The following is a 57,671-nucleotide window of genomic DNA, read 5'->3' on the forward strand; positions in this document are numbered from 1 at the left end:
ATTGGCCCTGAGCGGAAACGGTAATCTGCACCTTCCCAACGTTGGCTTCCGGCGTAACCGTCAGATCAAATTCCAAAAACTCCTTGTCCGCCGGCACCTCCAACTTGGCCGGCGCAGTCACGCCCTTAGGTAAATTATTAAGCGTCAGCGTAATGGGTTTTCGATCAGGCTGTTGTCCCAATGGCTCCGCCGCGCGGCGCGCGTTCACCCGCACCTTAACCTTCCCTCCGCGAGGCAGACGCACGTTGTTCATCTCCAAACTCACTGGCTCGACAATTACCAACGGAATCGTCTGGAGAATTGGTAAGAACATCATGTGCCCCCACTCATTTCGAAAAGCTTCGGCAAACTGGACCGACTCCACGTGGATATCGTTTGCCCGGCCGACGAGTTTAAGGTGATGTAATTCGCCAGAGCGCGCCGTGGGCGGGATGGATAGTTTCAGCACATGTTCCTTGGCCTTCGCCGGCACGGAAGCGCCAATCAACGGCCAGCCGATGGCGGTTTGGATTTCTACGGCACCCTCGTATTGGTGGCGTTCCAGTTGCAGGGTCAAGGCCAGCTCCTGACCGGGAATAGCCCAGAGTCGGTCGGGGAGTGGCAGCGGCTTTTTCTTGGCGTCCTGCCCGGGCTTCAGCTTAAGCACGACCCCGCCTTGGCCGACAAATGTATCAATCCGATACCGGTGGCGCGGGCCGCCATGGCGGATGTATTCCTCCACTTGCAGCGTGTAGGCGCCGTCTCCCGGAAGCTTGTGGCGCAGGATCACGGGCTTGGTGATATCTGCTCCACCGGTTTGAATGGTTTTGCCGGCGGCATCCTGCAGTTTAAGGACGATGTAGGCCGGCGATCCCTGTCGTCGGGTGTGGGCACGAAACTGCACCCATTGATCCTTGGTGCCGGCAAACCGGTAATGATCCCGTGCGCCGGCTTTTTCAATGTGACCAAACAAGGTCTGCCCCAGTTTGAAAGCCGTAGCCTGAGCAGCCTGATCGTTGGGTTCCTTTTCGGTCACTGTGTTGGGCGGCAGAAGCCAATCCGGCCACAGCTCGAAACGGCCGACCCGCATGCGGTAAGGCTGGCCGCCGCGATATTGCACATCGCGCAACTCCAGCAAATAAGTTCCAGTGTGCCGCGCCTCGTGCATGAGCGCCGCATCGCCGCCGCGCACATCATCGTCATCCGCGTAATCCACCTCACGCCCGTTGGGATCAAACAACCGGACCATCGGATCGCCTGTGGCCGCCAGACGCTCGGAATACACCTCGACGGTGAACCGTTCCCCCGCCTTGGCGTCCAGTGTGAACCAGTGCGACGCCTGCCCCGGCAAGGCGCCGTCCACCGCCACCGGCCAGGCCAGTGCCTGAGGTTTGGCGCGATCGGTACTGGACGGAGCTACATCCTCCAGCGGATCCACCAGCACCAGCCGGGGGACGCTAATGCCCTCGGCATTGTGCACGCGCATCATGCCCACATGAACCGGCGTGTTTGCCGGTACGGTCACACGAAACACCGCCTGTTTGCCCTCGGCCTTGATCAGTTCGGATTGCGCCGGAAAACTCGTCCAGAGTTTCAGGTCCCCCGTCAATCGATCGCCGTTCACACGGATTTCCACCGGCTTCCCGGGCGCCCAAGCAGAGGGCTGCACGGTGTTCAAGGACGGCAAGGCCATTGCGCCCATGACGCTCAAAAAGGAAAATAACAAAATCCAACCACGCATGCGGAAAGTTTTCCGCGAATCACGGATGGGGTCAACGGCAAGGGATCGATTCATGAAGACTCCACGCAGTTACTTCAGCCCGGGAATGGCGATAAAGGTGTTGAGTTCTTTGCCGTCTTCCAGATTCCAGATGCGGACCTGGCCGTTGAAGCCGCCGGCGGCGAGGTGTTTGCCGTCGGGCGAGATGGCCACACTGACAGCCCAGTCCTCGAGCGCAAAATCGCCGAGGGGGTTCAGGTTGTTGGCCTGATATCGGCGCACGCGGTTGTCGGCTGCGGGGACAACGAGCACTTTGTCATGGCGCACGAGCTTGAAGAGTTCGGCGCTGAAGCCGATGTCCCGCACGCGTTTGCCGTCGGAGATGCGCCACAGCTGCACCTTCTTGTCCATACCGCTGGAGTACAGTTCCCGACCGCCGGGATGAAATGCAATGCCACGGACGTTCTTGCCGTGGCCGGCAAAGGTCACCAGCGATTTATTGGCGGCCAAGTCAAACACCTTGGCGGTGTGATCGCGACTGGCGGTAGCGAAGCGTGAACCGTTGTCGTCCCAGGTCACCGCATTCACCCAGTCGGAATGCAGGCCAAGGGTGTGGGTGACCTTGCGGGAGGCCAGATCGATCACGAGCACCTGCCCATCAGCACCGCCGGCGACTAGGCGTTGACCAGCCGGATCGAAGGCCACATCGAGCATCACGTCGGGAGCGGTGGCCAGCACGCGATCCAACTTGCCGGTGGACGCCTCAAAGAGGCGCACCTCGCCGAGTCGGCCGGGCTGACCGCTGGCGGTCGCGAGCCATTTACCGTCCGGACTGGCGGACAGGCCGTAGGTCCGCTCGCCTTCGCGAGCAATGCGCCGCTGTAGTTTGCCGTCGCCCGCACCCCACACGGAGACTTCGTGGTAGCCGGAGACAAACACGGACTGGCCATCGGCACTAAAGGTTAACGCCGTAATCGGCACGGCGCGCGGGTATTTGGCCGGCGGATCAGGATGCCGCGGGGCCGGCAGGATGGTGGACAGCAGCGCCTTGGGATCGCCGCCATCATACTTCGCACCGGCTTCAATCCATTGCCTGAATTTCGCCACCACTTCCGGCGGAAGCGGATCGTCATCCTGCGGCATGCGTTCATCCGCGTCGTCTGTGCTGAGCCGGTAAAACAGCTCGCTCATGTCCGGCTTCCCCGCGGTGACCATCGGCTCGTCCGTGTCGCCCGGCATCAGAACCTTGGCAAAGGTATCCACGCGGTAACTGCCTTTGGCCTTCTTCGGCCCGTGACAAGCCAAACATTTCTGAACAAGCACCGGGGCTAGATCACGGCGAAAGCTAATGTCCGCCGCGTCCATCCACGGCACCATCACGAAAAGAATAAGGAGACTAATCTGGCGCATCATCAGTGCTGAAAGAGAAACTCCGTCTTATTCAGAATCGCCCACGCAATGTCTTCCATGGCGGCGTTGCGATCCGGAACGCCAGCGAGATGCGCGAGGGCAAGCTGCAGTTCCTTGGCCGAAGGCGGACGACTCAGCGCGGCAAGGTAAAATTCGACCAGCACTTCCTCATCCTTCTTACCCTCGGCCATGGCCCGGCGAAATCGGTTGCCGCCGTTGCGCAGCCGGTCGTTAAGCAGCTTGCCGTTGTAGAGCTGCAGTGCACTCTCGAGGCTGGTGTCGTCCGTCCGTTCGCATTCGCAGGCCGATTGCCGTTCGGGCTGGCCGAATACCTTGAGAAAATCAATCTTCGCCAATTCCGGCGCGGGCAGTTGCGTGCATTTCATGTCCGCCGGCAGCCCTCCAATGCGCTCAGGCAGCCCCGTCACCTGCCCGATGGCATCGAGCAATTGCTCGGCGGACATCATGCGCGGCTGGTAATGCGAAAAGTATTTGCGGTCCTCTTTGTTAAACGCATTGCGCGTGGAATCGGCTTGATAGGTACGGCTATTTAAAATCGTGTGCAAGATCTTCTTCCGATCAAACCCGCTGCGCACAAAATCCTCGGCCAAGGCGTCCAACAGCGGCGCGTTGGCGGGCGGGTTGGTGTCCCGAAAATCATCGAAGGGTTCCACGATGCCGCGCCCCATCACATGTGACCAGAGACGATTGACCTCAACGCGGGCAAAGAAGGGATTGCTTGGCCCTGTGAGCCAGTTGGCAAAAGCGGCCCGACGATCAGCGGCATCGGACACCGGCAAGTCTCCAGCGGCGGGCGCCCACGGTTTCATCACCTTGCCATTGAGCGGATGCGTGACTTCTCCGGCGCCTTTGGAAAACACCAGCGTTTCATCGCCCTTCCCCGTGCGCTTGCGTTCCACGCGATTGAAGAAGGACGCCATGCCGTAATAATTATCCTGCGTCCAACGTTCAAAGGGATGGTTGTGACACTTGGCGCATTGAATGCGGGTGCCGAGGAAAATTTGCGCGGAGGTCTCCACCGCATCATCGCGGTTGGCGGAGGTGCGGTAAAAATTGGCGGCCGGATTGATCATGGTGCTGCCGCTGGCGGTAAGCAGTGAGGTGGCAAACTGATCGTACGGCATGTTGCGGCCAAGGGCGCCCTCGATCCAGCGATGATATTTGTGTACGCTGGGCGCGCCGATTTGCTTCACCGAAAGCCGCAACAGGTCACCCCATTTCAACGCCCAAAACTGAGCGTGCTCCGGCCGATTGAGCAGCGTGTCGACCAACTGCGCGCGTTTATCCGGACGTTTATCCTGCAGAAACGCCTCGACTTCCTTGATCGTGGGCAGGATGCCGATCACGTCGAGGTACACACGCCGCACAAAGGTGGCATCGTCGCACAAGGGCGCGGGCGCAAACTGCAACTGGCGCAGCTTATCATCAATGTGGCGATCCACGTAGTTACGTTGCGGTAGGTTCGGCCACTGGAAGCCCTCCACATCGCGCGTGAAAGTTAGCAGCGTGCTTTCGATGTGATGCAGATAACGCACGAGCACTGCCGCTTCGCCTCGCCGGAACCCAGTGACCAGCCCGGAGGCGCTGATGTCCGCCACTTCGTTGTCCGAACTCTCGAACACAGCCAGATGCGTCACATCGAGTTGCGTGCCGTCCGAGTAATGCGCCATCACGCTGAGTTGCTGTTTCCAGGCCGGATACTTAAGCACGCGGCCGGATGCCGGAGTCACTGTCACCTTCACGCAACTGGGCTGGCCTTCCTCCACGCGGCAGCCTTCGGCAATCCAATCGCGCAACAGATTGTAGCTGCGGTCGCCCTGACGAAAACGCCGTCCTCCTTCGTGGGCCACCTCCATGAGCGGCTTGGCCAGCAGCAGACTGGCGGCGGGATTCAACGGGTTGGTGCGCCGGCCCAGTTCCTCACGCGTGAGGGTAAAGGTATCGAGCACCGGATCGAACGCGCGCAGAGACAGACGAAACCCGCCCTTGCCGTGCGGCGAGCCGTGGCAGGAACCACTGCTACAGCCCAGCTTGGACAACACGGGCAGCGCATCAAAATAAAACGAAACCGACCGGGTCGCATGCGCCGTTTGCACGGGCACGGCAGCGGTTTGGTCGGCGAATTGAACGGTCACTTGCGTGTTGCCGGCGCTCATCGAATGCACGAGGGCCTTCTCCACTTTGGCCACATTGGCGTGCTGCACGGTGTACTGCGCACGGTGGGTCACATCCTCCACGCGGCCATCGGCTAAATGCGCGGTGACGACCAACTGCCGCGTGTCGCGGTCCGAGGCGAGCTCCACCTGCGCAGGGGTCACGGTGATCCGTTTCACCTGCGCGGTCAGTGCCGGCGGTAGCAGCAGAGCCAGCAATAGAATGAACGCGCCGCTTCTCATTTGCTTTGGGTCGGCACGTCCATCAGGTAGAGGTCAAAGCGGCCCTCGCGTTCGCCGACATAGATGATGCGCTGACCGTCCGGATGCCAACTGGCGTAATCGTCGCGTTCCTCGTGGAAGGTCAGTCGCCGCTGGTTTTGGCCGTTCACATCCATCACGTACAACTCGCGGTTGCCGTCGCGCATGCTGGTGAACACAATCCGTTTACCATCGGGCGAAATCTCCGGACGAATATCCATCGCCTCATTGTCGGTGAGCTGCTTCACGTTTTTGCCGTCGGCATCGCTTGAGTAAATTTCGTAGGTGTTCGTGCGGCTGCTACCGTACACCAGCGTTTTGCCGTCCGGCGAAAAGCTCGGCCAATTATTGATACCGGTACCTTCGGTGATCTGCTTCTTCTCCTTGCCGTCCAGCGTCACGCGCCAGATATGCTGCGGGCCGGTCTCAGCGAAACAGTACAACACGTGTTTACTGTCGCGCGTAAACACCGGACTGCGATAGCCGCCGCGGCCGCCGTGTTTCACAAACGAATCCTTGCGATCATCGCGCCGGCGAATGACGAAGTGGGCCGTAAGATTCCCGGTGCATTCGTTAAAGGCAATGTGCTTACCGTCAGGCGACATGGCGGCGTTGAGCTGATGTTTATTGGCGTCGTTAAACATCGGCTCGGGCTTCAGCTCCTCGGCATCCATCACCATAAGCCGCAGCAACGCACGCGTTTCATCAAACGAATACATGATCTTGCGGCCGCCCTCGAAGTAGCGCGGATCGCGTTTATTGGTGCCGTCGTGCGTGAGCCGAATGGTCTCGGCAGTGAGCGACAGCCCGAGGCTGCTCAGGATAAGAAAGGCCAGGACGCGCATGTTAAACAAGCTCCCGAATCAAGCGACCGCCGTCGAGTACCTTCATTTCCGCGCGCGCCTGCGCGTCCACGCCGGCCAGCTCGCAAATGGTCGTGCCGGCCATCAACGGCGTAATCGGCGTGGTGACGGGGTAATTGCCCACCTTATCGCTCTCGCCAATGCAACGCCCCGGCTGAACACCGCCGCCGGCCCATACGGAGAAATAACAGTGCTGCCAGTGCTCGCGCGCGGCGCGGTTGCTAATCTTGGGGGTGCGTCCAAACTCGCCCATCGCCACCACCAACGTGTCCTTCAAAAGACCGCGCTCGTTAAGGTCATCCAACAGTGCCGAGTAGGCGCGGTCAAAGATCGGGCAGTGACGGTCCTGTAATAGCTCGAAGTTAAAGATGTGCGTATCCCATCCCCAATCGCCCTTGGGGGTGAAGGTTTCCACATACTCGCTCCAGTTCACCTGCACATAGGGCACGCCGGTCTCCACAAGACGCCGAGCCATCAGGCAGCTTTGGCCAAAGGTCGTCTGGCCATACGTATCACGCGTCTTACGTTTCTCCTGTGTCAGGTCAAACGCCGCGCGCGCCTTGGGATCGGCCAACAGGCCGTAGGCACTTTGGTGCGTGCGTTTCCAGTCATCGATCCCGGCATTCTCCAGCTGCCGTTCGGCGGCGTCCAGTTGGCCGAGCAGTTTTTTGCGATCCTCAATGCGGTTGGGGGTGAGGCCTTCGAGCAGTTTCAGCGTGGGAATATTCGCCTCCCCTTTCTCGCTGCATTGCACGAGAAACGGATCATGCGCCTTGCCCAACGTGCCGCCGCCGTAGCCGGCTATGCGCCGCGGCAAATCACGAGGGATACCGTGCCCAAGATAAAAGAACGGCGGCAACGCATCCGCGTGCCCGCGATGCTTGGCGACAATGGAACCGAAATTCGGATGAACCGTGGGCCGTTCCTCAAAACCCGTGAGCCCCACGGTACCAGCACCGGGATGTCCGCCGTTGCTGGATTGCATGGAACGCACCACGCTAAACATGTTCGAGCGTTTGGCCGTCTTGGGCAGCAGCTCGCTGAAGTGCATGCCCGGGGTGCGCGTGGGGATCGTGCCGAACGGCCCGCGATAATCGCTGGGCGCTTCCGGTTTAGGATCAAACATGTCGATATGGCTCGGGCCACCCCACAGCCACAGCACGATCACGGACTTGGCCTTGGGCGCCTTGCCAGCAGCCCACGCTTCGTGTCCAGCGCCCATCGCCATCGGCAGCGCGGCGGCAGTTTGCAAAAACGAACGGCGCGTCTGGCCGCCACAGGAGTTCGCCTTAAAATCTCCGATTCCGAGCATAATACTGTCTTCCGACCCCGAAAGATTCGCCTGAATTCACTGTGTCATCAAGAAAATTGCCCCGCAATTTGTTCCCTGCCAGACCGCGAGCCAAGGCGAAACTTGCCCCGCCACCGCGAACATCTACAATGGCGGCATGACCGCATTTCGAATTCTGCTGCTGATCCTGATCTCCGCCCTTCCCGCTCAGGCGAAATTGAAAGTGTTCGTCCTCGCCGGCCAATCGAATATGGAAGGCGCCGGGCAAATCAACATCAACCCGCGCGCCCAAAACAAAGGCGCCGGCACGCTGGAGTTTATGGTGAAACACGCGCCAAAAAAATACGGGCCTTTACAGACCAAAGCCGGCGAATGGACCGTGCGCACCGATGTGTTTGTGAAATATGGCGAACGCGCCGGGGGTCTGAAGCCGGGCTTTGGCGCGCGCAGCAGTGCCATCGGGCCGGAGCTGGGCTTCGGCACAGTGGTGGGTGATGCGCTCAAGGAACCGGTGCTCATTATTAAAACCTGCTGGGGTGGTAAAACGTTGATGGTGGATTTCCGCCCGCCTTGCGCCGGTCCATTGCCCAAGACAATGGCGGACAAAATGCTCGCGGGCATTCAACGCCGCGAACCGGATGCCACCATGAAAGCCGTCGAGGAACGCACGGGCGCATTTTACCGGCTGATGATGGATGAGGTCGCCAACACGCTGGACAATCTCAAGGAAATTTACCCGGCCTATGACGGCAAAGGTTATGAGATCGCCGGCTTCGGTTGGCACCAAGGCTGGAACGACGGGCTCACGCACGACATGGTAGCCGCCTACGAGGAGAACCTCGTGCGCCTGATCAACGATGTGCGCCGCGCATGGAAGACCCCCGACCTGCCGGTGGTCATCGCCGTGAGCGGCTTTGGCGGACGCAACCAAAAGATCGACCGCCGCCTCGGCATCATCGCCGCCCAACACGGTGCCGCCGCCCGCAAGGAATTCAAGGGCACCGCCGCCAGCGTCGAGACCCGTGATTTCTTCCGCCCACGCGAACAATCCCCCGGCGGCCAGGGCTATCACTGGAATAACAACGCCGAAACCTACTACCTCATCGGCGAAAGCATGGGCAACGCGATGTTGAAATTGTTGAAGTAAAAGAGAATATCCGACGTCCTTTCCCCCGACATGAACAACTCGCCTTACCATCGAGCCCCCGATCAATCGCCTTTAAGCCGGCGCGATTTTCTGTGGCAATCGGGCGGGGGCTTGGGCGGGATGGCCTTGACGACGATGTTGGGGCGCGAGCCGTTGCTGGCCAAAGGCGTGCTGAGCGGCACCTTGCATCATCCGCCGAAAGCAAAGCGGGTGATCCAGTTGTTCATGGGCGGGGCGGCGAGTCATTTGGATACATTCGATTTCAAGCCGGCGCTCATTCGGCATCATGGCGAGAAGAGCGATTTCGGCGAACACGTGGAGGCGTTTCAAAACGGGCTCGGGCCATGGATGCAGTCGCCCTTTGCCTTCGCGCGTCATGGACAGAGCGGCAAGCATCTATCGGAAACCGTCGCGCCGTTGGGTGAAGTGGTGGATGATCTGGCCTTCGTGCACAATCTCGTGGGTAAAACCGGCGTGCACAGCCAGGCCACTTACCTGCAGGCCACCGGCTTTCAGCGCCCGGGCTTTCCCGGCATGGGCTCGTGGGTGAGCTACGCACTCGGCAGCGAAAATGAAAACCTACCGACCTTTGTCGTGTTGCCCGATCATCGCGGATACGCCTCCAACGGCCCGAAGAATTGGGCCAGCGCATTCCTGCCAACGCACACGCAGGGCACTACGATTTTTCCGCAACGCGAAAACCCGATTCCCGATCTGCATCCCAAGGCCGGCTTTGTGACGCCCGGCAGTCATCGCACGGGCATTGACCTGATCAACCAACTCAATGCCGGCTACGCCGAGACGCGCCCAGGCGATGACCGTCTGGAGGCACGCATTCAAACCTACGAACTGGCCGCGCGCCTGCAGCTCTCTGCCACCGAGGCACTGGACATCGCCAAGGAACCGGACCACGTCCTCAAGCTCTACGGCCTCGAACGCGAGCCCAAGCAATACCCGAAGACCATCAACGCGCCCGAGGAGACCGAGTATTTCGGCCGCAAATGTTTGATCGCCCGACGGCTCATCGAGCGCGGCGTACGCTTCGTGCAGATTTGGTCCGGCAACGACAATTCATTTCCCCGCCGCAACTGGGACAGCCACGAGGACATCGAACGCGACCACGGCCCGCTCGCCCTGGGCATGGCCCACGGCGCCGCCGGCCTCATCCGCGACCTCAAACAACGCGGCCTACTCGAGGACACCATCATCCACTGGACCACCGAGTTCGGGCGCATGCCCAGTACGCAAGGCAGCACGGGCCGCGACCACAACCCCTACGTGTTTACCAACTGGCTTTGCGGCGGCGGCATCCGCGGCGGTGTCACCGCCGGCCAGAGCGATGAGTGGGGCTACAAACCGCAGGACCGCGCCAACCCCACGCAAGTCTACGACCTCCACGCCACCATGCTGCACCTCCTCGGCATCGACCACAAACAACTCACCGTCCGCCACAACGGCATCGACCGCCGATTGACCGACGTCCACGGGCATGTGGTCGAAAAATTGCTCGCTTGACTCGACGCTGCGCAACTTCGCTGCTATTTTCCGCCGAATGAGCGACGACCTCGCCTCGCGGCATCACCCCATCACCGACTTGTTTCCCCAGCCAAACGCTCCGGAAAATTGGGCGCGCTATCAGCTCACCAATGCGCAGTTGGAACGTTTCAAAGAACAAGGTTTCGTAAACGGCATTCGGCTGTTGAGTGATGAGCAGGTTGATGCGTTGCGCGCGGAGTTGGGGGAAATGACTGATCCCGATCACGAGGGGCGCGAGTTGTTTTATGAGTATCACAGCAACGAATCGGGCGATCCGGATTCAGTTTTGTTTCACGCGCTGGGTGCGTGGCGGGTCCGGCCGGCATTTCACGACTTGCTTTGGAACCCCGCGTTCCTTTTGCCGGCGTACCAGTTGTTGGGCAAAAAATTCCGGCTCTTTCACGACCAACTTTTCAGCAAACCCGCAAAGCACGGCGGCGTGGTGGCGTGGCATCAGGATTTTTCGTATTGGACGTGGACCCAACCGATGGCCCACCTCACCTGCTGGATCGGCCTCGATGATGCCACCGAGGAAAACGGCTGCCTGCATTACATCCCGCGCAGCCATCGCTGGGGCTTACTAGAAAAAACCGGTCTCGCGGGCGATATGGATTCCGTGCGCGAAGTACTCACGCCCGAACAGATTTCTGATTTTGAAAATCAATGCCCTGTCGTGCTGAAAAAAGGCGAGTGCAGTTTTCATCACCCGCTGATGATGCACGGCTCATACGAAAACAAATCCGATCACCCACGCCGTGCCACCGTCATCAACGTGCTCGCCGATGGCGTAACCTCTAATTTCGAAGGCGACCACACCCCGGGAACTTCCAATTTCCCCATGCTTCCCAAAGGCGAAACCATGGCGGGCGGTTTTTACCCACTGCTCTTCGACCCCGAGGATCAACTTGGGGAATTGGCTAAACACACTCAAACCATCGATGATGTGTGATGGGTTCGTATGCGTTCGCCAATCATCATCACGGGTGCCAACACCGCCTTTCGGCTTTGACCCATCGCTATAAACTCATTATGCTGAGGCCGGAAAGATGAGTTCACGCACGTTTATCCTACCGTTGCTTTCGTTGCTGATTAATGGGGTGATTTTGGTGAAAGCCGAGGGCCTTACACCAAAAGACCGCAATTTTTTTGAGACACAAATTCGGCCGGTGTTGGTTAAACAGTGTTTGGAATGTCACTCGTCGAAAACAAACAACACGGCGAAGTTCGATGCGCCGTTGCCGGTCGCCGAGGCAGAGGCGATTGTGGCGATGCTGCGCGCGACGAAAAAGAAACCGCATCACAAACCGCTGGCCGAACAGGTGATTCGTGACTTTGAGCGCTGGGTAAAACTTGGTGCACCGTGGCCGGCCGCGGCAGATCCGCAAACTAACGATTCGCTTTGGGCATTCCAACCAATCTCCCAACCGATCGTCCCCCGCGTTAAGAATTCCAGCTGGCCCCGTGATCCACTGGATCAGTTTGTGCTCGCGCGGTTGGCGCAGGAAAAACTAACGCCTGCGAACGACGCTACGCCGACGGTGCTGATTCGGCGGATGTATATGGACCTCACCGGATTGCCGCCGACCATTGAGGCGGTGGAAGCGTTTCAAAAAGAATGTGCAGTTGATAAACCGAAGGCGGTTGAAAAACTAGTCGATCACCTGCTCGCCTCGCCGCATTTCGGGGAGCGTTGGGGGCGGCATTGGCTGGATCTGGCGCGCTTTGGCGAATCCAACGGTAACGACGGCCTTGGTCGCAATGCCTCTTTCCCGCACGCATGGCGCTATCGCGATTACGTGATCGAGGCGTTCAACCGAGACACGCCGTACGATCGTTTTCTGACCGAACAAATTGCCGGAGACTTATTGCCGGCCAAGAGCGATCCCGAGCGCGACCGCAACCTCGTGGCCACCGGATTTCTCGCACTCGGTTCCAAGCCGGCCAAGGCGATGAATAATAATTTCGACATGGACGTGGTGGCCGACCAAATCAACGTGGTGAGCACCGCGGTGATGGGTCTCAGCGTCGGCTGCGCACGTTGCCATGATCACAAGCACGATCCGATCCCCACACGCGACTACTACGCGCTCGCCGGCATCTTCACCAGCACCGAGACGCTCTGGGGCAATGCCGCCAACGAAAAACTCACCGCACCGGCCACCGCGTTGCATCAGCTCAAAACGATGACGCGCACGGACGCGAGGCCGGACCCCACATTAACGGCCACCGCCGGCGTGCCGAAATTTGCCGAGAATTATCACACGGCGATTGGTGCACTGAAACCGGAATACCACCTGAATTTCCAATCCGCACCCCAGGGATTCACGGTGAAAAAAGACGTTAAATTTTCCGCCGACAACGCCGGTGCATTTGGCGGGGGGTGGCTCGAAGGGCAACTCAAAAAAAATATCGATGCGTACACCGTCTCGTTTTGGTTTCGCAATGATCTCGAGAACAACGCGCGCGCTGTGACGGCCTATCTTTTTTCGCGCGGCCCCAAGGGAGCCAACGGAGCGCCCGGCGATCAGGTGGGCATCGGCGGCAATTACAAAAACAATCCACACGCAGGGAAACTGTTTGTCTTCAATGGGAACGGCGGCGTGTCGATCAAAGGCAACACCCTCGTGCCGCCGAACACATGGAATCATCTAGTATTTGTCCGTGATGGCAAACACGCGGCGCTTTACCTCAACGGAAATGCCGAACCGGAACTGAAGGCGGAAATGCCGGTGACCACCCGGGGGGCACGCGATATTTTCATTGGCGGCCGCAACGACTATTTCAACCTCACTCTCGAGGGCAATATGGCGGAGTTTGCGCTGTTCCCACGTGCCCTCAACGCCGCGGAAATTTTGCAGTTGCACACCGCATCAGGGCGGCCCAAAGGCAGCGGCAAAAAACTGGCGCCGCAAAAATCGCCCAAGCCCGCGCCGGGCAATCTGGCCATGGGTGTGCGCGAGGGTAAAAAACCAGCCGATGCCAAGATCAACAAAAACGGCGAATCCAACAAGCTCGGCGAAACCGTCCCGCGCGGATTTCTCTCAGCCACAAAAATGACCGACGCAGTGAACGTTGACCCCCAACAAAGTGGCCGCCGACAACTCGCGCAGTGGCTCACGCATCCGTCGCACCCACTCACCGCACGCGTGATGGTCAACCGCGTTTGGCTGCACCTCTTCGGCCGGGCAATCGTTGACACGCCCGATGACTTTGGCGTGTACGGCGCGCGCCCAACACATCCGGAATTACTCGATCATTTGGCACAGCGGTTCATGGCCGATAAGTGGTCCGTCAAAAAACTCATCCGCGCCATCATCCTCAGTCGCACCTACCAACTGGGCAGCCAACCCACCGCTGCACAAATGCAGGCCGATCCGGACAACCAATGGCTTGCCCGCCACCACCGCCGCCGGCTTGATGCCGAAAGCGTGCGCGACAGCATCCTCGCCGCCAGCGGACAGCTGAATCGCGCCCCGCGCCACGGCTCCGACGTCAGCCAGCTCGATGTGCTGATCAACTGGCCTCCCGGCGAATCAGCCGTCATCCATCGCCCCAGCACTCACCGCAGTATTTACCTTTGCCTGCTGCGCCACGCGCCGCCGCCGGAGCTCTCCGCCTTCGATCTGCCCACCGGCGTGAAGCCCATGGGCCAACGCCACATCACCACCGCGCCAACCAGCGCCTTGTATTTGATGAACAACGAGATGGTGGTGAAGCAGTCGCGCCGGTTCGCCGTCCAATTGCTCGACAAGGCCGGAGCCGATTCCGCCAGCCGTGTGCGCTGGGCCTTCCGCCGAGCGCTACAGCGAAATCCTAGCGGGGCCGAATCGCGGCGGGTCATTGAACTGCTAAACACTTTGCAAACTCAAACACGCAATCCCGAAAACGAAACGTCAACCTGGGCCACTATTTGCCAAGCGCTCCTGACGACCTCGGAATTTCGATACATCGATTGATGAACGCACAGCCCATATCCATTTCGCGCCGCAACCTGCTTCAACAGGCCTCATGCGGTTTTGGTTACCTCGCGATGTCGGCCTTGTTGGCGGAAGCCGCCAAACCGCTTGCGCCCAAGCCGCCGCCGCTGCCCGCTCGCGCCAAGCGCGTGATTTTTCTTTGCATGTCCGGCGGCCCGGCGCACATGGATACATTTGATTACAAACCGCAACTGACCAACGCCGCGCATCCGGGATCGGCTTTTAATTTCAAACAGCACGGCGACAGCGGCCTGTGGATTTCTGAGTTATTGCCCGAGACTGCCAAGCACGCGGACAAGCTTTGCCTCATCAACGGTATGCACGCGGATACCGGCAACCACGCGCAATCGTTTTTGCAACTGCACACCGGCGAACGCCTTCGCCGCCGCCCGAGCATGGGCGCGTGGATCAACTACGGCCTCGGCACGGAAAATCAAAATCTGCCGGGGCTCATCAGCCTCAACACCGCCAAGCCCTCCACTTACTCCGCCGCATTCCTGCCGCCGGCCTACGAAGGCACGCCCATCGGCATCAACGGTGAAGATTTTTCCAAGGCCAGCATCCCAAACATCGGCGGCGCGCATCTTTCCTCTGCAGACAAACGCCGCCAGCTGGACCTTGTGCAAGCGCTCAACCGTGAACACGCCGCACGGCGGCCATACGATGCCAAGCTCGAGTCGGTCATCGAAACGATGGAGCTCGGATTCCGAATGCAAACCATCGCGCCGAATCTGCTGGATGTCAGCACCGAATCCAAAGCCACCCTCGAGCGTTATCGCGTGGGCGCAAAACATTCGGTCGGCACCTGCCGCGCCTCCGATTTCGGCCGGCAATGTCTGCTGGCCCGCCGCTTCGCCGAGGCCGGCGTACGGTTCATCGAGGTGAACCACGGCAGCTGGGATCAGCACAAATGGCACCGGCGCGATCTGCGCGCCAACTGCGAAACCACCGACGCCCCCATCGCCGCGCTGCTCGGCGACCTCGAGGCGCGCGGGTTGCTGGATGAAACGCTCGTCGTGTGGGGCGGCGAATTCGGCCGGCCCGGCCTCGTGCCCGGCAACGGCAAGGACGAAACCGGCCACAACGCCCGCGGCTTTAGCTTCTGGCTCGCCGGCGGCGGAGCCAAACGCGGCCACGTCCACGGCCGCACCAACGACACCGGCTCGGCGGCGGTCGAGGGCAAAGTTCATTTCCACGATCTCCACGCCACCATCCTCCACCTGTTGGGACTGGAACACAACCGGCTCACCTACCACCACGCCGGCCGCCACCACCGCCTCACCGGTCCCAATGGCGGCAAAGTTGCCACGGGGTTGATTGCCTAACCGGCCAACTGCAAATTCATCACTACGCCGTGCAGCTTGACCGCGCCAGCCAATCGGCCAAGGATGCGGCATGCAGACTCATTCGCGCCGAGCCTTTATCCGATCCTCAACCTTAGCGTTTCCATTTCTATTTTTACCCCGACTGCGTGCTGCGGAGCCGTGGGAAAGCAATGAAGTTATCCAACGCCATCGCCGGGCCGCGCTGGCGGTTCTCAAACCCTCTGCAGCCCAACTCGATCGCGGATTAAAACTGCACGCTGAATCACTGGTGTTTGATACCTATGGCTTCGCGCCGCGCTGCGCGGTGGATGGCGCCGCGCTGGCCAAGCTTGCCGCTGAAAACGCTTCGGTTATCGAAATCAAAGACGCCCGCGAGCGTATGATGATGACCCGCTGCGTGGATGACCCGGCCGAACGCATAGAATTCCAGCAAGCATGGAAGGCGGCCGGCGTGACTTGCATTTTCCAAAATGCCGGTGAGGAAGGGCAAGCCCCGCTGCGCCTGATCAAGCGTCTCGCCAACTTCACGTACGTGACAGATCACCTGAAGGGTTTTCTAAACAAAGCCGCCACGCCCGCGGACATCGTGGCCGCAAAAAAAGCCGGCCAACATTGCCTGTATTTCACCGGCAACGGAGTCCCGCTTACTCAACAATGGATCAGTGTTCCTGATGAATTGCGCTACTTAATCGTGTTTAAAAATCTCGGCATGCGCATGCTGCACCTCACCTACAACCGACGCAACATGATCGGCGATGGCTGCGCCGAACCGGGCAATGCCGGGCTCAGCGATTTTGGAAAATCCGCGGTCAAAGAAATGAACCGATTGGGCATCATCCCCGACTGCGCTCATTCCGGTTGGCAAACGAGCTTGGAAGCCGCACAAATTTCTGAGAAACCCATCCTCGCCAGCCATAGTTGCGCGGCAGATTTGCACAAACACATCCGCGGCAAGCCAGACAACGTCCTCAAAGCCATCGCCAACACCGGTGGCCTCACCGGCATCGCGTGCATCCCGAGTTTTCTCGGCAACCCGGGTGATATCAACGCCTTTCTCAACCACATTGATCACGTCATCAAGACTACCAACATCAACCACGTCGGCATTGGCTCCGATGTTTCGTACACCTCCCGAAATCAAGCAGCAGAAGCGGCTAAGATTCCTAAATCACAAAAACCCCGCACCCCATGGCGTTACTTCTGGCCCGTGGGGAGCCTGCGCCCACAACCACAAGCGCGCCTTTCGATCGCCTGGACCAACTGGCCACTGTTCACCGTTGGCCTTGTACAACGCGGATACAAAGATGATGAAATCCGAAAAATCATCGGCGGCAACATGCTGCGGGTTTGTCGCGACAGCTTAAAATGAGTTGCAAGCCCTCAACAAAAACCGGAACCTCAAGGCACATGAAACTACTCCTTCCACTGCTGACCGCCCTCGCCGTTTCACTTACCCCACCCGCCGCGCAGGCCGAGCGATTGGTACTCGTCGGCGCATCTTACGGCAAAAATCTACTGGCCATCACCGATGCGGACGGCAAGGTGATTTGGCAGCACAAGACCGCCGGACCGCAGCGAGGCCATACCGGCCATCACGATGTGCATCTGTTGCCCAACGGCAATATTCTCTTTCACGATACATGGACAAAAACGCAGGAGATCACTCTCGGCAAAAAAGTCGTGTGGTCCTATGAATCGGCCCAGATGAATGGCAACGCCGGTAAGCGCGTCGATGTGCATGCCTTTGCGCGGTTGAAGAACGGCAATACGATGATTGTGGAGAGCAGTGTCGGCCGCGTGATTGAGGTCGATCAGGCCGGCAAACTGGCCCATCAATTCCCCTTAAAACCCGGCGGCACGCAAAGCACGCGCTGGGCCCGCCACACCGCCACCGGCACCCTACTCGCCTGCAGCGAACGCCCCGGCGTGGTCACCGAATACGATCGCACCGGTAAGGTGGTCTGGGATTACCTCATCAACACGCGCGTCTACGGCGCCATCCGTCTCAAAAACGGCAACACCCTCATCGCCTCCGGCAGCGGCAAGAGTGTCGTGGAAGTCACGCCTGAGAAAAAGGTCGTTTGGGAAATCAAAGGCCAAGTGCCCGGCACCGATATCAGCCTCGGCTGGATGACCTGCCTGCAGGAACTGCCCAACGGCAACCGCATCATCGGCAACTGCCATGCCGGCGATAAAAACCCGCAGATCTTCGAGATCACCAAGGACAAAAAAGTGGTGTGGCAATGGGATCAATGGGACCTGGTCGGCAACGGCCTCGCCTGCTGGCAGGTTCTCAGCGATGAGCAGTCCGCCCTCGTCCGCAAAAAGTTGGCAGCACTGAAGAAGTAATCTCCCGCCAAACAACTTGCGGACGCATGGCCACCTGTTAGCCTTGGGCAACCAGTGAAAGGGAAGCCATGCCGAATCGTCGTGAGTTTATTAAGTCCACCACTCTGGCCGCGGGCGTAACGGCGCTGGCGGCAGGGCAAGCCACTGAAGCGAAACCTGCCGTGAACGCGAAACAAAAACTCTTCCGCGAAAAACTGCTCGAATGCCTCGGCGGTACGTGGCCTAAAGGCGGGGATTTGAAGCCGGAGAAAACCAAGACGGAGCAGAAGGATGGCTACCGTTTGGAATGGCTGACGTACGAGCTGGAACCGGGCGACCGCTGCCCGGCCATTATGCTGGTGCCCGATGGTGTGAGCGACAAATCGCCCGCGCCGGCCGTAGCCATTTGGCACCAACACGCCGGCCAATGGCACTTGGGCAAGACGGAGCCGGCGGGTCTCGCGGGCAATCCCATGCACCACACCGGCGTGGCGCTGGCCAAGCTCGGCTACGTGGTGTTGTGCCCGGACGCATTGTGCTTCGAGGAGCGGCAGGATCCCCGCAAGAAACTGCGCGGCGGCGCGTACGAGCGATTTGAATTCCTGCGTTACACGGTCGCCGGCCAGTGTATGGCTTGGAAAAATATTTTGGATATGCGGCGCGCGGTCGATTACCTCGTATCGCGGCCCGAGGTGAAGGCCGATCGCCTTGGCTGTTACGGCCACAGTATGGGCTCCACGCACACGTGGCTGGTCGGCCCATGGGAAACCCGCCTGCGTGCGCTAGTGGGCAATTGCTGTCTGCCCACCTACGGTGGCATTCATCGCACCAGCCTGCTGCATTGTTTCCCGAACTTCATCCCGGGCATCCACGAGTACGGCGACACGCCGGATATCGCCGGGTTGATTGCCCCGCGTGCGCTGCATTTGAACCTCGGCGAAACCGACGGCGGCTCGCCCATCCAGGAAGCCCGTGAAGGCGTGAAAACCATCGCCAAAGCCTACGCCCAGGCCGGTGTGCCTGAAAACTTTTCATCCTTCATCGAACCTCAAACCGGCCACGTACTTTCCGATAAAATGTGGAACCACGTGCAGCAATTTTTCGCCAAGCATCTCTCATGAACCGACTCCGCTTCACCCTGCTCCTTTGCCTGAGCCTCGGCACGGTGGCCGCCGCCCGAGAATTGCCGCCCGCTTATTTTCTGATTGGTAACTCGCTCACGTGGGATACGGTGCCCGCGCGGATTGATGGCGATGTGCAATGGCATGTCGACTGCGGCAAACCGATCGCATACATCCACGCGCATCCCGAGAAGCCGTGCGTCAAGACCTCCACGCTTTGGCCCAAGGCGCTGAAGGCTAAGCAATACACCTTTCTGTCCGTGCAACCACATTACGATGCCTCGGTGGCTTCGGCGGCGGAGGCGATTGGCCATTGGATTCGGCTGCAGCCCAACGCCATCGTGGTCATCCACACCGGCTGGGCGCATCATGAAAACCGCGCTGAGGAATACGCCGCCAAGACCGCCACCGGCAAACTCGTCCATAGCGAGGCGCATTATGCGGCGTTGATGGCGCGACTGAAGAAGGAGTTTCCCAAACGCACCATTCGCTCCACGCACGCCATGCGTCTGCTGCATCAAATCGCGGCCGACATCGAGGCGGGCAAGGCGCCGTTGAAGGATGTTTCCGAGCTGCACCGCGACGCTATCCACGTCACCCTCACCGGCGGCCGTTATCTCATGCACAATTGCATGCGCCACGCGCTAAACCAACCGCGCAGCAGCAAGGGGTTTGAAAAGATCGATCCCAAACTCAAGATCTACCTGGACGGCGTGCTGGATACCCTGAAACCGTAATGCGCCCGCTGCTCATCATCAGTATCTGCCTTACCGCATTGACCGCGTTGGCCGATCCGCACTGGTCTTTCCAACCCGTCACGCGCCCGACCACGCCGGCAGGCATGCATCCGATTGATTATTTTGTGGAGAAACAGCTTCGGGAAAAGAACCTGCAACAATCGCCGATGGCTGGACGCGAAGTCCTCCTGCGGCGGGTAACGCTCGATCTCATCGGCCTACCGCCCACGATCAAAGAACTGGAAAACTTTCGCGCAGACAAACGCCCAACAGCCGTGGCATTGGCAGCCGTGGTGGACAGGCTATTGGCCTCGCCGCGATACGGCGAGCGGTGGGCGCAGCATTGGCTGGATGTCATTCGTTGGGCGGAAACGGTTGGCTTCGAGACGAACATCGAACGGCCAGTGGCCTGGCGTTATCGCGATTGGGTGATTACTGCGTTCAATCAAGACCTGCCCTACGACCGATTCATTCGCGATCAACTGGCCGGCGATGTCACCGGCGCGGATGCCGCACTCGGCTTTCTGGTATCCGGCCCCGCGCTGCAACCGGGCCAAATCGGCCGCGATGAAGAGGCCATGCGCTCGGCACGACAGGATGAACTCGATGAAGTCATCCGCACCGTGAGCCAAAGCATGCTCGGCCTCACCATCGGCTGCGCACGCTGCCATGATCATAAGTTCGATCCCATTCTGCAGAAGGATTACTATGGCATGCAGGCCGTGTTCGCCGGTCTGCGCTACGGCAACCGTCGCCTGCGCGGCACGGAAAACGACGCTTGGACCGCCAAGGTGCCTGCCGCGCGCGCGAAAGTGACGCGATTGCAAACCGAGCTAGAGGCCCTGCGCAAAGAGCACGCGCTGCGCCCGCCTTTGCTCAGTGTGCAAACGGAAACATTCGAACCCGTTTTGGCTCAATCGGTTCGAATGAAAATCGCCGCCACAGTCAATGGCGCGGCGGCCTCGATTTACGAATTCGAAGCGTGGACACCCCAAAAACAAAACGCCGCCCTGGCCTCCACCGGCGCGGTGCCCAGCGCCTCGAGCTTTGCCTTGGCCAATCAAACGCGGCATTTTGAAAACCTGACCGACGGCTCGGTCGACCGGCGTCAATCCTTTCCGTGGGTCGCCGCCAGCGCTGGGCCGGCGTGGTTCCGCATTGATTTCCCGAAACCGATGACCCTCCAAAGCATCACGTGGCACAATGGCTCCAGTGTTCCGGCGGAGTACGTAATCGAAGTGCTGCGGCCCGATGATGTGTGGCACCCCATCGCCCGCACAACCGATCGCCTGCCGCGCATGGACGACCGACGCGCTCCGGATAAGGTGAAGCTCACCGAGCTGAACGCCGACCAAGTCAAATCAATCATGGCGCACATCGGCCAGCTCCGCGCGGCGCAAGGCGAACTGAACGGGCTCAATGCTGGCCCGCAAACCTTCGCCGCCAGCTTTGCCTCCCCCGATCCCACTTGGCTGTTGCGCCGGGGTGATCCCATGCAGCGGCTGGAGAAATTGCCGCCATCAATTCCCGGCGTACTGGGCAAACTTCAGCCCAAGGATGCCACCGAACCCGCGCGACGATTGGCGCTTGCGCAGCACCTTACGCGCCCGGATCATCCGCTCACCGCCCGCGTGCTGGTGAACCGCGTGTGGCAACAGCATTTTGGTACGGGCCTCGTGGACACGCCGTCGGACTTCGGCAAGATGGGCAACGCCCCGACGCATCCGAAGTTGCTCGATTGGTTGGCCAGTGAATTTGTGCGGCAAGGCTGGTCCATCAAAAAACTGCATCGCCTAATCCTCACCTCGCGCACCTACCAACAAACCCACCGCCCCAACGCCGCGGCCGCGCGCATTGATACCGATAGCCGTCTGCTGTGGCGGTTCCCCCCGCGTCGACTGGAGGCCGAAGCGATCCGCGACTCGATGCTTTTTGTGAGCGGCAAATTAAATTTGAAAACCGGCGGGCGCGGGTTTGATTTTTTCAATCAACGCGGTGGCCTGTCCGATTATCATCCCAAGGAAACCTTCGAAGCCGATGGCTGGCGGCGCATGATTTACGCCCACAAGGTGCGCATGCAGGCGGTGGATATTTTTGGCGCATTCGATTGCCCCGACGCCGGCCAGATGAAGCCCCGCCGCACCCGGTCCATCACGCCCGTGCAATCGCTCAGCCTGCTCAACAGCCCCTTCGCCAACCGGCAGGCCGACTTCTTTGCCGGTCGCGTCCGGCGCGAAGCCGGCGACGAGATGGGCGCTCAGGTGCAACACGCCTTCCGCCTCGCCACCTCGCGCGACCCCAACCCACGGGAATTGGCCACCCTGCAAACTCTTACTGAACAGCACGGCCTCGAGCAGGCCTGCCGTGTACTGTTCAATTCCAGTTCATTCCTGATGCTCCCATGAAACATAAAATAAAACCACGGACTCGCAGGCTCGTCCCTCCAATCTGCAGCCGAAAAAATGGAGGGACGAGCCTGCGAGTCCGCCATCGAACCTGCGCGCCCACGTGCTGCCGGCACCTTGCCGGCAGAAGTTTGATGAACGACGTTTACCTTCGGCCTGCCGGCGGGGCGCCGGCAGCACAAGTTCTCTCATGACTAATCGCCGACAGTTTTTGATGCAGTCCATGCACGGGTTTTCCGGCGTGGCGTTGGCGGCGATGTTGGCCGAGGAAGGCCGCGCGGAAGGGCCGCGCATTGACGCCACGCGTCCCTATGCGCCGCGCCCTACGCATTTTGCGCCCAAGGCCAAGCGGGTGATCGAGGTATTTTGCTCCGGCGCGTTGAGCCATGTGGACACCTTCGATTTCAAGCCGGAACTGATCAAGCACCACGGCCAACCCTTGCCCGGCAACGATCGGCTGGTGTCGTTTCAGGGGCCGAACGGCAATCTCACCAAGCCCTTGTGGGACTTCAAACCGCGCGGTCAATGCGGCAAGCCGGTCAGCGATCTTGTGCCGCACATTGGCGAGCTGGCGGATGAGCTGTGCTTTTTCCATTCGCTCACCAATAAATCCAACACGCACGGTCCGGCGGAGAATTTCATGAACACCGGGTTCGTCTTCGACGGCTTCCCGAGCATGGGCGCGTGGATCAATTACGCGCTCGGCAGTGACAACGAAAACCTGCCCGCCTTTGTGGCCATCGAAGATCCGCGCGGCATGCCGCAGAGCGGCCCGAACAACTGGGCCAACGGATTCCTGCCCGCCGCGTTTCAAGGCACGCCCTTCAGCAGTACCAAGCCGATCCGATTCCTGAAACGGCCCGCAACTATTTCCGCCACCAAAGACAAAGCCGCGCGCGATGCCCTGCGCGTGTTGGAGCAGGAAAATCAAAACACCTTTCCCGGCGACGCCAATCTCGCCGCGCGTATTGCCAGCTACGAACTGGCCGCCCGCATGCAGCTCACCGTGCCCGAGGCCGCCAACCTCAAAGCTGAGCCAGCGCACATTCGCAAACTGTATGGCGCGGACAGCGACGACCGGCATCAGGCTGCCTTCGCCGACAATTGCATCCTCGCCCGGCGATTGATCGAGCGCGGCGTGCGTTTTGTGCAGCTCTTCAACGGCGCCTACGCTTCCGGCGGTCGCATCAACTGGGACGGTCATTTCAAGTTGAAGGAACAATACGACGTGCACGGCCGCATCCTCGACCAGCCCGTCGCCGGCCTATTGCGCGACCTGAAACAACGCGGTCTGCTGGAGGACACCCTCGTGGTGTTCGCCACCGAGTTCGGTCGCATGCCGATGTTTCAGGCTGGCACCTACGGGCGCGACCATAACCCGCACGGCTTCACCGCCTGGCTGGCCGGTGCCGGCGTGAAAGGCGGCATGAGCTACGGAGCCACCGACGAGTTTGGCTTCAAGGCACAGCGTAACGTCATCACCCCGCACGATTTCCACGCCACCATCCTGCACCTGCTTGGCCTCGATCACGAACGCCTCACCGTCTACCACAACGGCATCCAACGCCGCCTCACCGACGTCCACGGGCACGTGATCAAAGAGGTGCTAACGTAGCCATTGACTGAGTCGATTCACAAATTGATTTTATCAATTCGAAGAACGCCCCGGATTGAGTTATCCTGCTGGGCATGAAAAATACTGTTCTTCTGGCTTGCATCGGGTTTTTAGGCTTCGTGTTGGGTTGCCGTGATCCATTAGCCCTCGACCCTCTACCGCCTGCCCCAAAGAGCATTGCTGCAATAGAATCCCATCCGAGATTCCTTTGGAAATTTGATCTTGGAGATGCGTCCAGTTCTTCCCCGACAATCGGCCATGACGGCACCGTTTACATTGGATCAAGAGCTAAAGATCCCTATGAAGGAATCCTGTACGCAATTAATCCTAAATCCGGACGTAAGAAATGGGAATTTCGCACGGGCGGGAGCGGCATATTTTCTAACCCTGTCGTTGGCGCCGATGGCACTGTATTTATTTCTGACGATCGAAAAGTTTTTGCATTGGACGGGAAAACCGGCGTCAAAAAATGGGGAGCTGAAACAATCGGTCAAACCATGAGTAAAGAATTGGCATTGGATGCCAATGGAACACTCATCGCCATTGGAGGGACAATTTGCGCCTTGAACTCGAAGACCGGAGAGAAAAAATGGGAGACTGATTCCATAGGCTACATGGGATATCCACCTTCGTTTGGTGTTGATGGGACATTTTATATTACTTACGGGCATCGAATTTTTGCACACTCGATTGTGGATGGGAGTGAAATATGGCGATCGACACAAGAAAGCTATACTGGCACACCAGCCTTGGCTCCGGATGGCACCATCTTCATCGGCACGGGAACAAAAGGTGGATCCACAAAATCAAAAATCTACGCATTAGACAGTAAGACAGGTGAGCAAAAATGGTTTTATCAAACAAAAGGGAACATGGTTGACGCAGATCCCGTGATCGGCACTGATGGGACCGTTTATGTAAGTTCCGGAGATTCATTTATGTACGCCTTGGATGGGAAAACCGGAGAAAAGAAGTGGGAGTTCGAAGCAAACCAATGGAGATCTCGATCCGCCGCGATCGGGACGGATGGCACGGTTTATTACGGAACGGACGATTATTCCGTTTACGCACTGAATGGCAAAACCGGTGCCAAGCTCTGGGAATTCCCGACGGGTTCGATCATCCAAACATCCCCTGCACTTAGCCAAGACGGCACCCTATTCATTGCTTCGAATGATTACCATCTGTACGCCATTAAAACGGACAGCAAAGGTTTAGCAAAGAGCTCATGGCCCATGTCTGGACAAAACAACCAAAGAACGAACCACGCCGCCAAGTAACGCGCGCTACTGCCCGCTACTTGTTCGGAAATCGCTCATCAACAATCTTCGCATCTTCGGGAAGGCGAATGCGATTGAGGTCCACAATCTTGCCGTCGATCACGAGCTCAATGGCGTGGAGGGTGCAGTCTTTGAAATAGACACCCGGCGTCTTTGAGAAATCGGTTTGCTCAGGCTTCACTTTCGCGGGCGGGTTGCCGGCGGCCTTGGACCACGTAAACAGTCGGATGCCGGCGGTTTTGTTTTTGGCCGGACGCGTGTCCAAAACCCTCACGTGCGGCCCGCGCTTGAGGGTGAGGGGCACCTCCTTGGGGCGCAGCTTCAGGAGATGCGGCCACATGGCCTCGAATTGCTCGCGATCCTTGAAGGTGATTTCAAAGCTGTTGTAGGCTTTGCCTTCATGAATGCGGCCATGGCTCCAGGTCCAGGCCTGTTTGCGGAGTGGATCCAACTCCTTGGGCCAATCTTGCGGCCACCACCCGCCCGGTCCGCCCAAAGAAAGGGCCTGAGCCACCGGACTCAGCGCGAGCATGCCGATGGCGAGGGTGATGAGGCGGAATAGTTTCATGAAGAGTTTGACGGACTCGCAGGCTCGTCCCTCCATTGTGTGATAGTTGGAGATTGGAAAGTTCGCCGAATTTCGTATCATGGCGGCGCTAAAAATTGGCATGCGGCGCGTAATTTTTCATTTTGTTTTTCTCGCCTCCCTCGGCTGGGCTGGGGCGGTGGAATTGCCTGAGGTGGCGGAGGTGTTGAGGGCGCGGTGCATGGATTGTCATGACTGCGAGACGAGCAAGGGCGGTGTGAATTTGGAGGCGCTGCTGGCGGCAACGGATTTTCGGGAGAAAGAAAACGCCAAGATCTGGCTAAAGGTGGATCACATGGTGGCCACGGGCGAGATGCCGCCTAAAAAAAAGAAGCCGCTCACCGCCCCGGAAAAGGCGGTGATCACCGGCTGGTTCTCGGAAGCGTTTGTGTTGAAGGACGGACGCGAACACATCGGGGCCACACCGCTGCGTCGACTGACGCGTTATGAGCTGATCAACACGCTGGAGGATTTGCTGCACGTGAACCTCAAGCCCGCGTATGTGTATAGTCCGGAAGTCCCGGCGCTGTTGCCCTCCACGCTGGAAACTCTGCTGCCGGCCGATGCGCCGGGCGAATCGGGTTTCACCAACGACGCCGCTCAACAGGCCGGCACCCCGCCGCCGATCCTGAAGCTCAGCGCGGCATTCGATTTTGCGCTGAAGACTTTTGCGAAAGATCAGGAGGCACGCGCGAAGGTGTTTGGAATGAAAGTGATCCCGGCGGATTTGCCGGATGCCGAGGCGCGAGAGATTCTGCTGCGCTTCACACGCCGGGCGTGGCGGGGCTATCCCAATGCCGCCAACGAAGCGGTCGTGTGGCGCGCCTACCAAACCCAGCGCCAAGACGCCGCGCCGCAGGCGGCGTTGCTGCACGCGATGAAGATCGCCCTCCTTTCGCCGGCGTTTATTTACCGGATGGAGATGGTGCAAAACCGGCCGCTGCCTTACGCCGTGAACGATCGGGAATTGGCCAATCGTCTGAGTTATTTTCTTTGGGCCAGCCCGCCCGATGACGAATTGATCCGCAAAGCCGACCGCGGCGAACTGCGCCGGCCGGACGTGCTCGCCGCTCAGGTGGATCGTCTGTTGAACTCGCCGAAGCGTCTGGCGTTGGCGGAAGATTTCGCCGGACAATGGCTGGGCTTTACCGATCTCGTGGACAACCGCGTGTTTTACCAGAACGAAAACTGGAACCGCGGCGTGTACGATGAGGCCCTGTTTTTCTTTGATGAATTGGTGAAATCGGACCGGCCGATTCTGGATCTCATCGATTCGAACTGGGTGTACCAGAGCAACTACACCGGCGTGCGCACGGCCGGCGGCGGGCATGCGTTTGAGGCGAAGTACGCGGATATTTTCGACTGGCGCCGTCAACGGCCGGGCGGCATTCGCGAGCGATTTTATGAACCGCCGCGCTTAATCAAAATCAACAGCGACCAGCGCGGCGGACTGATCACGTCCGTCGGCATTCTGCGGGTCACCTCCGCGCCCGATCGCACCAACCCCATCCGACGCGGCGTGTGGCTGCTGGACAAGGTGCTCGGCCGGCAACTACACGCGCCGGAAAACATTCCCGCCCTCAGCCAAAGCGAGCGCGTGAATGGCAAGAAACTCGAGGATCTCGCCGACATCATGAAGGCCCACGCCAGCAAAGCCATTTGCGTGAGCTGCCATCAGCACATCGACCCGCTCGGGTTGGGTCTGGAGAATTTCGATCCCTTTGGCAAATGGCGGACCACCTATCCCAACCGCCGACCGGTGAAGAGCGACGGCGCCTTCCCCAACGGCGCGGCCTTCAACACGCCGCGGGCGATGAAACAAATTTTGCTGAAAGATTACCGCGAACCCATCGTCCGAAATTTCACGAAACGCCTGCTGGCCTACGCCATCGGCCGCAAGCTCAAGCCGCACGATCGGCCGGCCGTGGACCGAATTTGCGCGGCCCTTGCGGCGGACGGCAATAAAATGAACACCTTGATCCGCGGCATTATCGCCAGCCCGCAGTTTCAACAACGACAAGACGCACCATGAGCAAGTCATCCTACCTCATCCCGCGCCGCACCTTTTTGCGCGGCATCGGCGCCACGCTGGCCCTGCCGGCGCTGGAGATCATGTCGCCCGCCCTCAGCCACGCCAAGACCGCCAAGCCCAAGCGCCCCGTGCGCCTGGCTGTGCTCTTCAAGGGCGCGGGCGTGAACCCTACCTCATGGGATATCACCGGCGCCACGGAAACGGAGTTCACCCTCTCGCGCCTATTGCAGCCGCTGGAGAAAAACAAAAAGGACATCGTCGTCCTGCGCAATATCGACACCGACCAGCGCGCCAATGGCGGCCACGAGAATGTGACCGTCACCTTCATGACCGGCCGCACGCGCAAGAGCCGGCTGGAACAATGGCAATCGTTTGATCAAGTGATCGCCGATGAGGTCGGCCGCACGACGCCCGTGAAATCGCTCGCGCTACGCAGTGACACGTATCTCGATCACAAGGATCCCGCTGAGAACTTCATTTCCTACGGCACCGATGGCAGTCCCCTACCCGTCGAGGCCAAACCGGAGGTGGTATTCAACCGTTTGTTCAAGGGCTTTCACAACAGCGACTTTCGCCAGCGCACCACGAGCGTGTTAGATGAAGTGAAAGACAGCTACGCCGCCATTGCCCGCAAGGCCAGCCGGCGCGATCAACAGGTGCTCGAGCAGTATCTGCAATCTGTACGCGAGGTGGAGCGCGATATCGAGCAGTTCAGCACACAAGGCAACGCCGCGCGCGATGCCAAGCTGCGGAAGATCCAGCCCGTGCCGGCCGTCAATAATCTCGCCGAACGCACCGCCGCCATGCTCGACCTAATGGCGCTGGCCTTCTGGACGGACATGACCCGCGTAAGCACGCTGATGATGGCGCACACTGAGAGCCGGTCCACCTTCGAGTTTCTCGGCATCAATGACGAGCTGCACATGCTTTCGCACTTTGTGCGCACGCGCAACCGCTCCTCCGGCTTGGACGGCTACGACCGCATCAACCGCTGGTACATCAGCCAGTTCGCGCGGTTCATCAACCGCCTCAAGGCATTGCCCGACACCGAGGGCACCGTGTTCGACAACAGCGCCGTGCTCTTCGGCTCGGGCATCAAACACGGCGATTATCATTCCGTCACCGATCTCCCCCTCGTGCTGGCCGGCGGCGGCGGCGGGCAAATCCAGCCGGGGCGGTACGTGGAATATCCCAACGTGCCCAACGGCAATTTGCATTTGAAGCTCATGCAGATCATGGGTGTGCACCGCGATCAATACGGCAACTCCACCGGCGTGTTGCCGGGCATCTCGGAGAAAGCCAACCTCGCACCGCGTTACGTGGATGACGGCTCGTGGAAAATCACCACCGATGCCGGCAACAAGATCGCGCTCAAGGGCCTGCTGAAGATCAGCGTGAAAGCCGATGACCTGAACCATTATCTGGTGCAACTCTCCGGCGGCAAGGAACTCGACATCCGCCCGAGTTTTGGCAATGTCCACAGCACTCGCCTCGACGCCAGCGTCGGCTCCGTCGTCCAGCTCGAAGGCGAAACCAGCGTCAAAGACGGCCACAAAACCATCACCAAGATCACTCGCATCAAGCGTCTGTAAATGAAAACCCTGCTCGCCCTTCTCCTCACCACCGTCGGCCTCCTTGCCGTCTCGCCGACGTCCACGGGCATGTGATTAAAGAAATCCTCCCCTGATTTTTTAACAAAAAAATTTACGCTTGAACCCGCACGACCACTCTTTAGGTTAGCCGTTCCCATGAAAATTAAACAGGTCATTTGTCAGGTGCTACGGTTGGAGTCGGTGGAAAATAAAACCGCGAGCAGCCAAGATGCCGTGATTGTGCGAATCCGCACGGACACGGGACTCGAAGGTGTGGGCGAGGCAGACTCGTCCCCGGAAGTAGTAAAGGCCATCATCGATGCACCCTTCAGCCACAATGTCGCGTGTGGATTACGCGAAATGTTGCTCGGCGAAAACCCGCTGGAGACCGACCGACTTTGGCAGAAGCTCCATCGCGGCTCGCAATATTTCGGGCGCTCATCGGTCACCCTGTCAGCCATCAGCGCGATTGACTTGGCCTTGTGGGATCTCAAAGGCAAACATTTTGGCGAACCAATCCACCGACTGCTCGGCGGCAAACGCCACAACAAAATCCGCGCCTATGCATCCATCCTTTTTGGGAGCGATGGCGCAGAGACTGCGGACATCGGCCGACGCTGGATTGAAGCTGGCTACACCGCGGTGAAATTTGGATGGGAACCGATGGGCGAAAGCGAAGCGGTGGACCTGGATCTTGTGCGCGGCGCGCGCGAAGGCATCGGCGAAGACGCCACACTGCTCATCGACGCCGGCTGCGTATGGGATGCCCGCACCGCCCTACGCCGGGCCGAACGGTTTGCCCAGTACAATCCCGAATGGCTGGAAGAGGCGCTTCAACAGGCAGACATCGACGGCTACCGTTGGTTGCGCGACCGCTCACCCGTACCCATCGCGGCCGGAGAGGGCGAGTGCGGAGCGGAATCGTTCCGGGCACTCATTGACCGGCACGCGCTGGATGTTTATCAAGTCGATCTATCACGCAACGGCTTCACCGATGCCAGCTACATCCGCCGCCGCGTGGAAGAGATTGGTGCGCGCCTGTGCAACCACTGCTACACCAGCCCCATCACCCACGCCGCCAGCGCCCATTGGCTCTCCACCTGCCGCGACGCGTTTTTGTTTGAAGATTGTGTAGAAGATTCCGCGCTCCGGCACGAGTTAACCCACGAGAAAATCCAGGCCAAAGATGGCTGGCTGCACGTCCCCGACCGCCCCGGCCTCGGCATCACTCTTAACGAGGAATTCATCAGCCAATACCTCGTCTCCGAATCGGGCGCATAACATTCCCATCCAATGACCTTTTGGGATTGGCTGATTGTCCTGGTGCTTAACGGCGGCGTAATCGCTTTTGGGTTTTATTTGGCACGCGGCACCAGGACGAGTGAGGATTGGTTTCTCGGTCGACGCGCGCTGGCGTGGTGGGCAATTGGCCTATCGATGTTTGCCACCAATATCGACAACGCCGACCTCGTCTCGCTCACCGGCACCACGTACAAAGAAGGCCTGCACATCATCACCGTGCACACCCTCGGCTCACTGTTGGGCGCCTGCTTTGCGGCGTTTTATGTGGTGCCGGCGATGGCGCGCGCAGGCCAATACACCAACGCCGAATACCTCGAAACCCGCTTCGGCCCGGGCACGCGCGTGCTCAGCGCGCTGATACAAATCCAATATCGCAGCAGCATGCTGGGCCTGATGATTTGGGCCATCTACTTGCTGCTCACAAAATTTCTCGGCATGCCCGCCTCCACCGCGTGGCTGGCCATCGTGGCGCTGGTCGCGGCGGCAGCGTTGTACACCTCATGGGGCGGGTTGAAATCGGTAGTGATGACCGATGCGCTGCAGGGCGTAATTATGTTCATCGGAATGGGCGTGATTTTCGTGGCGGTCTGGAACGCTGCCGGCGGTTGGTCGAGTATGATCGAAACAATTTCAAAACAAGGCCAAGGCGACCTCGCGCACGTCGGGCGATATTTTGGCGATAACAATAAAACGCCGCCGGTTTTGATTCTCATTGGCTGGACGATTATCGGCTGCGGATACTGGAGCGTGAACCACAGCCAAACCATGCGGCTAGCCGGCGCGCGTTCCTTCTGGGATATGAAGATGGCGGCGATTATCGGCGCAACCATCAGCATGCCCATCATGGTCGCCTGCGCCTCAATGGGCCTCTTCGGGCGGGCGCTGTTTCCCGGCTTTGAAAACCCCGACGCGTTGTATCCGCACATGGCGGACCAGTTCTTGGGAGTCGGCGCCAAAGGGCTCGTGGTGGCCGCCATCTTTGCGGCAGCCATCAGCACATTCGATTCCATCGGGTCCTCGCTCTCCGCGCTGTTCACGCGCGACATTTATGCTCGCCACATTTCCGGCCAACGCGATGACCGCCACTACCTCAAAGTCAGCCGTTGGGCCACGTTGGCAATTCTCGCCCTCGGCTTCGCGTACATTCCCTTCATCAGTTCCAAGGACACCATGCTAAAAGCGTTTCTTACCTTGATTCCTGTTTTTGTCACCCCGTTGTTCACCATTTATTTGATCGGAATTTTCACTCGCGCCCACGCCCGCGCAGGGCTCATTGGCCTGATCACCGGCAGTGCATACGGCCTTGTGGCCTTGGTTGACCGCGAAATTCACGACCTCGTCTGGCTCTCCAGCAACTTCACCGGCCGCTGGGTGGCGCTGACTTGGGCAATGGTATTCACCGCAACCGGCGCGTTGGCCGCCACACTTATTTACGGCAAACACACTGACCAACCGCCTCCCCCCCAACCGTCCGGCTGGCTGCGCAACAGCAGCGAATCGCTCGGCACGCTGCCCGAGCATCCGTTCCAAACCACCCCGCCCCGCTGGCTCCAACCTGGCCCCATTGCCCTCGGGCTAATCGCCGCAACCGCCAGCGTTCTCTTTCTATTTTTTTGGTGAACCCATAAACTGATCCTAATTATGAACGACCAACATCTCACCGAACATCGTTACGAAAAACTGACCTGGCCGGAAATCAATGACGCCATCGCAGCGAAGCAAATCTGCATCATCCCGTGCAGCGCCGTGGAACAACACGGGCCGCACCTGCCGCTGGATGTGGATATGCTGCTCTCCAACAGCGTCGCCCTCGAGGCCGGCCGCCAGCGCGCGGAGAAAACGCTCGTGCTGCCCAGCGTTTCCTACGGATACACCGGCCACGTAATGGATTTCCCCGGCACCATCAACGTGCACTATCAGCATTTCATCGATCAGGTTTTGGACATCACCAAAAGCCTCGCCTACCACGGATTCAAGAAAATCCTGCTGCTCAACGGCCACGGCTCGAACATGCCGAACCTCGACCTTGTCGCCCGCCGTTGCAATCTCGAGACCGATGCCGAGTGCGGCCTCTGTGCGTGGTGGCACCTGCTCACCGTTGATCCCGATTTTCTGCCCGGCTGGCGCGAAAGCGAATTCCCCGGCGGCTGCGCCCACGCCTGTGAATTAGAAACCGCCATGTACCTCCACCTCGATCCGGAAAATGTGCGGAAAGACGTCATCAAATCCGGCGATATTTCCTATAACACCACCAAGTCGCCGTACCGCTTCACCGACATTTACGGTGTCGGCGCCATCAATATCACCAGCTGGACCGCCAGCTATTCGGATACCGGCGTGCTCGGCGACGCCGAAAAAGGAACTGCCGAAAAAGGCAAAGCCGCCTTTGAGGAAGCCGTGAAACATCTCTGCGGTTTCATCGACGAATGGCACGCCCAACCCCCGCCCATCCGCCACGAAGCCCACACCCAAAAACCCACCATCCCCATGCCCTGGGGACAGGCCGATTCACTGCCACGTCAGTAAAATTAACCGCCAAATGGTAGCGTGTCGCACAGAATTCGCGCCGAATCGTTGCTCACGCTCAAAATTCATCCTCGGCATTGGAATGTCGATCTTCCCACCGGTTTGATTGCTTCAGCGTTGACTAAAATCAATCAACAAACCATCGACACAAATCGTTAACGATCGGTCGTTTTCCAAAACCAACCGCTCCTCCCTCCAGTCTTGCGCGGCCTGTCCGGTTGGTTAAGCTCGCGGCTATGAAACTTACTGACCTCAAGTGGCCCGAAGTCGATTCGCTTAGCAAGGACTTGCCCGTGGTCATTCCCATCGCCGCCCACGAGCAGCACGGGCACCATATGCCGTTGCATACGGACAGCCTGTTGCTGGGCGAAATTGTCCAGCGAGCCGAGGTGCGTGTGGGCGGGGATATTCTGTTTGCGCCGCTGCAGTGGTTGGGCAATTCGCATCATCATATGGATTTCCCCGGCACCCTGTCCGCCGAGCCGCGCGCTTATCTTGATCTGCTCAATGGGCTGCTGGAGAATTTCATTCAGCACGGCTTCAAGCGGTTGATTTTGTTGAACGGCCACGGGGGCAACATGGTGCCCGGCGCGCAAGTGGTGTTTGAGCTACGCCAACGACTGCGCGATCGCTCCGACCTGCTTCTCCTCTCCACTACCTACTGGGACAACGGCGCCCCGACCGCTGCGCGCGATGATTTTGTGCAAACGCAAATGGGACACGCTGGCGAATGGGAAACTTCGATGATGCTGGTCATCCGACCCGAGTTGGTGGGCGACCATACGGCCGTGCCCGAGGTGCCCTTTGGCGAGGCCTTCCCCACCGCCACGCGCGGCTGGACGATGCCCGATCGTAGCAAGCCCGGCCACATCGGCACGCCCGCCGCCGCTACCGCCGAGAAAGGCGAGACGCTACTCACCTGTTTCACCGACGGCGTGTGCGATTTCCTGAACCGCGCGCGCGATTGGGATGGCCACAGCTGGGAGGGCTGAGCTCTCAGCACCGAACATTTGATCACCGCAGGCAAACGCGGTACAACGGCGGCCATGAGCGATACCAAACCTCTTGTTGTGATCACCGGCGCCAGCTCAGGCATTGGCGCCGCCACGGCCAAGGCCTTTGCCGGAGCCGGATTTCCGCTGCTGCTGCTGGCGCGGCGGGTGGAATTGATGGAAGCCCTCGATCTGCCCAACACCCTGTGCCGCAGTGTGGATGTGCTCGATCGCGAGGCGATCAAGGCCGCGGTTGCCGAGGCGGAAGCTGCGCACGGGCCCACCGAGATTCTGATCAACAACGCCGGCATCATGCTCAACGGCGATCCGACCACGCAAAACCCCGAGGAATGGGATCGCGTCATCGACGTGAATCTCAAGGGCGTAATGAACGGCGTGCATGCCGTGTTACCCGCCATGGTCGAGCGGCAGGGCGGCACCATCGTGAATCTCGGCTCGATCGCCGGCCGTAAAACCTTCGGCGCTCATTCCGTTTATTGCGGCACCAAGTTCGGCGTACACGCCATCACCGAGACCATTCGGGAAGAGGTCGCCGGCAAAAACGTGCGGCTCATCACCATCGCCCCCGGCATGGTCGGCACCGAACTGGTCAGTCATTCCACCGATGAAGCCGCCAAAAAAGGCTGGTGGGATTACGCTAATCAAATCGGCGGCCCGCTGGAGCCCGAGGACATCGCCGACAGCATCCTGTACGCCTGTCAGGTGCCCCAGCGAGTGTGTGTTCGGGAAATGGTCATCTGCCCGACCCGCCAGGAACCCTGAGCGATTCAGCGCTTGACGCCTCACAGCCCTGCCGCACACTAGCGGTATGAACGGTCGTGTTCGCACTCTATTGGTCGCCGGTTTGACCACCGGCCTGTGGGCGTTCGCCATTGATGTGGAGGAATTGCCGCCGCCCGCCAAACAGGTGGTTGATTTCAAAAAGGATATCTGGCCGCTCTTTCAACAGCACTGTGTGAAGTGCCACGGCCCAGATCAGCAAAAGAGCGGTTACCGGATCGACATCGCCGAGCTGGCTCTCGAAGGCGGCGAGATGGGCGAAGCCATCATCCCCGGCAACAGCGCCAAGAGTCCGTTGATCCATTTCATTTCCGGGCTGGACGAGGAAGTCGTGATGCCGCCCAAGGGCGACCCTTTCAATGCCAAAACCGTCGGCCTCATCCGCGCCTGGATCGATCAGGGCGCGGACTGGCCGGAAGACGTCGGCGCGAAGGCGGTGGACCGGATGGATCATTGGGCGTTTAAGAAAATCACATGGCCCGGTTCGCCGCGGTTCATGCAGCCGATTGATGCCTTTGTGAAGGTGCAACTGGAATCGAAGGGGCTGGGGTTCAATCCACGCGCGGACAAGCGCACGTTGATTCGCCGATTGTATCTGGTCATGCACGGGCTGCCGCCGTCGCCGGAGGAGGTGGAGGCGTTTGTGAACGATTCGGCGCCCGACGCCTACCCCAAGCTGGTGGATCATCTACTGGCCAGCCCGCGTTACGGCGAACGGTGGGCGACGCATTGGCTGGATCTCGTGCGCTTTGGAGAATCGCATGGATTCGAAACCAACCGCGAACGCATCCACGCTTGGCCCTACCGCGACTGGGTGATCCGTGCGCTCAATGAAGACAAACCGTACAACCAGTTTGTGCGCGAGCAACTGGCGGGCGATGCGCTGGGCGAACCCATCGGCACGGGCTTCCTCGTCGCCGGACCGCACGACATCGTGAAAGGGCAATCGCCCGAACTCGGCCGCATGCAGCGCGCCAATGAACTGGACGACATGATCAACACCACCGGCACGGTGTTCCTAGGGCTCACCACCGGTTGCGCGCGTTGTCACAATCACAAGTTCGATCCCATTTCGCAGCAGGATTACTACGCGCTCAAGGGCATCTTCGAAGGCGTGAAACACGCCGATCGCAATCTGCCGCTCAACGACGCCGCCAAGGCCAAGACCGCCGCCATGCAACAGCGGGTTGGGGAATTGAAAACGCAGCTGGCCACATTCATCGCGCCGGTCGGCCAAGGCAAACGCCCGGCGGTGACAGCCAAACACAACATCGAATCGTTCCCCGCCGTGGAGGCGCGGTTTGTGCGCTTTACCATCACTCGCAGCACCTCCAGCCAACCGTGCCTTGATGAGCTGGAGATTTTTTCCGGCGCGAAAAATATCGCGCTCGCCAGTCAAGGCGCCAAGGCGAGTTCGGGCGGTGATTTCAAACACGCGCTGCACAAGCTCGCGCAAATCAATGACGGCCAGTACGGCAATGCCAAGAGCTGGATCGCCGCCGGCAACACCGGCTGGGTGCAAATCGAATTGGCCCGGCCCACCCGCATTGACCGCATCGAGTGGGCGCGCGATCGGCAGGGAAAATACGCGGATCGCGTGCCCATCGGCTACCGCATCGAAGCCGGACTGAAGGAAGGCGAATGGAAGACGATTGCCAGCTCAACGGATCGCCAGCCGTTCAAAGGCGGCCAGCCGGCCAAGCCGGTTTATGCCTTCGATACCCTTCCGAAAGCGGAGGCGGAGCGCGGCAGGCAGTTGTTGGCGGAACTGGAGCAGACCGAACAGCAACTCAAGATTCTGCAGAACAGCACCAAGGCGTACGTCGGCACGTTCGCTCAACCCGGACCGACCCGATTGTTTTATCGCGGTGATCCGGAGTCCCCGCGCGATGCGGTTACGCCGGGTGCCTTGGCCAAGTTTGTGTCGCTTAAGATCGATGAGAAGACCGTCGAGCAACAACGCCGGCTCGCTTTGGCCGATTGGATCGTAAGCGATACCAACCCACTCGCGCGGCGTGTAATCGTCAACCGCATCTGGCAACATCACTTCGGCGCGGGGCTGGTGGATACACCCAATGACTTCGGCCGCAATGGCGTAGCCCCGACGCATCCCCAGCTGCTGGACTGGCTCGCGTCCACTTTGGTGTCCGACGGCTGGTCGCTCAAGAAACTGCACCGCCGCATTCTCCTCACCCAAACCTGGCAACAAAGCAGCCGCCCCCACGCCAAGGCGCTGAAGATCGATGCCGCCAGCCGGTTACTTTGGCGATTCCCCACCCGCCGCCTGGAAGCCGAGGCCATCCGCGATTCCATGCTGAACGCGAGCGGCGTGCTGGATTTGAAAATGGGCGGCCCGGGCTTCAGCGGGTTTGAGGTGCAGATGGAAAATGTCCGCCACTTTTTCCCGAAGAAAAACTACGGCCCCGCCGACTGGCGTCGGATGGTGTACATGACCAAAGTGCGGCAGGAACAGGAAAGCGTGTTCGGCGCCTTCGACTGCCCCGACGCCAGCCAGGGCGTCCCCAAACGCAGCCGCTCCACCACGCCGTTGCAGGCACTCAACCTTCTCAACAGCACCTTCGTCATGCAGCAAGCCGCCCTGCTCGCCAAGCGCCTGCAAACCGACGTCGGCAAGGATCTCCAACAACAAATCGCCCGCGCCTTTACCCTCTGCTTCAACCGCCCGCCCACCGCCGATGAATTGAAAGACGCCACCTCTTTCATTCAAGCCGAAGGGCTGCAGGCTTTTTCCCGTGCAATGTTGAATGCGAATGAATTTGTGTTTGTGCCATGATGGAATCCTCACGCAGAGACGCAGAGACGCGGAGTGTTGAACTGGAAACGAATGAGGTTTCCGGCGCTGTGGTGAATTGTGCGTTGCGGATTCATCAAAAGCTGGGGCCGGGATTGTTGGAATCGGTTTATCAACGGATTCTCGCATACGAATTGCGGAAGGCGGGTTTGACAGTGGAGACCGAAGTGCCTGTGCCGGTCGAATGGGATGGGCATGTCATTGATGAGAGTTTCCGTGCTGACCTGATTGTCGGCGGCAAAGTTCTGGTCGAGTTGAAATCCGTCGAACGCATCCAACCCGTTCACAAAAAACAAACCCTCACCTACCTCAAGCTCAGCAACCTCCAAGTCGGATTACTGATCAATTTCGGAGCTTCGCTTCTCAAAGAAGGCATCCATCGCATCGTAAACGACTTCCCTGAAAACCCCTCCGCGTCCCCGCGCCTCCGCGTGAGTCCAAAAATATGAACTCTCTCCTGAATCGCCGTCAATTTCTTAGCAACACCGGGCAAGGACTCGGCGGGATTGCCTTGGCCAGTCTGCTGGCGCGGGAAGGGGCGCTGGCGGAGGATGGCCCCATCCGACCGAAGATTGATCCAGCCAAACCATTTGCCGCGCGGGATGCGCATTTTAAAGGCAAGGCCAAACAGGTGCTGGTGATTTTCTGCTCCGGCGCGTGCAGTCAGCTGGACACGTTTGACTACAAGCCGGAGCTGATCAAACGCCACGGACAACCGATGCCGGGCGGTGACACACTCAAGACGTTTCAGGGCGCGCAGGGTAATCTCACCAAAAGCCCGTGGGAATTCAAAGCGCGCGGGCAATCGGGCAAGATGGTGTCCGAACTGGTTCCGCAATTAGGCGAGCTGGCCGATGAGATGTGTTTCATCCATTCGCTCACCGGCAAAACGAACACGCACGGCCCCGGCGAAAATTTCATGTCCACCGGTTACACGCTGGATGGGTTTCCCAGCATGGGCGCATGGATGACGTGGGCGCTCGGCTCGGCCAATGACGAATTGCCCGCCTACGTGGCCATCCCCGATCCGCGCGGCACGCCACAAAGCAGCGTCAACAATTGGGGCCCCGGCTTTCTGCCTGCGGCATTTCAAGGCACGGATTTCAACGCCAGTAAACCGCTGCGCAACCTCGCTCGTCCCGCCGGCATCAGCGCCAAGACCGACCAAGCCACCCGCAGTTTTCTCCAGCGCCTCAACGAACGGCATCTCCAGAAATTTCCCGGCGACACCGAATTGGCCGCGCGCATTTCCAGCTATGAACTGGCCGCGCGCATGCAGCTCAGCGTGCCCGAAGTCAGCGATCTCTCCACCGAGAAGGCGTCCACTCTCAAAATGTACGGTGCCGACGACGCCACCAATCCCATCAAGGCCGGCTTCGCCAAGAACTGCATCCTTGCCCGGCGTCTTCTGGAGAAGGGCGTGCGTTTCGTCCAACTCTTCAATGGCGCCTACCAAACCGGCGGCGAAGGCGTTAGCAACTGGGACGGCCACAAGGTGCTGCACCAACAATACGCCAAGCACGGCCCCGTGCTCGATCAACCCGCCGCCGCCCTCCTGCGCGACCTCAAGCAACGCGGCATTCTGGAGGACACCCTCGTCGTCTGGTGCACGGAATTCGGCCGCATGCCGACCTTCCAAAAAGGCGCCAGCGGTCGCGACCACAACCCCGACGGCTTCACCGCCTGGCTTGCCGGTGCCGGCGTCAAACGCGGCCATACCCACGGCGCCACCGATCCCTTCGGCTGGAAAGCCGAGCAAGACGTCGCCACCGTCTACGACTTCCACGCCACCCTCCTCCACCTCCTCGGCCTCAACCACAAACGCCTCACCTACTACCACAACGGCTTCGAACGAAGGCTCACCGACGTCCACGGGCACGTCATCAAGGACGTCCTTGCGTAAGTTCTCTTTTTAGAGTACACTTGCAGAGTGATCGTCAGCTACTTGGATTCGGTGACGGAGAAAATTTTCGCGGGTGAAGATTTGTCCCGAAAGGAATCCAAAAGATTCGGCGACTTGGATGTGGACAAAGCTCAGGAACGCTTGGCGATTTTGAATCAGGCATCCGAGCAGGATTTGCTGACGCTGCCGGTATTGCACTATCACGCCCTGCGCGGGACAAAGCGCTACTCGATTGACGCCAACTCGCGCCGGTCGAAATGGCGCATCACCTTTGCGTGGAAGGATGATCAACTTTGTGATGTGGAATTGGTGAAAATTGAGGACCCCCATTAAAATGAAAACACCCAAACTGAAAACCAACCCCGCGGCGGGATTGATTGCCGACACGCTAGAGCACGAGGCCCTCAGCGCCGCCGAGGCCAGCCGGGCGATGCGGATTCCTCGCAGCCGGTTGAGCGATATTTTTGCCGGACGCAAGGGCATCTCCGCCGACACCGCGTTGCGGCTCGAGCAGTACTTGGGCATTTCCGCCGCGCTGCTGATTCGGCTGCAAGCTGATTTTGACCTGAGCGAAGCCGCCCAAGGCAAAGGCAAGATCATCCGCCGCGAAGTCACTCCGCACACAACAGCCGCATAACTGCGACCGGTTGACATTCCGATATCATTGCGTGACTTTATGATTATGAAGTCCGCAATTTCCCTACTACTCTCACTTCTCTGCACTAGCTCGTTATTTGCCGAGCCGCCTAAGTTATTGCTCGCGAAGACTTGGGATGAATCGATCGATCCGGCAGGCTGGTGGATCAGTGAAAAGTACGACGGAGTGCGGGGGTTTTGGGATGGCAAATCGCTTTGGACACGCGGCGGACACCCGATTGTTGCTCCGGATTATTTTCTGGCCGAACTCCCAACCGGGCTGGCGTTGGACGGGGAACTTTGGTTAGGGAGAAGACAGTTCGAGGAAACTTTGAGCACGGTTCGACGGCAGATTCCAGATGACCGGTGGCGCCGGATGCATTTCATGATTTTTGATGCGCCAAAAATCAAAGGAACGTTTGAACAGCGCACGGCATTCCTCAAAACGAAATTGCCCTCCTCATCGCGCCAGGTGCAGCTGGTGCCTCAGTGGCGCTGTCAGGGGAGAGCACACTTGATTGCAGAGCGGGACCGAATTGTGAAAGCCGGCGGCGAAGGATTGATGATTCGCGAGCCAGAATCGATCTACGAAGGCAAACGCTCGGGCACGTTGCTGAAGGTGAAGACGCACGAAGACGCCGAGGCGACGGTCATCGGCCACAAGCCGGGCAAGGGGAAATTCACCGGCATGCTCGGCTCGCTGCGCGTGCGTGCGAAGGATGGCCGGGAGTTTTCCATCGGCACCGGCTTCACCAATGCCCAGCGCAAAAACCCACCGCCCATCGGCGCGGTGGTGACGTACCGCTATCGCGGCCTCACGAAAAACGGACTGCCGCGGTTCCCGTCATTTTGGCGATTGCGGCCGAAATAGATTCCCGCTTGCAATTGATCCGTGCAATCCATCCAATGCGGGCGCGTTCATGGAAATGACCCGACAGCTCGCGGCCATCGTGTTCACGGACATCGCCGGGTTCACGGCGTTGTCCTCGCGCGATGAGTCCGCCGCCTTCGCCGCGCTGGAGAAACAGCGCGCGCTGCTCAAGCCGCTCGTGGCCGAGTACGGCGGCGAATGGCTCAAGGAAATGGGCGACGGACTGCTGCTGAGTTTTCCCAGCTCGCTCAAGGCGGTGCATTGCGCGGTGGTCATTCAGCAAACGACTGCCGCGGAGGAACACCTCAACCTGCGCGTGGGCATTCATCAGGGCGACATCATCGCGAAGGATGGCGATGTGTTTGGCGACGGCGTAAACATCGCCTCGCGCGTGGAACCGCATGCGCCCGTCGGCGGCGTGGCGATGACTCATCGCGTGCAGGAAGACATCGCCAGCCATCCGGACTTCACCACGGAGAGCATCGGCTTTCCCCCGCTCAAGGGTGTGGGCCAGCAAATGGAGCTGCACTGCGTGGTGAGTCATGGATTGCCGCGTCCCGAGAAAAAATGGAATGCCGCCGGCGCCGGTGAAACGCCCGATGAGATCGGCGGTTACAAACTCGTGCGCGCCATCGGCCGCGGTGCCTTCGGCGAAATCTGGCTTGCGCAAAGTGTCACCGGCAAATTTTTCGCGCTCAAGATCGTGCGCCGCAGCAACTTCGACGACGACGGCCCGTACCAGCGGGAGTTTCACGGCATCCAGCAATACGAAAACATTTCGCGCGGCCATCCCGGCTTGGTCGATCTGCTGCACGTGGGCGGCAGCGAAAAAGAGGGCTACTTTTATTATGTAATGGAGCTGGCCGACGACCAGACCGGACAGCCACTTTCCGACCCGGACACTTACGAGCCGCGCACGCTCCTCTCCGACCGTCGATTGCACACGCGGCTTTCCACCGACGACACCCTGCGCGTGGGCATCACCCTCGCCCGCGGGCTCGCACACCTGCACGGCTGCGGCTTTCTGCATCGCGACGTGAAACCCGCCAACGTCATTTACGTCAATGGCCAGGCCCGGCTGGCGGACATTGGCCTGCTCACCGCCATGGACAACGCCGCCACGCTCGTCGGCACCCCCGCCTACATGCCGCCCGAGGGCCCCGGCCGCGCCGAGGCGGATATCTATTCATTGGGAATTGTTTTATATGAAATGGCCACCGCCCAGGAGCCCACTCAATTTCCCGCCTTCCCCGAGGTGTCTGCCGATTCCCCCAGCGCGGCGAAGTTTCACCAACTGCAGGCCACCATCCTCAAGGCTGCCGCGCAGCATCCGGACCATCGCTATGCCGAGGCCGGCCAACTGGCCACCGAGCTGGAGCAGATTTTGCAGGACACCCTCACCACCGAGCCGCAGTACCGCGTGCAAAAGGACAACCAGCAATGGGGGCCGTTCACCCAAGCCGAGCTGTCCAGCCACGTGGCCAGCGGCACCTTCACCGTCGACGACCTTTGCTGGACCGAGGCACACGGCGATTGGCAACCGGTGGGAACCGTGCTGGGCGTTGAACCGCAAGCCGCGCCGGTTGCCGCCAAAGAGACGAAAGCCGCGCCGGTGAAGTTGATCGCCGCGACGGGCATTGTGGTGGCGGTATTGGCATTGCTGGCGATTGTTTTCATGGGCGATGACGAGGCCCCACCGGATCCAGATGGACCCAATGGGCCGGGCGCACAATCGCCAACGCAAGACTGGGGCGAGGTATATTCGGGAGAGGCGCACGAGGGGATGATTCGGGCAGTGGCATTTGACCCGAATGACTCCACCATCCTCGCCACCATTTCGGATGTGGACGGTGATCCGCCGAAAGTTTGGAGCTACACTTCCGGCAAACTGCTCGCCACGCTTTCCGGCCACACTCATGAGGTGATGTGCCTGGCATTTCATCCGGCCAATCCCTGGCTCGCCAGTGGCAGCGGGGATGACAAGGTGTTGATTCACGAGCTGTCCGGCGGAAAGCGGTTGCACGAGCTGGCGCACGAACCGGTGGATGGGCGCGACGGCAGCGTGGCCTGCGTCGCTTGGAGCGCGCGCGGTGACCGGCTCGTGACGGGGCTGAAGGATCACACGCTGCACCTTTGGAATCCGGAAAACGGATCGCACTTGGCGCAGCTGGGCGAGCACCCGATCGAAGTCAACGCCGTCGCCTTCAGTCCGGTGGACAACAAGACCGGAGCCTCGATATGTGAAGCGGGAGAAATCAAGACGTGGAACAACAACGAAGGCCAAGCCAAACATTTGGCCACGCACCGCGACGGCGGGGCGGACATCGCGTTCAGTTCGGATGGGAGCATCCTGGCCACAGCCGGCAATAACGGCAACGTGATCCTGTGGTCCGCGCACGACGGCGAAACTCTCGCCACCCTCGAGGGCCATGAGGAGGGCGTCATGTGCGTGGCGTTTCATCCCAACGGCAAATGGCTGGCGAGTGGAAGCGATGACGACACGGTGATCCTTTGGGATCTGGCGTCCTGCCAAGTTTTCAAAAAGCTACAAACCACCGAGGACGTCAACGCACTCGCCTTTTCCGCGGACGGTTCGCGACTGGCCGCCGGCAGCGCGGATGGCACGGTGAAAGTGTGGGCGATTCCGACAAGGTAATCGCAACCCGCGCTGGCGTTTTCATCCAGTCACGCGTAGCCTCGAGTTATGAAATCCCAAGCACCCATCACCAAACCACATTGATGGAGATTTGAGTTGTTTGGGTTTTGGGCATTGGGCATTCCCACTCACCCCCTCACTTCAGTCTCGCGTATTCCTCCCCACTGTGCTTTACTTTCCGGCTATGGAGGGTTTTGGTTCCCAGTTTCCGCCGCCACCGGTGCGCCCGTGGTGGCATCATTTGGCGTGGGCTTTGCCGTTAATGGCAATCACCGGGGGGCTCGGCTGGTGGCAGGGTGGCAAGCGTCAACAAGTCGCCGCGCCCATCGAACGCCCGCACGCGGTAAAGCCAGTGGAGAAAAAACCCGCGCCAAGCGTGACGGTGACCAATCGGCCCGCACCTGGGATCGGCGAGCGCGTGCCGGTGCGTCCGGAGACGAATCAATGGATTTCCCAACGCGGCGTGCGGGTGTACACCAACGCCACCGATGCCGCCCGCATCGGACTCACCCGCATCGGCGAAGAACTCCCATCCCTACCTGCAAACTTCACCCCGCGCCCAGTGACAGCTGGGAGTGATTTAGAGATTCAAGTTGCCTTGGATCGGCGCGGTTTTTCGCCCGGCTCAATCGATGGAATGAGCGGCCCACAAACGGTATCGGCCATCGCAGCCTTTCAGCAGCAGCAACGGCTGCCCATCAGCGGCCGACTCGATACCGCCACACGCCGCTCACTCACCCTGCGCGCGCCGGTGTTTGCGCAGTACAGCGTTTCCACCAATGACCTGGCGCGGCCGCAGCCACTGGGAAAAACTTGGGCCGCCAAATCGCGCCAAGCCATTTTGGATTACGAAAGCGTGTTGGAATTAGTTGCCGAAAAACATCATTGCTCGCCGCGTTTTTTGCAGAAAATAAACCCGCTCGTGCATTGGCCCAGCGTGCGCGCGGGCACTGCCGTGAAGGTGCCCAACACCGCCGGCCCCGGCACGATGGCCGGCGTGGGCGCGCTGATTCACATTCAGTTGCGCGCGAAAACACTGCGCGTGTACGACAGCAGCACCAATCTTGTGGCTCAATTCCCCTGCTCCATCGCCACGCGCGTGGAGAATCAACCCGTTGGTCGACTGGCCATCACCGCCGTGGCGCATCCGGCCAATTACACATTTAACCCCACGCGCTTTCCCAACACCCCCGAAGCGCTTGCGGGCAGCGGGTCGCTCAGTATTCCGCCCGGCCCGAACAATCCCATTGGCACCGCGTGGTTCAGCCTCAGCCAACCTGGTTACGGCATCCACGGCTCGCCCGACCCGGAAAAAATCGGCCGCACGACTTCACTCGGCTGCTTCCGGTTGGCCAATTGGAACGCGGAACGGTTATTGAAATTGGTGAATGTGGGGACGAGTGTTTTGGTGGAGTGATTTTGGTAAGGACGGCTTTGCGCCTCCGTGGAAACTTGAAGTGAGCCCCTACCTTCTCATCCAATCTCTTAGCGGATTATTCCGCAACAAATCGAAAACCAATTCGTTCAGGCGTGCGGCTTTTTGTTCTTCCACGCGCAGCACTTGCACGGCGGTGGCGAGCAGCACCACGAGCAGCGCGGTGAAGTAAATGCTGAATTGATTCCATTCGAGGCCGAGCCAGTTCACTTTCACGCCGGTGAGCGCGTCGATGAGGATGCCCCAGAGGATTGGAAAAATACCGATGGCAAGACTGCCCACCACTGAGTAGAGCGCGAAGAAATGACTCTTGCCCAGCTCCGGCACCGTGGCCATCGCGAGCTTGGTAAGGCTCATATAAAATGTGCAGAAGCCAAAGCCCATCACGAGGTACACGCCGCACACCCACTCAAAGCGCACAGGAATTTGGCCGCCGCTCATTCCAATCCACACTGCCATCACTAGTCCTAAAATGCCGAGCGCGAGAAACATCAGCGGCCGACTGCCCAGCCGATCCAATCGCGAATACAAAAACCACAAGGTAATCAGACCGCCCACAAACTTGGCGGCGCTGGCGTAGAGCACTCGGTCATCGGCGAGAGCGCCCTCGCCGGTCTTGAGAAATTTCACGATGAACCCGAGCAGTCCGCCCATAAAAATTGCCCAGATGAAACTCACCCACAACAGTTTACGAAACGGCTGATGTTGGATGATCTCGCGCCACTTCACCGGTTGTTTGCTTTGGGCATCTTCTTCGGCCACGGGCGCATCGGGCACGCGATGAACGAACCATAAACTCACCCACCCCATCACGAAACTAAACGCAAAGAGCGCGGCAAACTGATGCGGCACAGCATCGCGCCCAAGATACATCGCCGCCAACAATAGCGCAAAAAAACTGCCGATGTTGTTGGCCGCCGACTCGCGCGTGAGATAGCGCCCGCGCACGCGTTCAGGAATGATGCCGGTGATCCACGGAAACCACGCCGTACTGGCAATGCCTCGAATGAGATTAAAACAAAACAGCGCGCCAATAATGAGCGCCAACTGACTTTGCGGGTTGAGATGCCCATCCAGCAGCGGCACGGCCACCAACGGTAAAATAAAAATGAGCCGCAACGTCCAGCCCACCGTGATCGAGCGCTTGTAACCAAAGCGGCCCACGTGGTCGGCGGCGGGGATTTGGAAAATTACCATCAAAGGCGTGATGCCCGCGATGAGCCCTATGACCGTCGCGCTGGCGCCCAAACTTTCCGCGTACAAAATGATGGGGCTATCCATCACAATCATGCACGAAACAAAGTTGAAAAAGAAAAACACAAACAGGTGATTCACCCCGTTCGGAAATCCCGAATTGTCACCTGCCGCGCTCAAGCAGATTTTTTGGAAGACGAAGCCGTGTATTCAGCGGGCAAAAACGAAAGCAACAAACCCGCGCCCACCAGCGCGATGCCGAGGTAGCTCAGGAAGCCACTCGTCCAGAGCGAGCCCAAGTGCAGCAGCAAACCGAGGCCCATCATCATCGCGACAATTTTGGCGATGGGCGCATTGAATTCCTTGTCGAGATTTGCGCCACTCATCCAATGGCGCAGCGGTTGGCGCGCGACGAGCATAAAGAGCACTTGCATGATTGCAAACCAACGCAGCGAGTTAAACGCCTCATCCATAAACCCGTAACTGTGCAAACCGATGCCGAGCATATTCACGCCAAACCACGACCACGCAGTGACGATGTTGCCGAAGATCGCCAGCATAATTAGCCCACGATCACGCACCAAGCCGCCCCAACGACAATGCAAAATGATGGCATTCCAAACCACAATCATCAGCGCGCCGTTTTCCTTGCTGTCCCAACCCCAGAAGCGTCCCCACGATTGATCCGCCCAAATGCCGCCCAACACCGTGCCCACGAAACTGAAGAGCGTGGCAAAACACACAATGCCGTACACCATTCGGGCGAGCCCTTTGGCGATATCACCAGTGAGCGAAGGCGTGAACACGCCGCGCAACACATAAACCAGCGCGAGGAATCCCGCGAGGAAGGTGGCCGAATAGCCGATGGTGATGCACACCACGTGCGTGGCCAGCCAGAAATTGGTATCCAACACCGCGCGCATCATTTCCATTGTGTCGCCTTCCTTGGAAAGATGGGCGGCGATGATGAGCGTGGAAAATCCAACGAGCGCGGCAACACAACTGCCGATGCCGTTGCGATAAATGCGTTCCAAAATCCAACCGAGCAACACCGCGCCCCAACCGACAAAGATGGCGGAGGAATATAAATTAGTCACCGGCGGCCGGCCTTCGAGCACCATCCGAAAAATCAATCCGGCGGTGTGCAGCACCAACGCGAGGCCGATTAAATAAAATGCGGTGTTCGATAATCCGCGCGACATGTTCAGCCACGAGAAACACGCGAGCAACAGGGCGATGACATAAATCCACTGCGCCTGCGCGAACGGTGCGAAGGTGTTGAAGAAATGCTCGTTGCTGCCTTTTTTGACATCAATGGAAAATCCATTTTCGCTCAGCCAATCACTGTGCTTTGTCACGGCAGCGTTGAAGGCCTCCGGATTGCCGCCCACATACGCACTGCTCATTTCGGCATAATGATGCGCGGGCGACGGGAGTTTGCTTTCCGGAATGCCCGCGAGAATGGCATCGGCAGTCTTGTGCCAATCGAAGGCTTCCCAATTGGGATCGGGCGAATACACCTCGCGCTGGCGCACTTGGGCCACGGCAAATTCCAGCACCGCCTTGGCTTCGGCATCGGTCCATTTCGATTTTGTTGGATCGGCCAGTGTTGCGTCATCCACGGCATCCACAATCTCGTCGAGCAATGTTTCCCACTTAGAATTTTCCCAATGGCCCAAGTCGCGCGGCAGTTCGTACGCTTTGGGTTTGCCCTCGAGCACGGCGGCCACGGAAGTTTCCCATTGGCGCGCGTCCCATTTCGGATCGCCCGTGGCGGAAGGGATCATAAATAAACTGCTGCGTTCTTTCATCGCCTGAAACGGCGCTTCCACAGTGAGTAGATGGCGGGCGAGTTTGGATTGGTCTTCCTCCGGCTCTGCAAGAAAAGACCGCACGGCAAACGCGATGCGCATAAATTGCGCGCGTTGGGTCTCCGGCATTTGGTCAATGATCTCTTGATTGGAGGCCACCAATTTCTCCAACCGCGCGCGCACTTGGGTGACGAGATGATTGGGGTCGGCATCATCGAGGTCGGCTTGTGTGATGTCGCCGAAGCGGCGCAGTTCATAAAACAACAGGCCAAACGTCGACGCAACGTCCGTGTGTTTTTTCTCGAATGCACGATACGTGGCTGCGTAATCCGCGCCATCGGTTTCGATTTGGCGCAACCGCTTGGCGTAATCCGCCACGCCGGGCGGATCGGCATTGGGCTGCGTGTCGAGGTCCAGCCGATTGGGCTGAAGACTATAGCGCAGCTGAATATAAATTTCCAACGCGTGCGCCAGCTTGAAGGCGGCGCGCTCGTAAGGGGTGCGCGTAGCGGCGTCCTTTTTGCCGATCACCATTTTTTTCCTGTGCAGCAATAAAACATTAGGGCGCATTTGCTCGAAGGTATAAAAACGCAGGCCGGATTGATCGACGCCCGTTTGCTCGAGTTGCAATTCACCGAGCAGTTCCGGATGGTCGATGCGAAAAATAAAACGGCGATCCGCCACATCCGGTTTCATCAACACCTCCATTAGCCACTCGGTGGGGTGCAGTTTTTTGGGGCGCTTATTAAACTGATAAAATTTGCGATACGTCAGCCCTCGGCCATCACCGGCTTGTTGCAGTTTGTAGAGATTATCCCACTCGCCTTTTGGGCCGTTGCCCTCGAGGGCGATGCGTTGTTGGCCGGCGATTTGCAGGAGCGAGGTGCGCGCCACGGAATCCAACGGCTTTACTCGACCGCCCTGCAGCACGGGCAGTTTGCCGAATGATAAATAGTCGAAGCCTTCCTTCACCGTGGGCGGCGATAGCACGGGCTTCACGGCAAAGAGCAGCGTGCAAAGGCCAAGGACAATCCACGGCACGATGCTCGGTTTTTGTTTTTCGGATTGCTTGGGTTGTTTAGATTCGTCACTCATCCGTTGGCCTTCTTTCGTTTACGCGCAAATCCAATGAGGTGAAATAAAAATTGGTAAATCAATCCCAGCGCCACGATGAGGCAGCCGATGTACGCGGTGCGCCAGTTGGGATTTTTCACCACCTGCAAAACCGTCTGCACCGTGGCCCCGAGTTGGTCTTGATTCATTTGATATTGATAAAACGTCAGGCCGCCTTCGCGCAATGGCTCGTTCATTGAAATATCTACTGGCCGCGATTCGCTGGATCGCTCGACAATGACACGGCTTTGGAAATTCTTGGGGATTTCCGTGCCGCGATATTTTTCCCATTTCAAATTCACCAGCGTGAGATGGAAACCCAAATAATGCCGCTTGGGGCGGAGGATGAGTTTCCATTTTTGATCGCCGACGGAAATGGATTGCTGAAATTCGCTGGTGCACGAAGCCAGCCAGGTGCCCAGCTCCTCGCCTTTGTGACTGATCTTCAGCACGGCCACCGGCTGATTGCGGTCGTCGTCGAAAGCCGTTGCGAGCGGTTGTACGAAGCGAAAGTAATCGCCGAGCCGACCTTTAGTCGTGCCGGTATGATATTTCAGGGCACGTTGTTTGATGCGAACGATAAATTGTTCGGCGGCTTGAATCATTTTTTCCATCTCACCGCCGCGATAATTCCTGAGGGTTGGCACAAAGTCATCCGCTTGGACGTTGAATTCCTCCAGCGTGCCGTTGGGGAGGTTCCCTTTCACCGCGCCTTTGAACAGGTCACCAACGGTGCGTTGGTCGTCAAACGTACGCGCCGCAACAAGCATATCGCGCAGATTTTTTTGGTTAAAAATGAGTTGCTTGTCGGATTCGCCCAGGCCGAGAATTTCCATTTCCATTTCACCCACCAGCCCCAACAAACTGGCCAGCGAGCGCAACTCAACCGTCTCGGCGCGTTGCTGATACACACGCCCTTTCAGTGTGGTAAGCGCCTTGCGATTTTTGGGGTGCGGCGATTTCTGCAAGTGCTCTTCCAATGCCGTAATCCGCAATTGGATCACGGCAAACACTTCATCCACTTTCGCTTGCCGATGCGACTGTTGTTCGTCCCGATCAAGATCAATTAACTGGCTCACCGTCATCGGCCGGGCATTACGCCAGTATTCTTTTGTCTCGATGGTTAGTCCTGCCAATTCGGGATGCTGAATGTTGAGTTTGTCATTCAACATTTGTTCCGGAATGGAGACCACCCGATTGGAATCGCCGACGGGCAGCATCAACGCCAGTTCGTTGTCATCAAAAGACACCGTATAATTCCGGCGGTCGCCGCGTTCCATATGAACGAAACTTTCTTCCTGCAGTAAATCCGTAGCCACCTGACCAATCAACAACGTGACAATGCCGATGTGCGTGAGATAAATGCCGGCCTTCTTAGCGGACCACTCGAAGCGGTCATAATACGCCACTCCTAAATTGATGAGCAATAACGTGCCGATAAGGTAGCCGCCGGGGAAAACCGGCCAACCGGGATTGATGATTTGTTCCGGCGTGAGCGGCGTACCCTCCACTTGGAATAATTTGAGCAACATAAACCAACCGGCCTCGGCGGCGTGTGCATCAATAAAGAAACTTTTAAAATAACGCTCAACCGCAATGTTCAGCCCCATCGGTTCCTGCGCCAGCGTGCCAAAGAAAATGATGACCAACGAAATCAACAACAACGTCACGGTGAGGCGCAGCGACGTAAAAAATTGATAAACGGGATTGGCTTTCAACGCATTCATGATCATCGCCATTCCGACAGGTATTTGAGAAACTCATCCTTTTCGGCGGCCACCACGGCGGGGGTGCCCATCAGTTTATAAAACCACGTCAGCTCATTGCGGGAAACAATAACGCCGACCAACCGCGTTTCCAATTGTGTCCGTTTCGAGGTGCCGTTGAGATCGACCAGCCGCGCTTCGGTTCCCAAGGAATCCACCGGCTGCACACCGTTTGCGAGATTCGTTTCGTCCAAAGGCTCGAGCCCCAGTTGGCCGCGCCAACGGTTGACATTGCCGAGCAACCCGCCGCCGTCGCCCTGCAAAACCGTAAGAGAAACAGTCGCCGTTCCCGTGCCTTCTTTGGCATTGATGGAAAATCGCTCTTTTTCGGGTCCAAAAGGAGAATCCAAGCCCCAGCTTTGAGGCGGACTGGGCTCGGCAGGAATAATGTGCACCTCGATCTTTTCAGCCTTCTCGCAACCCAAAAAACCGACGGCGGCGAACAGGCCAAGGCAAAAAATTCTAAGCAAAGTTGTCATTGCGTTGGTGGGACGCTTCACCGCGTCGCATCATTCATTTGCCTACTTAAGGTCGAGCGTCATTAAAAACGCAATATTGTTGGGCGTGTTACGCAGTTTGCTGAGGAGCAGCTCCATGGCTTCCACCGCAGGCACGTCGGTGAGGGCGCGGCGCAGCAGGGCCACTTTGGAAAATTCATCCGGATGATACAGCAACTCTTCCTTCCGCGTGCCGCTCATAGCGACATTGATGGACGGGAAAATCCGTCGATCCACCAGCGAGCGATCGAGGTGCACTTCCATATTTCCGGTGCCTTTGAATTCTTCAAAAATCACTTCGTCCATCCGGCTGCCGGTGTCCACCAACGCCGTGGCCATAATTGTCAGTGAACCGCCTTCCTCAATGTTGCGCGCCGCGCCGAAAAATCGCTTGGGCTTATGCAGCGCGTTGGCGTCCACACCGCCGGAGAGAATTTTGCCACTGTGCGGCTGCACCGTGTTGTAGGCGCGGGCAAGGCGGGTAATGGAATCGAGCAGAATGATCACATCCTTTTTGTGCTCCACCATGCGGCGGGCTTTTTCAATCACCATTTCGGCCACCTGCACGTGGCGCTCGGGCGGTTCGTCAAATGTGGAGCTGATGACTTCCGCGCCGATACAGGTGCGTTGCATATCGGTGACCTCCTCGGGCCGCTCATCGATGAGCAGGATAATGAGAAACGCTTCGGGGTTATTGATGAGCACCGCGTTAGCGAGCTTTTGCATGAGCACGGTTTTGCCCGTGCGCGGCGGGGCGACGATGATGCCGCGGCTGCCTTTGCCGATGGGGCACACGATGTCCAACACGCGGGTGGAAAGTTCCTCCGGATCGGTCTCGAGCAGAAACCGCTCTTCGGGAAATAGCGGGGTGAGGTTATCGAAATGCGTTTTGTCTTTTGCGATTTCCGGATCCTCATCGCCCACGGCATCGACCTTGAGCAACGCGAAAAATTTCTCCTTCTCTTTCGGCGGCCGGATGCGACCCTGAATTTGGTCGCCGGTTTGCAGGTCGAAACGCCGAATCTGAGATGGCGACACATACACATCCTCGGGACACGGCAAATAATTGTAGTACGGCGAGCGCAGAAACCCAAAGCCCTCGGGCAAAATTTCCAGCACACCCTCGGCGATGAGCACGCCACGATCCTCGGCGTGTTTGCGTAGGATTTGAAAAATGACCTCGTGCTTGCGCATGGTGCCGAAGTTTTCCACCTCCATTTCCTTAGCCATCCCGTTGAGTTCGGCGATGTCTTTTTGCTGAAGATCACCCATGCGAATCTCTTCGCCATCGGCGTCCTCCAACGCGGCGAGATCTTCACCATATTCCTCCACGTCGCGCGGCAAGCCTTCCGGAATATTACTGCCGCCGCGCTTACGGGAACCGCGCTTCATCGGACGACGCTTGGGATTTTTATTTCCGGATTTGTTTGGGGGTCTGGGCATGTCGTGTTTTTTTGTGGGTTAAATTTTCGCCCCGTGCAGTGTGCGCCCAGCCGTGGGATGGGAGATCGGGGAATGTGGAACTGGGCTATCGCCCGGCAAATCAATACGGAAGCGGGAAACGCGTGGTCAGTTCGCGGACACGCTGGCGGACTTTGCGGGCGGCGTCAACATTTTTTACATCAGCCAAAACCTCGGCGATCATATCGGCAATCGCCGCCATTTCCTCCTCTCGCATCCCCCGCGTGGTCATCGCCGGCGTGCCCAGCCGTACCCCACTGGCCTTGAACGGCGAGAGCGTCTCAAACGGTATCGTGTTTTTATTCACGGTGATGCCAGCCGTATCGAGCGCTTCCTGGCATTCCTTGCCAGTGAGGCCCTTGCTTTGCACATCCACCAGCAGCAAATGATTATCCGTGCCTCCACTCACCAACCGGAACCCGTTGCGCTCCATACCATCGGCCAAGGATTTGGCATTCAAAATTATTTGCTGTTGGTATTCCTTAAACTCCGGCGCGAGTGCTTCTTTCAAACACACCGCCTTGGCGGCAATCACGTGCATCAGCGGCCCACCTTGGATTCCCGGGAACACATTGCTGTTGAGCGTCTTGGCATATTCCCCGCGCGCCATAATGAGACCGCCGCGTGGGCCGCGCAAAGTTTTGTGCGTGGTGGTGGTGACAAAATCCGCGTGCGGTACGGGGCTGGGATGGCATCCGGCGGCCACGAGCCCGGCGATGTGCGCAATGTCCGCCAGCAACATCGCGCCGCTCGCCTTGGCAATCTCACCCATCCGCTGGAAATCAATAAGCCGCGGATAGGCACTCGCACCCACGGTGATCATTTGCGGTTTGTGCTCCATCGCCATTTCGGCGAGTTGATCGTAATCAATCCGCTCGTCGTCCTTACGCACGCCGTAATGGACGATCTCGAAAAATTTGCCGGAGAAGTTCGCCGCGTTGCCGTGCGTAAGATGGCCGCCGTGGCTGAGATCCATCGTGAGTAATTTATCGCCCGGCTTGAGCACCGCGAAGTACACGCCCATATTTGCGCCGCTGCCTGAATGCGGCTGGACGTTCACGTAATCCGCGCCGAAAACTTTTTTGGCGCGCTCGATGGCCAGTTCTTCCACGACGTCCACGTGTTCGCAGCCGCCGTACCAGCGTTTGCCCGGATAACCCTCGGCGTATTTATTAGTGAGCGTGGAGCCTTGTGCTTCCATCACGGCGGGGCTGGTGAAATTCTCACTGGCGATCAGCTCAATGTTTTCCTGCTGGCGCTGTTTCTCGTGCCGCAGCACCTCGTCCACATCGGGATCCACCACTTCCACGCGATGATCGGGTTCCAACTTTTCTACGCGCCGCGCGTGGCGGCCGCCCTCAAAATCTGTCCCGAGAAAATCCCCCAAAATATCCTTGGCCGCTTCTGCTCCGGTTTTGTTTGCCGATAAGCAAAGCACATTGGCGTCGTTATGCTGGCGCGCGAGCACGGCCGTGCCCGGCTCATCAACGAGCGCGGCGCGCACGCCGGATACTTTATTAGCGGCCATACTCATCCCCACGCCGGATTTACAAATGAGCACGCCGCGCGCGTGTTGCCCACTGGCCACACTGCGAGCCACCGCCTGAGCGAAGTCGGGATAATCGCAGGACTCCCCGCTGGCGGGGCCGTAATCCTGAACGGTAATGCCTTGCGCCTCGAGATGCGCGCGCAATGTTTCTTTGAGGGCAAAGCCGCCGTGATCCGCGCCCAGGGCGAGGGTGTTTTTTTCTGATGCTGGTGTCATTGAAGTTTGATTCACGAAAGGGATGAGCGCCTCGATGCCCTCTTTGATTTGATTACGGCAGACTGTGTAAATTGCGAGGTCGCCGCCAATGGGATCGGCGATATCCTTACGGTCGGCCGGCAACACCTCCACAAACTCGCGCAGCAAAAAAATCCGCTCGCGGGCCTGCGGGAAAAAGCGGATGAGATTGTCCACGTGCCCGCTGGCAAGGCCGAAAATATAATCCGATTCGGCGACCATTTCCGGCGTGATCTGCGCGCTGCGCTGGTCGGTGATGTCGATGCCCAGTTCCTGCATCGCGGTGACTGAGTGCACGCTGGGCGCCGCGCCATCAATAGCACCCAAGCCGGCTGACAGTGCTTCAAAGCCGCTCTGCTCCTTGGTGAGTTCGCGGAAAAAGCCTTCGGCCATCGGGCTGCGACAAATGTTGCCCGTGCAGATAAAGAGAATTTTTTTCATTCCCGGTTGGGTGGACGCAGCCGGTTAATCCTGCAACGCCTTGGCGGCAATATCCCCGCGAACATGCGCGCCTTCAAACTTTATTTTATCCACCGCCGCGTAAGCGAGATCGCGCGCGGCCTCTAACGTATCGCCCACCGCCGTGACGCCCAGCACGCGGCCGCCGCTGGTGACGAGGGTTTCGCCGTCGCGCTTGGTTCCGGCATGGAAGACTTTTACGCCTTCCATTCCGTCCGCATCGGTGATGCCGGTGATGGATTTGCCTTTGGCGTAGCTTTCGGGATAACCGCCCGAAGCCATCACCACGCACACGGCGGCTTGATTGCTCCAGTGCACGTCCATCTCCGCGAGCCGCCGATCGATGCTCGCCTCGAAGAGATCCACCAGATCGGTTTCCAATCGCATCAGATAAACCTGCGTTTCCGGATCGCCCCAACGCGCGTTGAATTCCAAAACTTTCGGGCCGTCGGCGGTGAGCATCAGTCCGGGATAAAGCATCCCGCGAAAATCAATGCCCTCCACCTGACACCCCAACAGCCACGGGTCGATGATGGCCTTCGCGGCTTGTGCCAAATCCTTATCGCTCAAAAACGGCGCGGGCGAAAAGGTACCCATCCCGCCGGTGTTGAGGCCCTTATCGCCGTCAAGCGCGCGTTTGTGATCTTGCGATGTGGGAAACAAAATGGTGGTGCGCCCGTCGCACATCACGTGCAACGAAATTTCGGTACCCTCCAAAAATTCCTGAATCACCACTTCATCGCCCGCCTCGCCGAATTGTTGATCGACCATTACCGAGTCAATCGCCGCCTCCGCTTCCTCCAATGTCTCGCAAATCAAAACCCCTTTGCCCAGCGCGAGGCCATCCGCCTTCACCACGCAACGCCCATTCAACTCGCCCGCAAACGCCTTGGCCGCTGTTGGAAAATTAAACGTGCCCGCGCGGGCGGTGGGGATGCTGTGCCGCGCCATGAAATCCTGCGCGAAAACCTTCGACGATTCAAACTGCGCCGCCTCCGCGTTCGGCCCCCAAATGCGCAAATCATTTTCCTCGAACAAATCCACAATGCCCCCCGCCAGCGGATTATCCGGCCCCACCACGGTGAGGTCCGGTTGATGCGCCCGCGCGAAATCCAGCAACGCCTCCAAATCCTCCGCACCCACCGGCACGCACTCCACCGGCTCCCCGCCCGCGGTGACCTCCCCTGCGATGCCGCCATTCCCCGGCGCCACCCAAAGCCGCTTCACCCGTTCGCTCTGCGCCAACTTCCAAGCCAATGCGTGCTCCCGCCCGCCACCGCCGATGAGGAGAATGTTCATTGCGCCAACTTAACTTTGCCCCGCCCTTTTGTCACGTCGCCGATGATCCACGCGTTGTGGCCTCGGCGGCGGATGCTTCGGAGAATGCCGTCGGCTTTGGGGCCGCTGACGATGGCGGTCATGCCGATGCCCATATTGAAAACTTGATGCATCTCGGCGGTGGACACCTTGCCGTGTTTTTGGATGAGCTCGAACACCGGCAGCACGGGCCACGTACCTTGGCGAATCGTGACACCGCAACGCTTTGGCAGCACGCGCGGGATGTTGTCGATGAAGCCGCCGCCGGTGATGTGCGCGAGGCCCTTAATGGCGCGGGCGCGGCGGGGTTTATTGAAACTCTTCAGCAACGCCTGCACGAGCGGGCCGTAGCTGACGTGGATTTTCAGCAGCTCATCGCCCGCGCTGCAGCCCAGCTCGGGCACGCGGGTACGGGGCTTGAGTTTCATCGTTTCAAAAAATACTTTGCGCGCGAGCGAATAGCCGTTGGTGTGCAGTCCGCTGCTGGCGATACCGATGACCGCATCTCCGGGCTTGATGCCGCGTCCGTCAAGCATCGCACTTTTTTCGACCACGCCGACGATGGTGCCGCTGACGTCGTACTCGCCTTTTTTATAAAAGGTGGACATCTGCGCCGTCTCGCCGCCGATGAGGGCGCAGTTGTTTTCCGCGCAACCGAGGGCGAATCCGGCGATGATTTGCTCAAACACATTCGGCTCCAACACGCCGGTGCCGAGGTAATCCAGAAAAAATAATGGCTCCGCGCCAAGCACCGCGATGTCATCCACGCAGTGGTTCACGAGATCCTGCCCAATGGTGTGATGGCGCTTCATCGCAAAGGCGACCTTGAGCTTGGTGCCCACGCCATCGACGCTGGAGACGAGCACGGGGTTTTTGTATTTGCCCGGCTTAAGCGCGAAGAGACCGCCGAAACCGCCGACTTTGCCGAGCACTTCAGGGCGCGATGCGGATTTAAGC

41 protein-coding genes (1 of these 41 running past the window's edge) are annotated in these 57,671 nt (G+C 58.9%); 27 read left to right on the forward strand and 14 right to left on the reverse strand.

Annotated elements, in window-relative coordinates; all coding sequences use genetic code 11:
• The 5 genes from H8E27_09770 to H8E27_09790 form a co-directional block, all read right to left on the reverse strand.
• Positions 1 to 1,720: hypothetical protein (locus tag H8E27_09770; protein ID MBC8325899.1), on the reverse strand; the 1,720-nt coding region annotated here is incomplete at its 3' end.
• A gap of 69 nt (positions 1,721 to 1,789) precedes the next feature.
• A complete protein-coding gene (locus tag H8E27_09775) occupies positions 1,790 to 3,112 on the reverse strand; it encodes a hypothetical protein (protein ID MBC8325900.1) in 1,323 nt (440 codons plus the stop codon).
• Complete coding sequence (locus H8E27_09780; GenBank protein ID MBC8325901.1) at positions 3,112 to 5,526, reverse strand: DUF1549 domain-containing protein; 2,415 nt, start codon at positions 5,524 to 5,526, stop codon at positions 3,112 to 3,114. Before H8E27_09780 ends, H8E27_09775 begins: the two co-directional genes overlap by 1 nt.
• On the reverse strand, positions 5,523 to 6,389 hold the full coding sequence (locus H8E27_09785; protein ID MBC8325902.1) for a TolB family protein: 867 nt from the start codon (positions 6,387 to 6,389) through the stop codon (positions 5,523 to 5,525). Before H8E27_09785 ends, H8E27_09780 begins: the two co-directional genes overlap by 4 nt.
• Position 6,390: 1 nt before the next feature.
• Positions 6,391 to 7,719: a DUF1501 domain-containing protein gene (locus H8E27_09790; protein ID MBC8325903.1), complete on the reverse strand. Its 1,329-nt coding sequence runs from the start codon at positions 7,717 to 7,719 to the stop codon at positions 6,391 to 6,393.
• Positions 7,720 to 7,855: 136 nt separating this feature from the next.
• Between H8E27_09790 and H8E27_09795 the strand changes: the two genes are divergently transcribed.
• The 12 genes from H8E27_09795 (at position 7,856) to H8E27_09850 (ending at position 25,169) form a co-directional block, all read left to right on the forward strand.
• Positions 7,856 to 8,845, forward strand: coding sequence for a sialate O-acetylesterase (locus H8E27_09795; protein ID MBC8325904.1), 990 nt, complete (start codon positions 7,856 to 7,858; stop codon positions 8,843 to 8,845).
• A gap of 30 nt (positions 8,846 to 8,875) precedes the next feature.
• Entirely contained in the window at positions 8,876 to 10,360 is a 1,485-nt protein-coding gene (locus H8E27_09800; protein ID MBC8325905.1) for a DUF1501 domain-containing protein, read from the forward strand.
• 37 nt (positions 10,361 to 10,397) lie between these two features.
• Entirely contained in the window at positions 10,398 to 11,330 is a 933-nt protein-coding gene (locus H8E27_09805; GenBank protein ID MBC8325906.1) for a phytanoyl-CoA dioxygenase family protein, read from the forward strand.
• 97 nt (positions 11,331 to 11,427) lie between these two features.
• Entirely contained in the window at positions 11,428 to 14,337 is a 2,910-nt protein-coding gene (locus H8E27_09810; GenBank protein MBC8325907.1) for a DUF1553 domain-containing protein, read from the forward strand.
• Positions 14,337 to 15,683, forward strand: coding sequence for a DUF1501 domain-containing protein (locus H8E27_09815; protein MBC8325908.1), 1,347 nt, complete (start codon positions 14,337 to 14,339; stop codon positions 15,681 to 15,683). Before H8E27_09810 ends, H8E27_09815 begins: the two co-directional genes overlap by 1 nt.
• 70 nt (positions 15,684 to 15,753) lie before the next feature.
• On the forward strand, positions 15,754 to 17,052 hold the full coding sequence (locus H8E27_09820; GenBank protein MBC8325909.1) for a membrane dipeptidase: 1,299 nt from the start codon (positions 15,754 to 15,756) through the stop codon (positions 17,050 to 17,052).
• A gap of 38 nt (positions 17,053 to 17,090) precedes the next feature.
• Positions 17,091 to 18,032: a PQQ-binding-like beta-propeller repeat protein gene (locus H8E27_09825; GenBank protein MBC8325910.1), complete on the forward strand. Its 942-nt coding sequence runs from the start codon at positions 17,091 to 17,093 to the stop codon at positions 18,030 to 18,032.
• Positions 18,033 to 18,100: 68 nt separating this feature from the next.
• Complete coding sequence (locus tag H8E27_09830; protein ID MBC8325911.1) at positions 18,101 to 19,132, forward strand: dienelactone hydrolase family protein; 1,032 nt, start codon at positions 18,101 to 18,103, stop codon at positions 19,130 to 19,132.
• The gene (locus tag H8E27_09835) at positions 19,129 to 19,869 is read left to right on the forward strand and encodes a hypothetical protein (GenBank protein MBC8325912.1); all 741 of its coding nucleotides are present in this window, start codon (positions 19,129 to 19,131) and stop codon (positions 19,867 to 19,869) included. Before H8E27_09830 ends, H8E27_09835 begins: the two co-directional genes overlap by 4 nt.
• Positions 19,869 to 22,274 (forward strand): DUF1553 domain-containing protein, encoded by a 2,406-nt coding sequence (locus H8E27_09840; GenBank protein MBC8325913.1) that lies wholly within the window; start codon positions 19,869 to 19,871, stop codon positions 22,272 to 22,274. Before H8E27_09835 ends, H8E27_09840 begins: the two co-directional genes overlap by 1 nt.
• A gap of 190 nt (positions 22,275 to 22,464) precedes the next feature.
• Positions 22,465 to 23,889 (forward strand): DUF1501 domain-containing protein, encoded by a 1,425-nt coding sequence (locus tag H8E27_09845; protein MBC8325914.1) that lies wholly within the window; start codon positions 22,465 to 22,467, stop codon positions 23,887 to 23,889.
• Between the two features lie 74 nt (positions 23,890 to 23,963).
• Positions 23,964 to 25,169 (forward strand): PQQ-binding-like beta-propeller repeat protein, encoded by a 1,206-nt coding sequence (locus tag H8E27_09850; GenBank protein ID MBC8325915.1) that lies wholly within the window; start codon positions 23,964 to 23,966, stop codon positions 25,167 to 25,169.
• 16 nt (positions 25,170 to 25,185) lie between these two features.
• Here the strand turns inward: H8E27_09850 and H8E27_09855 are convergent, their stop codons facing one another.
• A complete protein-coding gene (locus tag H8E27_09855) occupies positions 25,186 to 25,737 on the reverse strand; it encodes a hypothetical protein (protein MBC8325916.1) in 552 nt (183 codons plus the stop codon).
• A gap of 79 nt (positions 25,738 to 25,816) precedes the next feature.
• On the opposite strand from H8E27_09855, the gene H8E27_09860 reads away from it, so the two are divergent.
• The 15 genes from H8E27_09860 (at position 25,817) to H8E27_09930 (ending at position 45,295) form a co-directional block, all read left to right on the forward strand.
• The gene (locus tag H8E27_09860) at positions 25,817 to 27,787 is read left to right on the forward strand and encodes a DUF1592 domain-containing protein (GenBank protein MBC8325917.1); all 1,971 of its coding nucleotides are present in this window, start codon (positions 25,817 to 25,819) and stop codon (positions 27,785 to 27,787) included.
• Entirely contained in the window at positions 27,784 to 29,379 is a 1,596-nt protein-coding gene (locus H8E27_09865; protein ID MBC8325918.1) for a DUF1552 domain-containing protein, read from the forward strand. Before H8E27_09860 ends, H8E27_09865 begins: the two co-directional genes overlap by 4 nt.
• 156 nt (positions 29,380 to 29,535) lie before the next feature.
• Complete coding sequence (locus H8E27_09870) at positions 29,536 to 30,660, forward strand: mandelate racemase/muconate lactonizing enzyme family protein (GenBank protein ID MBC8325919.1); 1,125 nt, start codon at positions 29,536 to 29,538, stop codon at positions 30,658 to 30,660.
• A 12-nt stretch (positions 30,661 to 30,672) separates the two neighbouring features.
• Positions 30,673 to 32,301 carry a sodium/solute symporter gene (locus tag H8E27_09875; protein ID MBC8325920.1) on the forward strand — a complete coding sequence of 543 codons (1,629 nt, stop codon included), beginning with the start codon at positions 30,673 to 30,675 and terminating at the stop codon, positions 32,299 to 32,301.
• Between the two features lie 21 nt (positions 32,302 to 32,322).
• Positions 32,323 to 33,207: a creatininase family protein gene (locus tag H8E27_09880; protein MBC8325921.1), complete on the forward strand. Its 885-nt coding sequence runs from the start codon at positions 32,323 to 32,325 to the stop codon at positions 33,205 to 33,207.
• Between the two features lie 236 nt (positions 33,208 to 33,443).
• Positions 33,444 to 34,199, forward strand: coding sequence for a creatininase family protein (locus tag H8E27_09885; protein ID MBC8325922.1), 756 nt, complete (start codon positions 33,444 to 33,446; stop codon positions 34,197 to 34,199).
• A 54-nt stretch (positions 34,200 to 34,253) separates the two neighbouring features.
• Positions 34,254 to 34,982, forward strand: a complete 729-nt coding sequence (locus H8E27_09890) for an SDR family oxidoreductase (GenBank protein ID MBC8325923.1) — start codon at positions 34,254 to 34,256, stop codon at positions 34,980 to 34,982.
• A 46-nt stretch (positions 34,983 to 35,028) separates the two neighbouring features.
• Positions 35,029 to 37,794: a PSD1 domain-containing protein gene (locus tag H8E27_09895; protein MBC8325924.1), complete on the forward strand. Its 2,766-nt coding sequence runs from the start codon at positions 35,029 to 35,031 to the stop codon at positions 37,792 to 37,794.
• On the forward strand, positions 37,794 to 38,261 hold the full coding sequence (locus tag H8E27_09900; protein ID MBC8325925.1) for a GxxExxY protein: 468 nt from the start codon (positions 37,794 to 37,796) through the stop codon (positions 38,259 to 38,261). Before H8E27_09895 ends, H8E27_09900 begins: the two co-directional genes overlap by 1 nt.
• On the forward strand, positions 38,258 to 39,715 hold the full coding sequence (locus H8E27_09905) for a DUF1501 domain-containing protein (GenBank protein MBC8325926.1): 1,458 nt from the start codon (positions 38,258 to 38,260) through the stop codon (positions 39,713 to 39,715). Before H8E27_09900 ends, H8E27_09905 begins: the two co-directional genes overlap by 4 nt.
• A gap of 27 nt (positions 39,716 to 39,742) precedes the next feature.
• The gene (locus H8E27_09910) at positions 39,743 to 40,048 is read left to right on the forward strand and encodes a hypothetical protein (protein ID MBC8325927.1); all 306 of its coding nucleotides are present in this window, start codon (positions 39,743 to 39,745) and stop codon (positions 40,046 to 40,048) included.
• A gap of 1 nt (position 40,049) precedes the next feature.
• On the forward strand, positions 40,050 to 40,352 hold the full coding sequence (locus tag H8E27_09915; GenBank protein MBC8325928.1) for a HigA family addiction module antidote protein: 303 nt from the start codon (positions 40,050 to 40,052) through the stop codon (positions 40,350 to 40,352).
• A 45-nt stretch (positions 40,353 to 40,397) separates the two neighbouring features.
• Complete coding sequence (locus H8E27_09920; protein MBC8325929.1) at positions 40,398 to 41,222, forward strand: DNA ligase; 825 nt, start codon at positions 40,398 to 40,400, stop codon at positions 41,220 to 41,222.
• 55 nt (positions 41,223 to 41,277) lie between these two features.
• Entirely contained in the window at positions 41,278 to 43,878 is a 2,601-nt protein-coding gene (locus H8E27_09925) for a protein kinase (protein ID MBC8325930.1), read from the forward strand.
• A 184-nt stretch (positions 43,879 to 44,062) separates the two neighbouring features.
• Entirely contained in the window at positions 44,063 to 45,295 is a 1,233-nt protein-coding gene (locus H8E27_09930; protein MBC8325931.1) for a murein L,D-transpeptidase, read from the forward strand.
• 48 nt (positions 45,296 to 45,343) lie between these two features.
• Here the strand turns inward: H8E27_09930 and H8E27_09935 are convergent, their stop codons facing one another.
• The 8 genes from H8E27_09935 to H8E27_09970 all read right to left on the reverse strand — a co-directional run.
• Positions 45,344 to 46,603 carry an MFS transporter gene (locus tag H8E27_09935; protein ID MBC8325932.1) on the reverse strand — a complete coding sequence of 420 codons (1,260 nt, stop codon included), beginning with the start codon at positions 46,601 to 46,603 and terminating at the stop codon, positions 45,344 to 45,346.
• An 80-nt stretch (positions 46,604 to 46,683) separates the two neighbouring features.
• Entirely contained in the window at positions 46,684 to 48,447 is a 1,764-nt protein-coding gene (gene ccsA / locus H8E27_09940; protein MBC8325933.1) for a cytochrome c biogenesis protein CcsA, read from the reverse strand.
• A 962-nt stretch (positions 48,448 to 49,409) separates the two neighbouring features.
• Positions 49,410 to 51,170 carry a cytochrome c biogenesis protein ResB gene (locus H8E27_09945; protein MBC8325934.1) on the reverse strand — a complete coding sequence of 587 codons (1,761 nt, stop codon included), beginning with the start codon at positions 51,168 to 51,170 and terminating at the stop codon, positions 49,410 to 49,412.
• On the reverse strand, positions 51,161 to 51,676 hold the full coding sequence (locus tag H8E27_09950; GenBank protein MBC8325935.1) for a hypothetical protein: 516 nt from the start codon (positions 51,674 to 51,676) through the stop codon (positions 51,161 to 51,163). Before H8E27_09950 ends, H8E27_09945 begins: the two co-directional genes overlap by 10 nt.
• A gap of 42 nt (positions 51,677 to 51,718) precedes the next feature.
• Complete coding sequence (gene rho, locus H8E27_09955) at positions 51,719 to 53,086, reverse strand: transcription termination factor Rho (protein ID MBC8325936.1); 1,368 nt, start codon at positions 53,084 to 53,086, stop codon at positions 51,719 to 51,721.
• A 151-nt stretch (positions 53,087 to 53,237) separates the two neighbouring features.
• On the reverse strand, positions 53,238 to 55,379 hold the full coding sequence (rpiB, locus tag H8E27_09960; GenBank protein MBC8325937.1) for a ribose 5-phosphate isomerase B: 2,142 nt from the start codon (positions 55,377 to 55,379) through the stop codon (positions 53,238 to 53,240).
• Between the two features lie 24 nt (positions 55,380 to 55,403).
• Positions 55,404 to 56,696 carry a phosphoribosylamine--glycine ligase gene (gene purD / locus H8E27_09965; protein MBC8325938.1) on the reverse strand — a complete coding sequence of 431 codons (1,293 nt, stop codon included), beginning with the start codon at positions 56,694 to 56,696 and terminating at the stop codon, positions 55,404 to 55,406.
• Positions 56,693 to 57,671, reverse strand: the 3' portion of a protein-coding gene (locus H8E27_09970) for a phosphoribosylformylglycinamidine cyclo-ligase (protein MBC8325939.1). It continues 77 nt past the right edge of the window; the window shows 979 of its 1,056 coding nt (coding positions 78-1,056); the start codon falls outside the window, past its right edge; its stop codon occupies positions 56,693 to 56,695. The genes purD and H8E27_09970 overlap by 4 nt, the downstream gene beginning before the upstream one ends.

The organism is Limisphaerales bacterium (assembly GCA_014382585.1).
Taxonomy (GTDB): Bacteria; Verrucomicrobiota; Verrucomicrobiia; order Limisphaerales; family UBA1100; genus JACNJL01.

Bases quoted from the DNA above. Each gene is read 5' to 3' on its own strand.
- purD (MBC8325938.1), bottom strand. From the start codon at position 56,696: ATGAACATTCTCCTCATCGGCGGTGGCGGGCGGGAGCACGCATTGGCT.
- H8E27_09820 (MBC8325909.1), top strand. From the start codon at position 15,754: ATGCAGACTCATTCGCGCCGAGCCTTTATCCGATCCTCAACCTTAGCG.
- H8E27_09850 (MBC8325915.1), top strand. From the start codon at position 23,964: ATGAAAAATACTGTTCTTCTGGCTTGCATCGGGTTTTTAGGCTTCGTG.
- H8E27_09830 (MBC8325911.1), top strand. From the start codon at position 18,101: ATGCCGAATCGTCGTGAGTTTATTAAGTCCACCACTCTGGCCGCGGGC.
- H8E27_09845 (MBC8325914.1), top strand. From the start codon at position 22,465: ATGACTAATCGCCGACAGTTTTTGATGCAGTCCATGCACGGGTTTTCC.
- ccsA (MBC8325933.1), bottom strand. From the start codon at position 48,447: ATGCCGGAGACCCAACGCGCGCAATTTATGCGCATCGCGTTTGCCGTG.
- H8E27_09800 (MBC8325905.1), top strand. From the start codon at position 8,876: ATGAACAACTCGCCTTACCATCGAGCCCCCGATCAATCGCCTTTAAGC.
- rpiB (MBC8325937.1), bottom strand. From the start codon at position 55,379: ATGAAAAAAATTCTCTTTATCTGCACGGGCAACATTTGTCGCAGCCCG.
- H8E27_09775 (MBC8325900.1), bottom strand. From the start codon at position 3,112: ATGATGCGCCAGATTAGTCTCCTTATTCTTTTCGTGATGGTGCCGTGG.
- H8E27_09805 (MBC8325906.1), top strand. From the start codon at position 10,398: ATGAGCGACGACCTCGCCTCGCGGCATCACCCCATCACCGACTTGTTT.
- H8E27_09945 (MBC8325934.1), bottom strand. From the start codon at position 51,170: ATGGCGATGATCATGAATGCGTTGAAAGCCAATCCCGTTTATCAATTT.
- H8E27_09835 (MBC8325912.1), top strand. From the start codon at position 19,129: ATGAACCGACTCCGCTTCACCCTGCTCCTTTGCCTGAGCCTCGGCACG.
- H8E27_09825 (MBC8325910.1), top strand. From the start codon at position 17,091: ATGAAACTACTCCTTCCACTGCTGACCGCCCTCGCCGTTTCACTTACC.
- H8E27_09865 (MBC8325918.1), top strand. From the start codon at position 27,784: ATGAGCAAGTCATCCTACCTCATCCCGCGCCGCACCTTTTTGCGCGGC.
- H8E27_09790 (MBC8325903.1), bottom strand. From the start codon at position 7,719: ATGCTCGGAATCGGAGATTTTAAGGCGAACTCCTGTGGCGGCCAGACG.
- H8E27_09890 (MBC8325923.1), top strand. From the start codon at position 34,254: ATGAGCGATACCAAACCTCTTGTTGTGATCACCGGCGCCAGCTCAGGC.
- H8E27_09915 (MBC8325928.1), top strand. From the start codon at position 40,050: ATGAAAACACCCAAACTGAAAACCAACCCCGCGGCGGGATTGATTGCC.
- H8E27_09840 (MBC8325913.1), top strand. From the start codon at position 19,869: ATGCGCCCGCTGCTCATCATCAGTATCTGCCTTACCGCATTGACCGCG.
- H8E27_09810 (MBC8325907.1), top strand. From the start codon at position 11,428: ATGAGTTCACGCACGTTTATCCTACCGTTGCTTTCGTTGCTGATTAAT.
- H8E27_09785 (MBC8325902.1), bottom strand. From the start codon at position 6,389: ATGCGCGTCCTGGCCTTTCTTATCCTGAGCAGCCTCGGGCTGTCGCTC.
- H8E27_09815 (MBC8325908.1), top strand. From the start codon at position 14,337: ATGAACGCACAGCCCATATCCATTTCGCGCCGCAACCTGCTTCAACAG.
- H8E27_09900 (MBC8325925.1), top strand. From the start codon at position 37,794: ATGGAATCCTCACGCAGAGACGCAGAGACGCGGAGTGTTGAACTGGAA.
- H8E27_09920 (MBC8325929.1), top strand. From the start codon at position 40,398: ATGAAGTCCGCAATTTCCCTACTACTCTCACTTCTCTGCACTAGCTCG.
- H8E27_09925 (MBC8325930.1), top strand. From the start codon at position 41,278: ATGACCCGACAGCTCGCGGCCATCGTGTTCACGGACATCGCCGGGTTC.
- H8E27_09895 (MBC8325924.1), top strand. From the start codon at position 35,029: ATGAACGGTCGTGTTCGCACTCTATTGGTCGCCGGTTTGACCACCGGC.
- H8E27_09950 (MBC8325935.1), bottom strand. From the start codon at position 51,676: ATGACAACTTTGCTTAGAATTTTTTGCCTTGGCCTGTTCGCCGCCGTC.
- H8E27_09855 (MBC8325916.1), bottom strand. From the start codon at position 25,737: ATGAAACTATTCCGCCTCATCACCCTCGCCATCGGCATGCTCGCGCTG.
- H8E27_09935 (MBC8325932.1), bottom strand. From the start codon at position 46,603: ATGATTGTGATGGATAGCCCCATCATTTTGTACGCGGAAAGTTTGGGC.
- H8E27_09880 (MBC8325921.1), top strand. From the start codon at position 32,323: ATGAACGACCAACATCTCACCGAACATCGTTACGAAAAACTGACCTGG.
- rho (MBC8325936.1), bottom strand. From the start codon at position 53,086: ATGAAGCGCGGTTCCCGTAAGCGCGGCGGCAGTAATATTCCGGAAGGC.
- H8E27_09930 (MBC8325931.1), top strand. From the start codon at position 44,063: ATGGAGGGTTTTGGTTCCCAGTTTCCGCCGCCACCGGTGCGCCCGTGG.
- H8E27_09860 (MBC8325917.1), top strand. From the start codon at position 25,817: ATGGCGGCGCTAAAAATTGGCATGCGGCGCGTAATTTTTCATTTTGTT.
- H8E27_09780 (MBC8325901.1), bottom strand. From the start codon at position 5,526: ATGAGAAGCGGCGCGTTCATTCTATTGCTGGCTCTGCTGCTACCGCCG.
- H8E27_09875 (MBC8325920.1), top strand. From the start codon at position 30,673: ATGACCTTTTGGGATTGGCTGATTGTCCTGGTGCTTAACGGCGGCGTA.
- H8E27_09870 (MBC8325919.1), top strand. From the start codon at position 29,536: ATGAAAATTAAACAGGTCATTTGTCAGGTGCTACGGTTGGAGTCGGTG.
- H8E27_09905 (MBC8325926.1), top strand. From the start codon at position 38,258: ATGAACTCTCTCCTGAATCGCCGTCAATTTCTTAGCAACACCGGGCAA.
- H8E27_09885 (MBC8325922.1), top strand. From the start codon at position 33,444: ATGAAACTTACTGACCTCAAGTGGCCCGAAGTCGATTCGCTTAGCAAG.
- H8E27_09795 (MBC8325904.1), top strand. From the start codon at position 7,856: ATGACCGCATTTCGAATTCTGCTGCTGATCCTGATCTCCGCCCTTCCC.